The organism is Bizionia paragorgiae, assembly GCF_900107625.1.
Classification (GTDB): Bacteria; Bacteroidota; Bacteroidia; order Flavobacteriales; family Flavobacteriaceae; genus Bizionia; species Bizionia paragorgiae.
Map to the genome: position 1 here is coordinate 57,118 of NZ_FNQK01000009.1, position 57,671 is coordinate 114,788.

The 57,671-nt window shown below is 35.5% G+C and carries 48 protein-coding genes (2 of these 48 only partly in view); 29 read left to right on the forward strand and 19 right to left on the reverse strand.

Annotated elements, in window-relative coordinates; translation table 11 throughout:
* The 3 genes in view from fusA to rpsL are tightly spaced (at most 21 nt apart) and all read right to left on the reverse strand, a layout consistent with a single transcriptional unit that may run on beyond the window.
* Positions 1–1,948, reverse strand: partial view of an elongation factor G gene (fusA, locus tag BLV64_RS08145; RefSeq protein WP_092133882.1) — the 5' portion only. The gene continues 179 nt to the left of window position 1, outside the view; the window shows 1,948 of its 2,127 coding nt (coding positions 1–1,948); its start codon is at positions 1,946–1,948; its stop codon lies beyond the left edge, outside the window.
* 3 nt (positions 1,949–1,951) lie between these two features.
* Positions 1,952–2,428 (reverse strand): 30S ribosomal protein S7, encoded by a 477-nt coding sequence (gene rpsG, locus BLV64_RS08150; protein WP_092133884.1) that lies wholly within the window; start codon positions 2,426–2,428, stop codon positions 1,952–1,954.
* 21 nt (positions 2,429–2,449) lie between these two features.
* Entirely contained in the window at positions 2,450–2,824 is a 375-nt protein-coding gene (rpsL, locus tag BLV64_RS08155) for a 30S ribosomal protein S12 (protein WP_092133886.1), read from the reverse strand.
* A 168-nt stretch (positions 2,825–2,992) separates the two neighbouring features.
* Here rpsL and BLV64_RS08160 point away from each other — a divergent pair, with 168 nt between their 5' ends.
* The 6 genes from BLV64_RS08160 to rlmB all read left to right on the forward strand — a co-directional run bounded on the left by BLV64_RS08160 (position 2,993) and on the right by rlmB (position 12,002).
* Positions 2,993–4,699 carry a BamA/TamA family outer membrane protein gene (locus tag BLV64_RS08160; RefSeq protein WP_092133888.1) on the forward strand — a complete coding sequence of 569 codons (1,707 nt, stop codon included), beginning with the start codon at positions 2,993–2,995 and terminating at the stop codon, positions 4,697–4,699.
* Between the two features lie 118 nt (positions 4,700–4,817).
* Complete coding sequence (locus tag BLV64_RS08165; protein WP_092133890.1) at positions 4,818–7,943, forward strand: SusC/RagA family TonB-linked outer membrane protein; 3,126 nt, start codon at positions 4,818–4,820, stop codon at positions 7,941–7,943.
* Positions 7,944–7,961: 18 nt separating this feature from the next.
* On the forward strand, positions 7,962–9,452 hold the full coding sequence (locus BLV64_RS08170) for a SusD/RagB family nutrient-binding outer membrane lipoprotein (protein ID WP_092133891.1): 1,491 nt from the start codon (positions 7,962–7,964) through the stop codon (positions 9,450–9,452).
* A gap of 18 nt (positions 9,453–9,470) precedes the next feature.
* Positions 9,471–10,292: a hypothetical protein gene (locus BLV64_RS08175; RefSeq protein WP_092133893.1), complete on the forward strand. Its 822-nt coding sequence runs from the start codon at positions 9,471–9,473 to the stop codon at positions 10,290–10,292.
* Positions 10,293–10,312: 20 nt separating this feature from the next.
* On the forward strand, positions 10,313–11,194 hold the full coding sequence (locus tag BLV64_RS08180) for a hypothetical protein (RefSeq protein WP_092133895.1): 882 nt from the start codon (positions 10,313–10,315) through the stop codon (positions 11,192–11,194).
* Positions 11,195–11,267: 73 nt separating this feature from the next.
* On the forward strand, positions 11,268–12,002 hold the full coding sequence (rlmB, locus tag BLV64_RS08185; protein ID WP_092133897.1) for a 23S rRNA (guanosine(2251)-2'-O)-methyltransferase RlmB: 735 nt from the start codon (positions 11,268–11,270) through the stop codon (positions 12,000–12,002).
* On the opposite strand, the gene BLV64_RS08190 is transcribed toward rlmB, so the two are convergent.
* On the reverse strand, positions 11,997–12,770 hold the full coding sequence (locus tag BLV64_RS08190; protein ID WP_092133899.1) for a rhomboid family intramembrane serine protease: 774 nt from the start codon (positions 12,768–12,770) through the stop codon (positions 11,997–11,999). The two genes, rlmB and BLV64_RS08190, sit on opposite strands and share 6 nt — an antisense overlap.
* Positions 12,771–12,987: 217 nt before the next feature.
* Here BLV64_RS08190 and BLV64_RS08195 point away from each other — a divergent pair, with 217 nt between their 5' ends.
* Complete coding sequence (locus BLV64_RS08195; RefSeq protein WP_092133901.1) at positions 12,988–14,265, forward strand: replication-associated recombination protein A; 1,278 nt, start codon at positions 12,988–12,990, stop codon at positions 14,263–14,265.
* Here the strand turns inward: BLV64_RS08195 and BLV64_RS08200 are convergent.
* The 7 genes from BLV64_RS08200 to BLV64_RS14845 all read right to left on the reverse strand — a co-directional run bounded on the left by BLV64_RS08200 (position 14,262) and on the right by BLV64_RS14845 (position 20,345).
* Complete coding sequence (locus BLV64_RS08200; RefSeq protein ID WP_092133903.1) at positions 14,262–15,086, reverse strand: hypothetical protein; 825 nt, start codon at positions 15,084–15,086, stop codon at positions 14,262–14,264. The genes BLV64_RS08195 and BLV64_RS08200 overlap by 4 nt on opposite strands.
* Before the next feature lie 25 nt (positions 15,087–15,111).
* A complete protein-coding gene (locus BLV64_RS08205) occupies positions 15,112–15,798 on the reverse strand; it encodes a YjjG family noncanonical pyrimidine nucleotidase (RefSeq protein ID WP_092133905.1) in 687 nt (228 codons plus the stop codon).
* On the reverse strand, positions 15,791–17,089 hold the full coding sequence (locus BLV64_RS08210) for a polysaccharide deacetylase family protein (protein ID WP_092133907.1): 1,299 nt from the start codon (positions 17,087–17,089) through the stop codon (positions 15,791–15,793). Before BLV64_RS08210 ends, BLV64_RS08205 begins: the two co-directional genes overlap by 8 nt.
* 105 nt (positions 17,090–17,194) lie before the next feature.
* Complete coding sequence (gene radC / locus BLV64_RS08215; RefSeq protein WP_092133909.1) at positions 17,195–17,893, reverse strand: RadC family protein; 699 nt, start codon at positions 17,891–17,893, stop codon at positions 17,195–17,197.
* Positions 17,894–18,022: 129 nt separating this feature from the next.
* Positions 18,023–19,378: a UDP-N-acetylmuramate--L-alanine ligase gene (locus tag BLV64_RS08220; protein WP_092133911.1), complete on the reverse strand. Its 1,356-nt coding sequence runs from the start codon at positions 19,376–19,378 to the stop codon at positions 18,023–18,025.
* A 160-nt stretch (positions 19,379–19,538) separates the two neighbouring features.
* A complete protein-coding gene (locus tag BLV64_RS14840; RefSeq protein WP_317042113.1) occupies positions 19,539–19,724 on the reverse strand; it encodes a tetratricopeptide repeat protein in 186 nt (61 codons plus the stop codon).
* A 9-nt stretch (positions 19,725–19,733) separates the two neighbouring features.
* Complete coding sequence (locus BLV64_RS14845; protein ID WP_317042112.1) at positions 19,734–20,345, reverse strand: tetratricopeptide repeat protein; 612 nt, start codon at positions 20,343–20,345, stop codon at positions 19,734–19,736.
* 322 nt (positions 20,346–20,667) lie between these two features.
* Between BLV64_RS14845 and BLV64_RS08230 the strand changes: the two genes are divergently transcribed.
* Positions 20,668–26,754, forward strand: coding sequence for an alpha-2-macroglobulin family protein (locus BLV64_RS08230; protein ID WP_092134041.1), 6,087 nt, complete (start codon positions 20,668–20,670; stop codon positions 26,752–26,754).
* Between the two features lie 76 nt (positions 26,755–26,830).
* Here the strand turns inward: BLV64_RS08230 and BLV64_RS08235 are convergent, their stop codons facing one another.
* From BLV64_RS08235 to BLV64_RS08250, 4 genes are all read right to left on the reverse strand, one after another.
* Positions 26,831–27,556, reverse strand: a complete 726-nt coding sequence (locus BLV64_RS08235; protein ID WP_092133913.1) for an SDR family oxidoreductase — start codon at positions 27,554–27,556, stop codon at positions 26,831–26,833.
* A 76-nt stretch (positions 27,557–27,632) separates the two neighbouring features.
* Positions 27,633–28,160, reverse strand: coding sequence for a DUF4136 domain-containing protein (locus BLV64_RS08240; protein WP_092133915.1), 528 nt, complete (start codon positions 28,158–28,160; stop codon positions 27,633–27,635).
* A gap of 147 nt (positions 28,161–28,307) precedes the next feature.
* Positions 28,308–29,306, reverse strand: coding sequence for a GTPase ObgE (obgE, locus tag BLV64_RS08245; protein ID WP_092133917.1), 999 nt, complete (start codon positions 29,304–29,306; stop codon positions 28,308–28,310).
* Between the two features lie 58 nt (positions 29,307–29,364).
* On the reverse strand, positions 29,365–30,474 hold the full coding sequence (locus tag BLV64_RS08250; RefSeq protein WP_092133919.1) for an adenylate kinase: 1,110 nt from the start codon (positions 30,472–30,474) through the stop codon (positions 29,365–29,367).
* 186 nt (positions 30,475–30,660) lie between these two features.
* Here BLV64_RS08250 and BLV64_RS08255 point away from each other — a divergent pair, with 186 nt between their 5' ends.
* The 5 genes from BLV64_RS08255 (at position 30,661) to BLV64_RS08275 (ending at position 35,579) form a co-directional block, all read left to right on the forward strand.
* A complete protein-coding gene (locus BLV64_RS08255) occupies positions 30,661–31,812 on the forward strand; it encodes a 5-(carboxyamino)imidazole ribonucleotide synthase (protein ID WP_092133921.1) in 1,152 nt (383 codons plus the stop codon).
* Between the two features lie 25 nt (positions 31,813–31,837).
* Positions 31,838–32,323 (forward strand): 5-(carboxyamino)imidazole ribonucleotide mutase, encoded by a 486-nt coding sequence (purE, locus tag BLV64_RS08260; RefSeq protein WP_092133924.1) that lies wholly within the window; start codon positions 31,838–31,840, stop codon positions 32,321–32,323.
* 260 nt (positions 32,324–32,583) lie between these two features.
* The gene (locus BLV64_RS08265) at positions 32,584–34,617 is read left to right on the forward strand and encodes a M3 family metallopeptidase (protein ID WP_092133926.1); all 2,034 of its coding nucleotides are present in this window, start codon (positions 32,584–32,586) and stop codon (positions 34,615–34,617) included.
* A 124-nt stretch (positions 34,618–34,741) separates the two neighbouring features.
* Positions 34,742–35,296 (forward strand): sigma-70 family RNA polymerase sigma factor, encoded by a 555-nt coding sequence (locus BLV64_RS08270; protein WP_092133928.1) that lies wholly within the window; start codon positions 34,742–34,744, stop codon positions 35,294–35,296.
* Between the two features lies 1 nt (position 35,297).
* On the forward strand, positions 35,298–35,579 hold the full coding sequence (locus tag BLV64_RS08275) for a hypothetical protein (RefSeq protein WP_092133930.1): 282 nt from the start codon (positions 35,298–35,300) through the stop codon (positions 35,577–35,579).
* Here BLV64_RS08275 and BLV64_RS08280 read toward each other — a convergent pair.
* Positions 35,550–36,380, reverse strand: coding sequence for a UbiA prenyltransferase family protein (locus BLV64_RS08280; RefSeq protein ID WP_092133932.1), 831 nt, complete (start codon positions 36,378–36,380; stop codon positions 35,550–35,552). The two genes, BLV64_RS08275 and BLV64_RS08280, sit on opposite strands and share 30 nt — an antisense overlap.
* A 120-nt stretch (positions 36,381–36,500) precedes the next feature.
* Here BLV64_RS08280 and gcvP point away from each other — a divergent pair, with 120 nt between their 5' ends.
* The 4 genes from gcvP to BLV64_RS08300 all read left to right on the forward strand — a co-directional run bounded on the left by gcvP (position 36,501) and on the right by BLV64_RS08300 (position 41,961).
* Positions 36,501–39,350: an aminomethyl-transferring glycine dehydrogenase gene (gene gcvP, locus BLV64_RS08285; protein WP_092133934.1), complete on the forward strand. Its 2,850-nt coding sequence runs from the start codon at positions 36,501–36,503 to the stop codon at positions 39,348–39,350.
* A 105-nt stretch (positions 39,351–39,455) separates the two neighbouring features.
* Positions 39,456–40,514: a 3-oxoacyl-ACP synthase III family protein gene (locus tag BLV64_RS08290; RefSeq protein ID WP_092133936.1), complete on the forward strand. Its 1,059-nt coding sequence runs from the start codon at positions 39,456–39,458 to the stop codon at positions 40,512–40,514.
* Between the two features lie 35 nt (positions 40,515–40,549).
* Positions 40,550–41,071, forward strand: coding sequence for a methyltransferase (locus BLV64_RS08295; RefSeq protein ID WP_092133938.1), 522 nt, complete (start codon positions 40,550–40,552; stop codon positions 41,069–41,071).
* A gap of 29 nt (positions 41,072–41,100) precedes the next feature.
* Positions 41,101–41,961: a glycosyltransferase family 2 protein gene (locus BLV64_RS08300; RefSeq protein WP_092133940.1), complete on the forward strand. Its 861-nt coding sequence runs from the start codon at positions 41,101–41,103 to the stop codon at positions 41,959–41,961.
* Here the strand turns inward: BLV64_RS08300 and BLV64_RS08305 are convergent.
* Positions 41,958–42,764, reverse strand: a complete 807-nt coding sequence (locus BLV64_RS08305; RefSeq protein ID WP_092133942.1) for a DNA/RNA non-specific endonuclease — start codon at positions 42,762–42,764, stop codon at positions 41,958–41,960. The genes BLV64_RS08300 and BLV64_RS08305 overlap by 4 nt on opposite strands.
* A gap of 478 nt (positions 42,765–43,242) precedes the next feature.
* Here BLV64_RS08305 and BLV64_RS08310 point away from each other — a divergent pair, with 478 nt between their 5' ends.
* Both BLV64_RS08310 and BLV64_RS08315 read left to right on the forward strand, forming a co-directional pair.
* Positions 43,243–43,989: an HlyD family secretion protein gene (locus BLV64_RS08310; RefSeq protein ID WP_245705887.1), complete on the forward strand. Its 747-nt coding sequence runs from the start codon at positions 43,243–43,245 to the stop codon at positions 43,987–43,989.
* Positions 43,990–44,451: 462 nt separating this feature from the next.
* Positions 44,452–45,348 carry a hypothetical protein gene (locus BLV64_RS08315; RefSeq protein WP_092133945.1) on the forward strand — a complete coding sequence of 299 codons (897 nt, stop codon included), beginning with the start codon at positions 44,452–44,454 and terminating at the stop codon, positions 45,346–45,348.
* Positions 45,349–45,574: 226 nt separating this feature from the next.
* Here the strand turns inward: BLV64_RS08315 and BLV64_RS08320 are convergent, their stop codons facing one another.
* Positions 45,575–48,211 carry a valine--tRNA ligase gene (locus BLV64_RS08320; protein ID WP_092133948.1) on the reverse strand — a complete coding sequence of 879 codons (2,637 nt, stop codon included), beginning with the start codon at positions 48,209–48,211 and terminating at the stop codon, positions 45,575–45,577.
* 183 nt (positions 48,212–48,394) lie between these two features.
* On the opposite strand from BLV64_RS08320, the gene BLV64_RS08325 reads away from it, so the two are divergent.
* The gene (locus BLV64_RS08325) at positions 48,395–48,811 is read left to right on the forward strand and encodes a DUF1573 domain-containing protein (RefSeq protein ID WP_092133950.1); all 417 of its coding nucleotides are present in this window, start codon (positions 48,395–48,397) and stop codon (positions 48,809–48,811) included.
* A 50-nt stretch (positions 48,812–48,861) separates the two neighbouring features.
* Here the strand turns inward: BLV64_RS08325 and BLV64_RS08330 are convergent, their stop codons facing one another.
* On the reverse strand, positions 48,862–50,205 hold the full coding sequence (locus BLV64_RS08330; RefSeq protein WP_092133952.1) for a retropepsin-like aspartic protease: 1,344 nt from the start codon (positions 50,203–50,205) through the stop codon (positions 48,862–48,864).
* 106 nt (positions 50,206–50,311) lie between these two features.
* Between BLV64_RS08330 and BLV64_RS08335 the strand changes: the two genes are divergently transcribed.
* From BLV64_RS08335 to gap, 9 genes are all read left to right on the forward strand, one after another.
* Positions 50,312–51,502, forward strand: a complete 1,191-nt coding sequence (locus BLV64_RS08335) for a pyridoxal phosphate-dependent aminotransferase (RefSeq protein WP_092133954.1) — start codon at positions 50,312–50,314, stop codon at positions 51,500–51,502.
* Positions 51,502–52,515, forward strand: coding sequence for a UDP-N-acetylmuramate dehydrogenase (murB, locus tag BLV64_RS08340; RefSeq protein WP_092133958.1), 1,014 nt, complete (start codon positions 51,502–51,504; stop codon positions 52,513–52,515). The genes BLV64_RS08335 and murB overlap by 1 nt, the downstream gene beginning before the upstream one ends.
* A gap of 56 nt (positions 52,516–52,571) precedes the next feature.
* Positions 52,572–53,102: an RNA polymerase sigma factor gene (locus BLV64_RS08345; protein ID WP_092133960.1), complete on the forward strand. Its 531-nt coding sequence runs from the start codon at positions 52,572–52,574 to the stop codon at positions 53,100–53,102.
* An 8-nt stretch (positions 53,103–53,110) separates the two neighbouring features.
* Positions 53,111–53,914, forward strand: a complete 804-nt coding sequence (locus tag BLV64_RS08350) for an anti-sigma factor domain-containing protein (RefSeq protein WP_245705888.1) — start codon at positions 53,111–53,113, stop codon at positions 53,912–53,914.
* A gap of 108 nt (positions 53,915–54,022) precedes the next feature.
* On the forward strand, positions 54,023–54,226 hold the full coding sequence (locus tag BLV64_RS08355; protein WP_092134043.1) for a membrane or secreted protein: 204 nt from the start codon (positions 54,023–54,025) through the stop codon (positions 54,224–54,226).
* Positions 54,227–54,232: 6 nt separating this feature from the next.
* Entirely contained in the window at positions 54,233–55,345 is a 1,113-nt protein-coding gene (locus BLV64_RS08360) for a glycosyltransferase (RefSeq protein WP_092133964.1), read from the forward strand.
* The gene (locus BLV64_RS08365) at positions 55,336–55,896 is read left to right on the forward strand and encodes an RNA polymerase sigma factor (RefSeq protein WP_092133966.1); all 561 of its coding nucleotides are present in this window, start codon (positions 55,336–55,338) and stop codon (positions 55,894–55,896) included. Before BLV64_RS08360 ends, BLV64_RS08365 begins: the two co-directional genes overlap by 10 nt.
* A gap of 154 nt (positions 55,897–56,050) precedes the next feature.
* Positions 56,051–56,926: a lipoyl synthase gene (gene lipA, locus BLV64_RS08370; RefSeq protein ID WP_092133968.1), complete on the forward strand. Its 876-nt coding sequence runs from the start codon at positions 56,051–56,053 to the stop codon at positions 56,924–56,926.
* 1 nt (position 56,927) lies between these two features.
* Positions 56,928–57,671, forward strand: partial view of a type I glyceraldehyde-3-phosphate dehydrogenase gene (gene gap, locus BLV64_RS08375; protein WP_092133970.1) — the 5' portion only. The gene runs 252 nt beyond the window's last position; 744 of the gene's 996 nt are visible here — the first part of the coding sequence; it begins with the start codon at positions 56,928–56,930; the stop codon falls past the right edge of the window.

Sequence of the window (57,671 nt, forward strand, 5' to 3'; positions counted from 1 at the left end):
CTCTATCTCCCATATCACTTACTTGACCTCTTCTTCTATTTAAATCTCCAACGATATCACCCATATTTTCTTCAGGAGTAATAACCTCAAGTTTCATAATAGGCTCCATAATTACAGCTTTTGCTGCTTTTGCAGAGTTTTTAAATCCAAGTTTAGCCGCTAATTCGAATGATAATTGATCCGAATCCACATCGTGATAAGATCCGTCTGTTAATGTTACTTTCATAGCATCAACTTCGTAACCTGCTAATGGACCGTTAATCATAGCTGTTTTAAATCCTTTTTCAATTGAAGGGATAAATTCTTTAGGAACGTTACCACCTTTAATTGTAGACTCAAACTGTAATCCAACAGCACCTTCCTCAGCCGGTTCTAATGTAAATACAATGTCTGCGAATTTACCACGTCCACCAGATTGTTTCTTATAAACTTCTCTGTGTTCTGCACGTTGTGTAATAGCTTCTTTGTACTCTACTTGAGGTTGCCCTTGGTTTACTTCTACTTTAAACTCACGTCTTAAACGATCTACAATAATATCTAAGTGAAGCTCACCCATTCCTGATATAATTGTTTGACCTGAATTCTCGTCAGTTCTTGCTGTAAATGTTGGATCTTCTTCAGCTAATTTAGCTAAAGCCATACCTAATTTATCAACATCAGCCTTTGTTTTAGGCTCTACCGCGATACCAATTACTGGATCAGGGAAGTCCATAGACTCTAATACAATTGGGTGTTTCTCATCAGACATAGTATCACCAGTCTTGATATCTTTAAACCCTACTGCTGCACCAATATCTCCTGCCTCGATAAAATCGATAGCATTTTGTTTATTAGCGTGCATTTGGTAGATACGAGAAATACGTTCTTTTTTACCTGAACGGTTGTTCAAGATGTAAGATCCTGCATCTAAACGACCAGAATACGCACGGAAGAATGCTAAACGTCCTACGAAAGGATCGGTAGCAATTTTAAATGCTAATGCAGCGAAAGGCTCCTTAACATCTGGCTTACGTCTTTCTTCTTTATCAGTATCTGGATTTGTCCCTATTACACTTTCTCTATCCATTGGAGAAGGTAAGTAACGACAAACAGCATCTAATAAGAACTGTACACCTTTATTTTTAAATGAAGACCCACAAACCATAGGAATGATTGCCATATCCATTACAGCAGCTCTAAGCGCAGCGTGCACTTCATCTTCTGTAATAGAATCTTCATCTTCCATGAATTTTTCTAATAAATCTTCGTCATACCCAGCAACTTCCTCGATTAATAAAGCACGGTATTTACGTACTTCATCTTTCATATCTTCAGGAATATCTACAACATCAAATGTAGAACCGAAGTTATCATCATGCCATACAATTGCTCTGTTTTTTACTAAATCTACGATACCTTTAAATTCATCCTCATCACCAATGTTTAAAACGATTGGCACTGCGTTAGACTTTAACATATCTTTTACTTGCTGACAAACACCTAAAAAGTCTGATCCTTGACGGTCCATTTTATTAACGAAACCAATTCTTGGAACTTTATAGTTATCTGCTAGTCTCCAGTTAGTTTCAGATTGTGGTTCTACACCATCTACTGCACTAAATAAGAAAACTAAACCATCAAGAACACGTAAAGAACGATTTACCTCTACAGTAAAATCTACGTGACCCGGTGTGTCAATAATATTAAAGTGGTAATCTTGAGCCTCATCTGTAGGTACACCATTCTCTTTAGGGAATGTCCAGTCACATGTCGTTGCAGCCGAAGTAATTGTAATACCTCTTTCTGCCTCTTGTTCCATCCAGTCCATCGTAGATGATCCTTCGTGAGTTTCCCCAATTTTATGGTTTACCCCTGTATAAAAAAGAATACGCTCAGTTGTTGTTGTTTTACCAGCATCAATATGAGCCGCAATTCCGATATTTCTTGTTAATCTTAAATCTCTTGCCATTTGTTAAAATCTAAAGTGTGAGAATGCTTTGTTTGCTTCTGCCATCTTATGAGTATCTACTCTTTTCTTAACCGCCGCTCCTTCTTCTTTAGCTGCTGCTAAAATCTCTGAAGCTAAACGCTGTGCCATCGACTTTTCGTTTCTTTTACGAGAATAGCTAATTAACCATTTCATCGCTGTTGAAACCTTACGGTCTGCTCTGATTGGGTTAGGAATTTGGAATGTAGCTCCACCAACTCTACGACTACGTACTTCTACGTGAGGCATAACGTTAGACAAGGCATCTTTCCAAGTTTCTAAAGCTGTTTTTTCTTCGTCTGTCTTCTTTGCTTCTACGATATCAATTGCATCGTAAAATACTTTAAAAGCTACCGATTTCTTACCATCCCACATCATCATGTTCACGAAACGTGTCACTAACTGATCGTTAAAACGTGGATCTGGTAAAAGCGGTCTCTTTTTTGCTGCTTTTTTTCTCATGTCTTCTTCTTAAAGTTTTAATTACTTCTTAGGGCGTTTTGCACCATACTTAGATCTACGTTGCGTTCTTCCTTCTACACCTGCGGTGTCTAAAGCTCCACGAACAATGTGGTATCTAACTCCTGGTAAATCTTTTACCCTTCCACCTCTAACCAATACTATCGAGTGCTCTTGTAAGTTGTGTCCTTCTCCAGGGATGTAAGCATTTACCTCTTTACCATTTGTCAACCTTACACGCGCTACTTTACGCATCGCTGAGTTTGGTTTTTTTGGCGTTGTTGTGTAAACACGCGTACATACACCTCGTCTTTGAGGACACGAATCTAAAGCAACCGATTTACTCTTCTTGGTTATTTTGGTTCTTCCTTTTCGTACTAATTGTGAAATTGTTGGCATATATTTTTATATATAATTTTACGTTACCTCTGTTTAAGAGGGGTGCAAATGTATGAATTTTAATTAATAATTCAAATCTTAACTAATTAATTTTCAATAGAATTTTAAAAAAACAACATCCCAATACCATTCCGTTGGTTTTTTCCGTTAGTTTTATACCCGTTTAAAATGAATGCTTTAGTGAAATCAAATTCTTACCTCTTCCTTATCATTATCTTACTCCTCTCTTCTAAAGCGGCAGCACAAACCCTATATTTAGAAGTGATAGGAGAAACAGATTCTATAAGCAGCATTCTAAAAAACTATTCTAACGTCAAAAAACACAATGACGCCATTGCCTTAAAACAAACCCTAAACAATTTACAAGCTTCATTATATAAGGACGGCTATATTAACCACCGCATTCTAAGAAAAACCAAAACAAACGACAGCACATGGACATACCATTTTAAATTAAATACAAGATTTAAACACATCACCATACATCATAAATCGCATACCCTCCCCATTAAATTACTACAACAATTCACCAAAACAATAGGTGAATCTAATTTTACCATTCCATTTCAAAACACAGAAACGACTTTAGAAGCGCTTCAACTCGACATCGCGAACAACGGATTTCCATTCGCGACACTAAACCTAGAAAATATTTCAACTAAAAGTGCAGACACACTTCAAGCGGATTTAAAAATCAGCCATACGAATACCCCAAGACAACTAGATGCTATTGTTATAAAAGGGTATACCAATTTTCCAAAATCTTATTTAAAACGCTACCTCAAAATAAAACCTGCCAATCATTTCAACATAAAGACCATCAAAAAAAAGCTTGAAGGCCTAAACACGATTCGATTTGCTCGTCAAATTAAAGATCCCGAAGTTTTATTTAGTCCGGATTCTACCTCCCTATATATTTACTTAGAAAAAACACCGAGTAATAGTTTTGATGGCTATTTAGGATTTAGCACCAATGAAACCAACAACAAATTAGAGTTTAATGGCTATGTTAAATTAGACCTACACAATAATTTCAATTTCGGAGAGTCTTTCAATTTAAATTACAAAAGCACAGAGAGTGAACAGAAAAACTTTGATATCACCCTAAACCTGCCCTATCTCTTTAGTACGCCATTAGGAACAGAATTACAACTTAACATCCTAAAACAAGACTCGACATTTACCACAGTAAAGCAAAGTGCGAAACTATTTTATCAGATCGACACTACGTCACGTATCTTTTTAGGTCTCGAAAATTATAGCTCTAACAGTTTATTAGACACCCCTGTGTTTTCGACCACCGATGATTACAAATCAAATTTCTATACTTTAAAATACACTTTTGAAAACAGAAACCCGACCGACAAACTTTTTCCTATACAAACGTACGCCTCATTAGAAGGTGGAATTGGACAACGTACACGAGATAATCTCAGCGAGAAACAAACAAAAATCAACTTAAAAGCCTTTCACACTATAGATTTTAACAGACAAAACAGCTTTTATATACAAGCTAGCGGGGCCCTATTAAACACAAATAAACCCTTAGAGAACGAATTGTACCGTTTTGGAGGCATACAATCTATGCGTGGTTTTACCGAAGAAAGCTTATTAGCTACTGCATTTATAACAGTAAATACAGAATACCGCTACCGTTTAAGCAACACCATATACGCACACACTATAATTGATTATGCGTCATTAAATAATACTGTCACCAGTCAAAAGAATAATTTATACGGCTTTGGTATAGGCTTTGGACTCCTCACCCGGGCAGGGCTCTTAAAGTTAAACTATGCTAACGGTAAGCACGAATCTCAAAAATTTCAATTCTCAAACTCAAATATCCATCTGAGTTTATCCTCATATTTCTAATAATGCGCGAAAATAAACACCTCATTTGAAAAGTTTTTTGAAATTTTAACCAATAAATATTGTTTTATTAACTTTTTATTATGATTTTTGGCCTAGACTAATTCAAATAAAATATAAAATGAAAACAAAGTTTAGTGGAATTTTAACGCTGTTTCTAGCGTTTGTTGTGCAACTCACGTTCGCACAAGAAAAATCAATTTCAGGAACGATTTCCGATGAAAACGGATTACCGTTGCCTGGGGTAAATATTGTTGTTAAAGGTACCAATAGCGGTACGCAATCAGATTTCGACGGTAAGTACGCGCTATCTGCTAGCACCGGAGACGTTATTACATACTCTTTCGTAGGGTATAAAGACGTTAACAAAACTGTTGGAACATCTAACACAATAAGCTTCTCAATGGAAGTTGATGTAGCAACTATCGACGAGGTAGTTATTACAGCAATGGGTATTAAGAGAGAAAAGAGAGAGACATCCTATGTTACCGAGTCGGTAGATAGCGATAAGCTTTTAACTGTTCAACCACAGTCTGCTGCATCAGCTCTTGCTGGTAAAGTAGCTGGTTTACAAATTAATGTGCAGGACAACGGTGTTAAACCAAGTACACAAATATTATTACGTGGACTTCGTTCAATTACTCAGTCTAACTCAGCATTAATAGTAATTGACGGTTCTATTTCTACTCAAGGTGCTTTTGACCAATTAAACCCTAACGATATTGAAAGCATTAATACGTTAAAAGGTGCTACTGCAGCAGCTCTTTACGGTTCTAGAGCAGCAAACGGTGCCCTATTAATTACAACAAAAACTGGACAAAAAGGAGACAAATTTACAATTGGTGTTAACTCTTCGTACACTATCGAGCAAGTAGCTTATATGCCAGACTTCCAAACTCAATATGGGTCAGGATGGCAAGGTGCTTACGATCCTTATGAAAACACAAACTGGGGTCCAGCTTTTGACGGCGTAAGAAGACGTGTTGGTCCAATCTTTAATGATGGATCATACCAAAGTTTAGCTTATGCACCAATTAAAGATAACTTAAAAGATTTTTACAACACTGGTGGATCATCTAACAATACTGTTTATGTATCAGGTAGTGATGAAAAAAATAGATTTTATATGTCTTTTGGTAGATTAGAAACAGAAGGTATTGTTCCAGATGACACGTATACTAGAAACTCTTTAAGAGTAAATGCTAGTAGAAAAATGGGGAAACTTGAATTAGGTTTAACATCTAGTTATACAACTGACAAATCTGATTTAGTAGGTCAAACTATTGGATCTCAAGATCGTCCTTTATACTGGTTTATCCTTAACACAACTGCAAACATTCCTTTAAGTCAATACAAAGATTGGAGAAATGATAAATATGCATCACCTAATGGATGGTATAATGCTTATTACCAAAACCCTTACTGGGCTATTGACACAAACAGAGATACAGACAAATCTAATCGTCTTGTAGCAAACATGAACGCTGATTGGGAAGTAACTGAATGGTTAGATCTTACTGGTCGTATTGGTGTTAACAGTTTAAACTCAATAGGTAAAGAGTGGAGAGATGCTCAAGCTTACGCTCCAAATAGCGATTACTTAGAGACAGCTGGTCGACCAGATCCAGTTTCATCTTTTGTTGAAGACTACGAAGCACAATCACTTGAATACTCTGCTGACTTTTTAGCTCAGAGTGAATTTGAATTATCAGAAAAATTTAATTTAAAAGCTATTTTAGGTGCAACTACATTAACTCAAAAGCTTAGACAAAGTGCTTACCGTGCTAACAACTTAAGTATACCTGGGTTTTATGATTTATCTAACACAACAGGTCAATTAGCTGGAGGATTAGTTGGTGGAGCATTTGTTAACGAAAGAGTTAAAAGAACTTATGGTCTTTTTGGAGACTTCAGTCTTGGATATGACAACTTCCTATTTGCAAGTTTCTCTGGTAGACAAGATTACACTTCTACTTTAAGCAGTGATAACAATAGTTATTTCTACCCATCATTTGGTTTATCTTTCTTATTCTCTGATTTATTAAACTTTGATGCTTTAAACTTCGGTAAAGTTACTTATAGTAATGCTACTGTGTATAATGATTTAGGTCCTTACTCAATTAATGAAACTTACGGTCAACAAGCTGGATTCCCATATTCTTCAACTGGACTTAACGGTTTTGTTGTATCGGGTGTAGCTGTAGATACTAATGTTCAGAAAGAGAAGATTAAAACCGATGAAATCGGATTAAACTTAGAGTTCTTTAAGCGTCGTGTTACATTAAACGCTGCATATTACCAAACTACAACTACAGACTTAATTACGACTGCAACAACAGCTCCATCAGCTGGTTCTAACAGTATACTTACAAACATTGGATCTGTTGAAGGTTCAGGTGTAGAGTTAAGTCTTGGTTTAGTTCCTTTTAGAGCTGAAAATGACGGAGATTTTAACTGGGATGTAAATGTAAACTTTACAACTAACGAAAATAAAGTTGTATCAATCCAACCAGGATTAGATCAAATTCAAATTGGAGGAGGTGCAACCTCTGGATTATGGGCTGTTGTAGGAGAAGATTTTCCTCAAGTAAGAGCTGTTGGATACGAAAGAGATGATCAAGGACGAGTTATTGTTAACGCTAATACAGGTAATCCAGTTGTTGGAGGACTTAAAGATTTAGGAAAAACAACTCCAGATTACATCGTTGGTTTAACAAATGCAGTAAGCTACAAAGGGTTTACGTTAACTGGTACTATGGATTATAGAACAGGACACGTATACATTTCTCAATTAGGTGATGCTATGGAATTTACAGGAAGATCTGCAGAAAGTGTGTCTTCTAACCGTCAAGATTTCGTATTCCCTAATTCAGTTGTAAACGTTGGAACAGCAAACGATCCTGTTTATGTTGCAAATAACAATATTCCAGTAACAGGAGGTCGTCAGAACTTTTGGACTAATACATACAACGACATTAAAGAAAACTACGTGAAAGATGCAACTGCATTAAAATTAAGAGAGGTTTCTTTAAGATATGATATGCCTTCTAAATACTTAGATAATGCATTTATCTCAAAATTATCGATTGCTCTTATTGGTCGTAATCTAATCACATGGTTACCAGAAGAGAACAGATTCTCAGATCCAGAATTTAACAATTCTGCAGGAAACGGTATCGGTTTAGGTGGATATTTCCAATCTCCTCCAACGAGATCATTTGGTGTGAATCTTAATCTAGAATTTTAATTTTAAACAAACTTGAAAATGAAAAATATATTTAAATTATTCTCAATTGTAATGCTCTCGATTATTACAGTTGGTTGTAGTGACGAGTATTTGGATGTCAATACTGACCCAAATAACCCAATTACAGCGTCACCAGACTTGTTACTACCAGTAGCACAGCGATACACTGCCTACACGATTACGGGCCCTACTGGAGCGCGAAGATTAAACACATTAGGTAACCTAATGATGTATAACTGGAGCCAATCGGACGGATACTCATGGTACCAAGATGAATTTGAATACAGAGGTAACTCAACTTTTTATTCAACAATTTGGACTTACCAGTACCAAAATACATTAAAGCAATACCATACAATGGATGTTGATACTCCAAACTATGAGTATTACAAAGCGATTTCTAAAATTATGAAATCATTCCACTTCCAAAATTTAGTTGACACTTACGGTGACATACCATATTTTGAAGCACTACAAAGAGGTGATAATCCTACACCTGCATTTGATGATGCATTAACTGTTTATGAAGATTTAATCGTACAATTAGACAATGCAATCGCATTAATTAATGCTGGTAATGCTAACGCAAATGTTTTAACTCCAGGTGGTTCAGACATTATGTACGGAGGAGACATGAACGAATGGAAGAAATTTGCAAATACTGTTAAATTAAGAATATTAGTAAGACAGTCTGATATGGTAGGTAGAGATGCATACATCAATACTGAATTCCAAAAAATTGCTAACGAAGGTTCTGGTTTTATCACAGCAAACGCTACAGCTAACCCTGGTTATGCAGAGCAAGAAGATCAGCAAAATCCTTTCTGGTCAAACTTTGGCCAAACTACAGCAGGAGAGTACGTAAACAACTATTTTGCTACATGTGCAACACCTTTCGTTTTAGATTATTTAACAGATACTAATGATCCTCGTATTGATTATATCTATGAAAAACCTGACACTGGACACTTAGGTGTAGAGCAAGGACTAGATTCTTATCCTGCAGGAGGAGCTTTAACAGAACCTTACGTTTCTAACATTGGTCCTGGATTATTAAAAGGTTCTGAGCAAGATTCAGTTATATTTTCTTTAGCTGAAGCAGAATTTTTACAAGCAGAAGCAGCATTAAAAACATTTTTATCTTCTAGTGCACAACAGCACTACGAAAATGGTATTACAGCTTCTTTTGATTATTTAGGTGTAGGTGCAGCTAATGCCGCAGGATACTACACACAACCAATCAATTTAGTAAGTTGGGGATCTACTTCTAACAAACTAGAAGCTATCATTACTCAAAAATGGGTTGCATTAAACGGTCTTGACGCTGCTCAAAGCTGGTATGATTTTAGTAGAACAGGTTATCCATCAAACTTACCAATCTCTTTATCTTCTCCAGAAGCTAACAGACCAGTAAGATTGGCTTACCCTTCTCAAGAAATCTCTGGAAACGGTGGAAATGTACCATCTCAACCAAATGTATTCACAAGTAAAATATTTTGGGCTAACTAAAATTAAAAAATATAAAATATGAAAACAATAAATAAATTTTTAATCTTAATGGTATTATCATTATCATTTACATCTTGTCTAGTAGACGATGATGTAATGACAGATGCCATTGCAGATACTCCTGATTTAGTAGGATTTATGAGTAGCTCTCGTAACGCTTTGGTGACAGAGGGTACAGGTAGTTATGACCTAGAAACAACTGTAGGAGTAATAGGACCTAACGTAGCTACTATTACCGAAGATGTACAATTATCAATTGAAGTAAACGCTGCGTCTACTGCTATAGAAGGTGTACACTACACTTTAGGAGATACATCTTTAACTTTAAGCCCTTCTACAGGGTTATCAGGAGCGGTTCCTTTTACGGTATTATCTGATGATAGTTCAATTACAGCTCCAAGTTCTTTTACTTTAATTCTTGATATTGTTGCTTCTAGCGGAGGTAATGGTGTTATACCAAGTGGAAAAACGGGATCTCAAACTATTAACATATCTTACTTATGTAACTCTGATTTAGCTGGAGCTTATGTAACAACTTCTGGTCCGTTTGCAAATGTGAATATCACAGAATTAGCAGATGGTGTTTACGAGCATGATACATTACCAGGGTTAAGTTCTGGTGGAGCTGGAATTCCTTTTGAATTTAGCGATTCATGTGGTACAATTACAATTGATACCTTAGTACTTGGAGGAAGCTACTTAGTTCAAGGATCTGGAGTAGTTGACCCAGTTACAGGTGTTATTACAATCAATGGTTACATTTTATACAACAGTACAACTGTAGATTCAGGACCATTTTTCGATAACTCAGGAGAAACATTTGTGTATACTCCTAACTAATCTATTAAAATTAGAAACAAATGAATAAAATATATAAAAATTCTATTAAATATTTATCACTGTCTGCACTTATATTAACAGGATTAACTTCTTGTGAAGACGATGATTTTGAAGGAGTGGATACAGTAAGTTACTCTCCAGTAACAGTAACTTTAACAGCAGATGACAACGATGTTACTGTTGTAGAAACAGATGGAACTGCAGTTTATACTATTACTGCTAGTATCTCTGCACCACAAGAATTAGATTACCCAGTTACTTTCGAGCAAACTGCCGGTGATGCTACTAAAGGTGTAGATTTTGATTTCGATGATGCATTAATAATATATGCTGGTACAACTTCTGCAACAGCAAGTGTTGTAGTGTATCAAACAGGAGATATTGAAAACGATGAAACGTTTACAATTTCTGCAATGACACAAGATTCTAATATCTCATTAACTCCATTCACATTTAATGGAACGATCACAGGAGATTACATCAATGATGTATTAGACCTTGTATTATCATGGGATGGTAGTGCTTCACAAGACGGAGTAACTATAGAAAGTTTCTGTGGTATGGATCTTGATTTACTTTTATTAGACCAAAATGGTATTTTAATAGACTATATTGTAGGAACAGGAGACTGTCCTGAAGTAGGTTCAGTTTCAGGTTTACCTGATGGAACATATGAAATCGCAATTGATTTATATGAAAATCCATTAGAAGACTATGGTTTCACAGATACATTACCAGTTCAATTGACTTATAGTCAAGAGCACTTTATCAATGAAACTGTGTTTGATTACTCTGGAGGATATACGTTAAGTACACCAGGTGATGTAAACATGGGTAACTTAATGTCTATAGCTACATTAACTGTAACTAATGGTTACGAGTACACTGTAACGCCTCTATAACATTTATAGTACCAAATAATTAATTCTAAAAGAGACTGATGAAAATCAGTCTCTTTTTGTTTACTTTTGTTTTATGGAAAAAGACACACAGATTTTTGGTTTAAGAGCCATTATTGAAGCCATACAGGCTAACAATACCATTGATAAGGTATTCTTACAAAAAGGACTTAAAGGCGAGCTCTTTCAAGAGCTTGAGTTTGCTATAAAGAAAAACGGTATAAACGCATCGTATGTACCGGTTGAAAAACTGAATAAATTAACAAAAAACAATCACCAAGGTGCCGTAGCACAAATAGCACCCATAACTTTTCATGATCTAGAAACTCTAGTAGAAAACACAATTGCTAGTGGGGCTACTCCCCTTTTTCTTTTGTTAGATCAATTAAGCGATGTAAGAAATTTTGGTGCTATAATTAGAACGGCAGAGTGTACTGGTGTTAACGGAATTATAGTACAAAAAAAAGGTGGAGCTCCGGTAAATGGAGACACAATTAAAACAAGTGCTGGAGCTGTATTTAAAATTCCAATTTGTAAAGTAGACCACATAAAAGATGCGATGTTTTATATGCAGGCATCGGGGATAAAAGTCATTGCGGCGACAGAAAAAACAGATCAAACCATTTACGATGTCTCTTTTAAAGAACCTTGTGCCATAATAATGGGATCGGAAGGCCGTGGTATTAATCCGTCGGTATTAAAACTAGTAGATAACAAAGCCAAGCTACCTTTATTGGGTGAAATCGAATCTTTAAATGTATCGGTTGCTTGTGGGGTATTCTTATATGAAGTTCTAAGACAACGTTTATAAATCGTTGTCTTTATTTTCTTTAAACACATAGCGTATATTTGGTGAACTTTGTGTTGAAGACAACTGTGAACTTGGAGTCTCCTCCTCTATTTCATCTGGTTTAGGAGTGGGCACAAATTTACCATCTTCGTCGAAGTGTTTCATGAACTCATCGTCTTCTGGATTAAATTGCTCTTGCTCCCAGTCGTACTTGGTCACTTTAGCTATTTTCTTTTTAAAAATCAATGCAAAAAGCAAGCCTGTAATTAGGCCAGCAGTATGTCCTTCCCACGACACTTTTTCGTCGACTGGAAACGCATAAACAAACATGCTTCCATACAAGAAAATGACCACTAAAGACAAAGCGATTAACCTATAATGTTTAGCAAATAGACCTTTAAAAAAGTTAAAACTAAACAACACGTAAATGAGTCCGCTAATTCCAATATGATAGGACGGCCTACCAATGGCCCAAGTTATTAATCCCGAAAGTAAAATACCATAAATTATAACCTTTAGAGCGACTTCCTTATAGAAGTAAAACAAGGCTGCCGACAATACAAATAGTGGGATGGTATTGGAGTACAAATGTTTAATTCCAGAATGTATAAACGGACTAAAAACAATACCACGCAGGCCTTTTAACGTTTGCGGGTATATACCATACTTGTTAAAGCGATAACCAAAACGGATTTCGATAGAAAAGACAAACCATATTAGTAAGACTAATAGTAGCGGATAGAGAATAACATCTATAGAAAATTTAAACGGATCGTTTGTTTTATTCATAAGTACAATATATCAAAATAGTTACCACTTATTACACTAATGATAAAATGTCAGTTGCGAGAGGGATAGAATGGCCTGTTTGAAATCCTTTTTACCCATTAAAAAGATTGAGTAATGATAGCCCGGTTACTTTGAGAGGTACGAGCAAAGTAACTCGCCATATAAATTATTTGACCACGCCCCTTTTTATTCCCCTTAAATCCTTTAATTTTACATTATGAATGCACCATTAGCAGAAAGATTACGGCCAAAAACATTATCGGACTATATTAGTCAGCAACATTTGGTGGGCCAAAATGGCTCGTTAACGAGTCAGATAAAACAAGGTTTAATTCCCTCTCTTATATTATGGGGGCCGCCGGGAATTGGTAAAACCACTTTAGCAAATATTATTGCTACCGAGTCCAAACGTCCTTTTTACACGTTGAGTGCTATTAGTTCTGGGGTTAAAGATGTCCGAGATATTATTGAAAAGGCAAAACAAAGTGGTGGTTTATTCACGACTAAAAACCCCATTTTATTTATAGACGAAATACATCGCTTTAGTAAATCGCAACAGGATTCCTTATTACAGGCTGTTGAAAAAGGATGGGTTACTCTTATTGGAGCCACAACAGAAAATCCGAGTTTTGAGGTGATACCCGCTTTATTGTCACGCTGTCAGGTATACATATTAAAACCTTTCGAGAAAAACGATTTAGAGCTGCTTTTAAAGCGCGCCATTACTGAGGATGACATCTTATCTCAGAAAACCATAGAGCTTAAGGAAACTGAAGCTTTATTGCGTCTATCTGGTGGTGATGCTCGAAAATTATTAAATATATTTGAGCTTATAGTTACTGCCGAAGACAAAGACCAGATTACCATTACTAACGACATGGTTTTAGACAAAGTACAAAACAACTCTGTACGCTATGACAAAACCGGTGAACAGCATTACGATATTGTATCGGCTTTTATAAAATCGATTCGCGGTAGTGATCCCAATGCGGCGGTATATTATTTAGCGCGTATGGTAGAAGGTGGTGAAGATGTTAAGTTTATAGCGCGACGCCTTCTAATTTTAGCGAGTGAAGATATTGGAAATGCTAACCCTACCGCTTTAGTTATTGCGAACACAACCTTTCAAGCCGTTTCGACAATAGGTTATCCTGAATCGCGAATTATTTTAAGCCAATGTGCGACTTATCTGGCCTGTTCGCCAAAAAGTAATGCTGCTTATATGGCCATAAATGAAGCCCAGCAATTAGTAAAAAATACCGGAGATTTATCTATACCGCTAGCCATGCGTAATGCACCCACAAAACTCATGAAGGATATTGGTTATGGTGAAGACTATAAATATTCTCATAACTACGAAAATAATTTTGCGCCTCAAGAGTTTTTACCTGAAAATATTAAAAACACCACCTTATACAAACCAGGTAATAATGCTCGAGAAAATGGCCAACGTGAATTTTTAAGAAACCGATGGAAAGAGAAATACGGCTATTAAAACTGAATGTCCATTACTTTAGAAACCATTTCACTGTTGTTTAAAGAAGCGTAAATCCAAACACCATCTTTTTTATATAGAATAGCATTTTTGTCTTTAACCATAAATACATCTTTAAGATCGGTTGGAAAAAGTAATACCACCTCATTAGTTACCGAATTGCTAACCTCATACCCCCTTGACGTTTTCGTTGCTTTAAACACCGTTTCTTTTAAAGGTGTTGTTAAAGTCACCGTATCCTTGGTTCTTTTTACGGTATTGGAAGATTCATTAGACCGTGACTCGGTAACTTCCTTAGCGTCTTTTAAGCTTGTAATCTCTTGTTTAAGGGCTTTAATTTCTTCTTTTATTTTAGTCGATTCACTGACCAATTTAATTTGATTTTCGTCCGGTCTGTAACTATAATTTAAAGCAGCTAAGGACTGCGAAGCGGCTCTTAAAGCTTTATTAAATGCAACATCTCGAAGTTTATCTCTTGAGGTGCCTTCATGAGAGCTAAACTCAATATCTTTCTTACAATTTTCGAGAACTATAATTAAACTAGTTTTAAACATACTAGACCTGTCTATTACTTTCGCGCTTAAGGCTAAGCACCTATTTGACTTGACGTCCTCAGGTAGAATATCACTCTCCATATACGTTAGGAAGTTATATTTCTCAAACAAAAATTTTGTGAGTTCATTAAGCCTAAACTCATTAGGTGTATTCAAAAACTCATAGCGATCTGGCACAATAACATACTTATAATTATTAAGGTTATGTTGAGCATATCCGGAGAAAAGTGCTAAAAATAGGAAAGTAAAAGCGACTAATTTTTTCATAGTATATAATTTGTCATCTACCGTGTTAAAGTAGTGTTTTTAGTTCTAAAAGATGGTTAACTTGTTTGATTTCACCAGTAATTTCTGCCTTGTGATAATTAAAACAGATGGCATCCAACCCAATATTTAAAGCCCCCATAATATCGGCCTCGAAATTATCGCCAATCATGATGCTAGATTCTTTTTTAGCTTGTGCTAAATCTAAAGCATAATAAAACATTTTAGGATTAGGCTTTTTAACACCAACCATTTCAGAATTGGTTACTGTTTTAAAAAAATGCCCGATTTTAGAACGCTCTAATTTACGTTGTTGTGCATCGGCAAAACCGTTGGTAATAATATGTAAATTATATTTTGGTTCAAGATACTCCAAGAGCTCTATTGTGCCATCAAAAATATGATTATGACTGGTTAAATACGTAATATAATCGTCGGCCAGCTTATTAATAACCCTATCGTTAACTGTAACATTAAGCGCATTAAATGTATCGCTTAACCGCCCGTAACGCAAAGCGGCTTTATCTACCTGTTCCTCCCTATATAATTTCCAATATTTAAGGTTTATAGGTTCATAGACACTTATAAAATCCTTTAGATTAAGGGTGATGCCATTCATCTTAAAGATCATCTCAAAAGTCAAGGATGAATTTTTATCGAAATCCCAAAGGGTATGATCTAAATCAAAGAATACATCTGTAATACGCTTACTCATTTGTAGAATCTATTATAATATTAAAAAGTTCTTTGTAGCCTTTCCATCGCTCACTATTGCTAAAGGTGTAATTATGAAATACTGGAACAAACTCTCCATTCACTTTTTTAACTTCAGTAATAATTCGGTTTAAAATCATTTTTTTATCTAAGAGCGAGTGGTGTTTTAAAAGCGCAAAATCTAAAACATGATAGGTATTAATACGCAGTGGTGTTTGTATTTCGTAGTCTAAATCGAAGAAGAAGAAGGGCGTACAAGTTCCTGCTCTAAACCCCACATGATTAATATATCCCATGGTAAAATCTTCCGATATTTCTAATTCGGTTAAGTTGCGATAGGTTTCTGGCAAGTTCAACTTAGAGTACGACTGTCTCGCTGCAGGAATATCCTGATTAATAATACGCTCTAACCGCTCCTTTTCCATTTTCAAGGTGGCTTTACTATCTACTGCAAACAGAGACGATTTAAGGCCTACTTTACAATAGTCACCCACTTGTTTTATTAAAGAAACGAATCCCGTTTTCTGAACACTATTATTTTTATCATAAGTCGAAAAATCGCCGACTAAAAAGAAAAATATAAACTTTTGTTTTACATACTTCTGGCGATTTACAATATACCTAAAGGTATCGTAGGGGTCATTTTTAAACCCTAAAATCACCATATATCTCTTATAAACATCTTTAAATTTAAAGCTAAACAGATCTTTTAGAGTTCCGCCTACAGTGCGCATAATTCCTTTATACTTATAATCGTAAGCCATAGGCACATCGATTACAGGCCTTATACTATACTTGCGATTTTGAAATTGGTAATCTGGAAATTGTGTCTGCACTACCTTTAAAAACTTAAACGCCCAGATATCTACTACCGGTTGCTCTAAAAACTGATGTTTGTAGGCTAAACTTTCTAAGGCTGTAAAACGTCCGAATTCGTCTTTTACATGCGGTAAATACTCTTCGTACCGACTTAATAAATAAAAAGAGGCCGAAAAAATATCGAAAGGCAAAGCACTTTGATCGCTATTGGCAAAAAAACATTTGGTTTCCTCCCAATCACTAACTTTTATATCTAAATCACTTATACCTTGCTCGAACAAAAGATCATGAGACCGCACAAAAATTTCGTTACCTAATGACTGTCTGGTATAAGACATCTTTAAGCTATCGTGAGCGATAAAATCTTCAACCGTGGTTGTAAAATCGACAGGAATACCCAAAATTCGAGTACATATTTGCTTAAATATGTATTTTAATCGCGGTGTTATTTTATGTGTGTAAACTAATAGCATTTAGGGCGATATTCCAGAGGTTAGACATCTTAAGTTCAAAAATACATAACTTAATTTGCAATCAGTCACATGCACCTCATTTTTGTACTAAAATTAGGACTAGCCTTATAAAAGCCCTTCATCTGCAAAACTGAAATATGTTGATTCGGTAATAATTAAATGATCCAAGACTTTAATATCTAAACTTTGAGCTGCCACTTTTAATTTATTGGTTATTTGGGTATCGGCGGTACTAGGTTTTAAAGTTCCCGAAGGATGGTTATGAGCCAACAGTAAACCTGTAGCTCCAACTTCTAAAGCGGTTTTTAATACGAGTCTCACATCGACTAAGGTCCCTGTAATTCCGCCTTTGCTAAGCTGCGATTTCTGAATCACTTTATTAGAGTTATTGAGATAGACAATCCAAAACTCCTCATGAGGCAAATCGCCCAAAATAGGCTGCAGAAGTTCAAAAGCAGAGGCACTAGATGTAATTTTATCACGTTGAAGAGCTTCACCTCCCCTTCGGCGGCGCCCCAGTTCTAAGGCGGCAATAATAGAAATGGCTTTTGCCTCTCCTATCCCTTTAAAAGTCATTAATTGTTTAATCGAGAGTTTTGCTAACTGACTTAAATTATGGTTTGAACTCGCCAATATGCGTTGACATAATGCTACAGCACTTTCGTCGCGATTACCAGAACCAATTAAAATCGCTACCAATTCGGCATCGCTTAACGCGCTTTTACCTTTGTGTAAAAGCTTTTCGCGAGGTCTATCATCGAGAGACCACTGTTTAATAGAAAATGACGAGGACTGTTTTGGCATATAGTAAATCTACATTTTTTTTATTAAACAGCCCCTATCTCTTTACCTACTAATAGTTTAACACAAAAAAAGGTTCACACTTTCAAAACGAAAGCGGTGAACCTTTAGTGTATAATTTATACGTTTGACTTAATTCATTAACGTTTTAACGGTCTCAAAATCCAATCCGCCATAGTTACCAGAACTCATTAGTAATAATGCAGTATGGTCTAGGTTTTGAGAAAACAAATAGGATTTAAAATCTTCAGGATTGGTATAAATAATTAAATCCTCACGATTAAAAGCGTCGGCAATTTGCTGATGAGAAATCGCATCTAGATTTTTAATAGCTAAAGCCTCAGGAGAGTAAAAAACGACAGCTACATCGGCGGCATCTAACGCGCCTTTATATTCTTTAAGGAAATCGGCATTTAAACTACTATACGTATGCAACTCTAAACACGCCACTAGTTTACTATTAGCATATTGCTCCTTTACGGCTTTAGTAGTGGCCTCTACCTTACTTGGTGAGTGGGCAAAATCTTTATAGGCGACACTCGTTTTACCTTCCGCTATTTTTTCAAGGCGTTTACTAGCTCCTTTAAACGTTGCAATGGCCTCGTAAAAATCATCCTCATCAATACCCATATGCTGACAAATCCATTTTGCTCCAGCAAGGTTATTAAGATTATGTTTACCAAAAATTTCTATCGGTAGAGCACCTTCTGGTGTTTCTAAAAGTGTCTCCCCATCTTGCACAGTATATTCTGGGGTTTGGTATCCGATTTTACGAATTGGATTTACGCTAGTCTCGACAACACGTACTACCTCCGCATCTTCAGTATTATAATTTATACTACCGCCATTAACAATACTATCTACAAAAATGCTAAACTGCTCGACGTAATTCTCATAAGTAGGAAACACATTAATATGATCCCACGCAATACCACTAAGCAGCGCGATATTAGGCTTGTATAAGTGAAATTTTGGTCGGCGATCTATAGGTGAACTTAAATACTCATCACCTTCCAAGACTATAAAATCGTTGTCCTCGGTGAGTTTTACCATCACATCAAAACCTTCCAATTGTGCGCCTACCATATAATCGACGTCACGGTCATGATAATGCATGACGTGTAAAATCATAGAGGTAATTGTTGTTTTACCGTGGCTACCACCAATAACAACTCTGGTTTTATGTTTAGACTGCTCGTAAAGAAACTCAGGGTAACTGTAAATTTTAAGTCCGATATCCTGTGCTTTTAACAGCTCAGGATTATCGGCTTTAGCATGCATACCAAGCACAATAGCATCTAGGTTATCAGTAATTTTCTCTGGAAACCAACCACATGCTTCAGGTAACAACCCTTTAGCATCTAATCGCGATTTTGAAGGTTCAAAAATAGCGTCATCACTACCTGTGACCTGATATCCTTTATTATGTAATGCCAATGCTAAGTTGTGCATTGCGCTTCCGCCTATGGCTATAAAATGTACGTTCATGTCCTGATTTTGTAGGCGTAAAGATACTTTTTTTAGGACGAAATTCCGAATGCTTTTTCGCCTGAATTATCAGGACTTTCTAGCTCTCGAAATTTATAAGAATGATAAATTCTGAAACCTTTTGAGGGGCTTTAATTTCACTATAATAAGGCCATAGTCTTTACAAGTTATTTATTTCCTGTTTTTCAGAAGTAAACACAGCTCTATCAGGTAATTCAGAAATGGCTTTATTAATATATTTCAAAGCCTTGCTCTTATCCTTTTGGTGCTTGTAAATTTGTGCCAGACGGTAATAGGCCCATGCTTTTGGTACGCCATCCTGAACACTATACTGCTTTAAATACACTTGCAAACATTAGGCCCCTTTCTCTAACTGTACATTATATTCTGCACAAACCTTTCCCATTTGGTAGTGCAAAGCGTTGCGTTGGTGCTTAATATGCGCGGCTTCCATAACACTAATGGCTTCCTGAGGTCTCCCTTCCTTTTCGTAAAGTGCGATTAACTTATCATAACAGGTCACCGAGCCGCCAACAGAAATAGCTAATTTATAATAAGTCTCAGCCAATTCCGGTACGTTGTCGTACTCGTAAATATAGCCTTTGGCTAGGTAGCCATCTACTGTGGAAAGGGTCTCTAATTCTTGAGCATATTTTAACGATTTACTTTTACTACCTCCTATTATACCGGGCAACTGCATATACAATTCTACCAACGCCCATCGGGTATCGATATGAGTAGGATCCAATTCGGCGGCTTTTAAAAAAGCTGCTTTTACCTCTCCAATAATTCCCAAAGCCCTAATCTTACTTATTGAGAGCGCCTTCATACCTAAGGCACCACCGTATTTATAATGGTAATTTGCATTCTCAGGACCTTCACTTATTAAAAACTTATAGTGTGTTATAGCTGTATCCCATTTACTTTGTTGCGCATTGGCGTCACCATACAACTCTGCAGCTTCCAAGTGCTTTGGATTTTTAGCTACAAAAGGTTCTAGAACCTCAGCTGCCTTTTTATAGTCCTTATTTCAAATAATTGTTTAGCGTCATCAAACGACGATTGCCCAAAAATTAAAATGGGAAAAAGGACTAGAACTAGTAATACTCTCATATTTAATTTAAATTAGAGCTAAAATAATATTCTCATTGGTATTGTTTTTGATTATGGTACAACAATTAAAAGTTACACCCACTAAAACGATAGGTTTACTCATTTAAACTCGGGGTTAACACATTTCTGATTTGTTAACCAAGCGTTTTAGTAAAACTTACTTTAAAATGAATTTTATGAACAAATATATCACCTTATTAATGGTAATTCTTTTTGCTGATTTTTCCTATGCTCAAGATCAAACCTATACCCAATTATGGGATGCTGTAGAACAAGAAGAGATTCAAGGCTTGCCTAAATCGGCTTTAAAAACAGTAGAAGCTATTGAAAATAAAGCCGTCGCAGAGGGTAATGACCCACAAAAGATAAAAGTGCTACTTTTTAAAGCTAAGTTTGCTCTGATTTTAGAAGAAAATGCGCAATTACAGGTCGTAAATGCCTTTAAATCGAAAATTAACGCGAGTACAGCTCCTACTAAAAACCTATTAGAAAACGTATTAGCAAATCTCTACTGGCAGTACTTTCAAGCTCATCGTTATCAGTTTTACCAACGTACAAAAACAAACGAAAAAGTAGACACAGGCGACTTTCGTACTTGGGATTTAACCACACTTATAGAAGAGATACAACTGTATTTTGATCGTTCTTTAGAACAGAAAAACCTACTCCAAAATACTGATTTAAGTGATTACAACGTGTTACTAAGCCAAGAAAAAAGCTCTAAATTATACAGGCCCACACTATTTGATTTTTTAAGCTATAATGCCTTAGATTTTTATAAGGCTTCAGATGCTAGCGTTACTAAACCTGCCGACCATTTTAAAATAGATGACCCAAAATACTTTAGTACCAAACAGCAATTCTCTGCTCTAAGCATTGCAACTTCTGATACACTTTCAGCCCAACGACGTGCTTTAAAGATATACCAAGACCTCATCGCCTTTCATTTAAAAGATGACGACGATACCGCATTAACAGATGTAAATATTAACCGCCTCCACTATGTTAATTCTAATGCTGTTAATCTCGATTCCGACGACCTATTATATAAGGCCCTGAAAAAGGAAATAGAATCCACCAAAGGCACTCCAAGCGAAGCACGCTATAGTTATGAACTCGCACAGTTAGCATTCAAACAAGGGTATCAATACACGCCTCAATCTAATCCTGAATGGCGTTGGCATCTTAAAGCTGCCTTAGAACGGTGTAATCAAGTTATTAAAACCTACCCTAATACCGAAAGTGCCGAACGTTGTGAATATTTAAAACAACGCATTTTAAGTACAAGTCTTAACATACAAACAGAGTCCAACTTACCTATTAATAAAAATGCTAAATTATTAGTTACCTATAAGAACATTCAGCACTTAGAATTTTCAGCTTATGCCCTATCGGAAAAGGAAATCAATCGTTTTAATGACCTTCATAAAACCGAAGAACAAAAGGCTTTTATAAGTAAGTTATCTGCAACAAAAACATGGAATGCACCTTTAATTGATGAAGGCGATTATCAGTCGCACGCTATTGAAATTTTATTGCCAAAATTAGATAATGGTCGCTATTTAATAGTAGGTACCGCGGATAATGACAAGGTAAAAATTGCGCATAGCCTTATTCAAGTTACCAATACCGCTTTTGTAGAATACCAAGACGACGGCTTTAAAGTTTTTCAATTTATAGATCGAAATAACGGCAAGCCACTTAGCCAGGCAAAAGTAACTATTAGCTATGAAGACAAAAGCAAAACACAAACAAAAACAACGGATGCCTTTGGTAAAATACAACTAAAAGACAAAACAAGACGACGTAATAAATTTAATATCGCTGTCACTAACGGGTCAGACAAAGCCGTATTTCAAAACTTATATACGCGTGGGTACTACCATAGAGATATCCCAAAAAAAACAAGCTATAAGTCCTTTATATTTACCGACCGTAGTATATATAGACCTGGGCAAACCGTATTTTTTAAAGGGATTGTTATAGATACTGATCGCAATAGATCGCAAGTGGTTAGCGGTTATAAAACAAGTGCTAAATTGATAGATGTTAACGGTAAAGAACTTAGTGGCTTAGAGCTTATAACAAATGACTACGGATCGATTTCCGGAGAATTTATTCTTCCAAACACAGGATTAACCGGCCCGTTTGCTATTCGCTTACAAGAGAAAAATGAAACGTATGGAATAAATAGTCAAACCTTTTTTAGTGTTGAAGACTATAAACGCCCGAAATTTAAAACGGCTTTTAAACCCATTACTGAAACCCTAAAAATAAACGACAGTGTTACCGTAACAGGAGAAGCCTTAGCTTTTGCTGGAGCTACTATTAGTGATGCTAAAGTCGTATACCGTGTAAAACGACAAGTGCGATACGCACCATGGTTTTACAGATCGCGCTATGCACCGCCGATAGCAGAACAAGAAATCGCTCATGGCGAGACTACAACGAATGGCAAAGGTGAATACAGCATCCCTTTTGTAGCTATTCCAGATCCTAGCGTAGATAAGAAAGGACAACCTGTTTTTAGTTATGAGGTCACTGCCGATGTTACCGATATAAACGGAGAAACTCAAAGCACGACAACCACTATAAACGTAGGGTATCATACTATAACAGCGACACTAAGCAGTCCTAAACAATTGGATAAATCTAACAAAAAACAAAGTCTTCAATTAGCTACAAAAAACCTAAACGGCCAATTTGTATCCGCAACAGGCGTATTAAAAATCTATAAACTTCAGGCACCAAACTATGTTTTAAGACCAAGACCATGGGAGGCGCCAGACTATAAAAACTTTAACAAAGAGGAATTCAAATCGCTTTTTCCATACGAAGCTTATACCGATGAAGACCACAGTGAAAACTGGCAAAAAGGCGCTATAGTTTTTGAAAAAGAGGTAACTACCGACTCCCTAACTACTATTCCCTTAGGTTCTATAAAAGGTTGGGATTCTGGCGCGTATATTATTAGTTTTGAAACGAAAGACCCTTATGGTCTTCATGTTAAAACAGAAGAAAACACAGTGGTTTACAGCAATAAAGATCGTGTTTTAGCGGATAATCAACTCTTTAATGTGACCACCAATAAAACCAGTTATGCTCCAAATGAAGTGGCAGAAATCACTGTCTCGACAGCAGCAGAAGATATAGTTGTTAGTGTTGATATTGAGAAAAATCATAAAATTATAAAATCTTACACCTTACCGCTAAACGCCAACAAGAAAACTATTAGTGTACCTGTAACAGCTAACGATTATGGCGGATTTGTAGTTCATGTAAGTTATGCTGCGTTTAATAGTTTTCACAGTTCATCATTACTTATTAATGTGCCTTATCCAAAATCGGAATTAGAAATAGAAACCCTAACGTTTAGAGACAAGTTACAACCTGGTACCGACGAAACGTGGTCCTTTAAAATAAAAGGCCCTAAAGGAGAACAGGTTGCAGCAGAATTATTGGCAAGCATGTACGACGCATCATTAGACCAATTTAAGCCACAGCAATGGCAGTTTTCACCGTTATATCAACCACAATACTACTCTCAATCCGGACGATCTGCGTATCGTGCATTTTATAACGCCTCATTTTTGGTGCGCTTAAGTCCGTCGTATCAAAATGACCCTAGCACTAAAAATTATGACCGTTTTAATTGGTTTGGATTGCATCTAGGAGAAAGATTTTATAACACTCATTTATATAGAAACAAAGGCATTATCGTTCAGGATGCCGAAATAATGGAGTCTACTGTTTCAAGTGTTCCTATGGAAGAGAAGCTATCTGGGAAAGTTAATGATTTACACGTATCCGGTCAAAAAATTAATACAACAGAAATTGTTTTGCGTGGAGTTAGAGTCATTTCAGGTACCAGTACATCCGACCAAAATATCTCTGATGAAAGGAAAACCTTGTCCAATGTACAGATTAGAAAAAACTTACAAGAAACTGCTTTCTTCTTTCCTCAGTTACAAACGGATAAAGACGGCACTATTAGTTTTAGTTTTACAAGCCCTGAAGCCTTAACACAATGGAAACTACAATTATTAGCACATACTAAATCCTTAGAGAGCGCTACGACATCTTTGGACGCTGTAACCCAAAAAGAGCTCATGGTAATTCCCAATGCACCACGGTTTTTACGTGAAGGGGACCGCATTACTATAAGCACTAAAATTGCCAATCTAACCAATAAACAATTAAGTGGTACCGCCGTGCTTCAGCTGTTTGATGCACTAAGCAATACGTCTATCGATACGCAGCTAAACAACGGTAATAATACCCGTGAATTCACAGTATCCGGAAAAGGAAACACGCAAGCCTCTTGGGAAATAACCATTCCTAAAAACATACAAGCTGTCACCTATAAAGTGATAGCACAATCTGGAAATTATAGCGACGGGGAGCAGAACGTGTTGCCTGTTTTAACCAACCGTATGCTAGTCACGGAATCATTACCGCTATGGGTGAATAGCAACCAGAGTAAAACTTTTATTTTAGATAAATTAAAAAATACGACTTCAGCAACATTAAAACATCATAAATTGACTTTAGAGATTACAAGTAATCCGGCTTGGTATGCAGTTCAAGCACTGCCTTACCTAATGGAATATCCAAACGACAGCAATGAGCAGATATTCTCACAGTATTACGCCAATGCCTTAGCGCATAGCATTGTAACATCGAATCCGAATATACAAGCTGTATTTAACCAATGGAAATCAAAAGATGTCTTATTGAGTAACCTTGAAAAGAATCAAGAACTAAAATCTATTCTCATTGAAGAAACCCCATGGTTACGTGATGCAGAAAGTGAAAGCGAACAAAAAAAACGTATCGCTATGCTGTTTGACTTTAACACCATGTCTAATCATTTAGCAAAAGCGGCACACAAATTAGAAAACAATCAATTGGACTCTGGTGCCTGGTCTTGGATTGGTCAATACCGAGAAAACAGATTTATTACGCAACATATTATTTCAGGTTTTGGTCATCTTAAAACCCTAGGTGTAGACACGGCAAACCAAACTGAAATGATTTCAAAAGCAATAGCTTATTTAGATGCGCAATTTGTAAAAGAGTATAAAGACTTAACGAAATATAGTGACAAGGTGGACTTAACTAAAGACCACTTAAGCTACAGCCAGATACACTACTTATATATGCGTAGCTTTTTTACCGACATCAAAACATCAAAGGAAGTCCGTGACATCATGAGTTATTACCAATCTCAAATTAACTCTTATTGGTTACAGCGTTCTTTATATGCTAAAGGGATGATGGCATTAATCTCCAACAGACAAGGAGATCAAAATACCGCGAAGCGCATTTTAAAATCGCTAAAAGAACATAGCATCACCTCTGAAGAGTTAGGCATGTATTGGAAAGAAAACACAAGTTCATGGCGTTGGTATGAAGCTCCTATTGAAACCCAAGCTTTGCTTATTGAAGCCTTTTCGGAAATAGAAGCTCCATCAGACCAAAAAACAATGACAATAGACCATCTAAAAATGTGGTTACTTAAAAATAAACAAACCACAAATTGGAAAACTACCAAAGCAACTACAAATGCCGTTTATGCCTTATTATTACAAGGTAGCGATTGGTTAAGCGTTTCTGACGGTGTTGATGTAACGCTAGGCGGGGAAACAATTACCCCAGAAACTCTAGACGGTGTTTCCATAGAAGCCGGAACAGGCTATTATAAAACAAGTTGGAATACAACAGAAATAACACCAGAGATGGCGGAAGTCACCCTTTCCAAAAAAGGAAAAGGTAGTGCTTGGGGTAGTGTTTATTGGCAATATTTTGAGGATTTAGATGCCATTACATTTGCTGAAACCCCATTACAGTTAAAGAAAAAGCTGTTTAAAAAAACACAAACGGACACTGGTGAGTTACTGACAGATCTTTCTAAAAACACCATACTACACATAGGTGACATTATTCGCGTGCGTATTGAATTAAGAAGTGACCGTACTATGGAATTTGTGCACATGAAAGATATGCGTGCTGCAGGATTAGAACCTGTTAATGTATTATCACAGTACAAATATCAAGACGGATTAGGCTATTACGAAGCAACTAAAGACGCATCAACTAATTTCTTTTTTGATTACCTACCTAAAGGCGTTTATGTTTTTGAATATGATTTACGCGTTAATAATGCTGGTGAAATGAGTAATGGTGTTACAACAATTCAAAGTCTATATGCTCCTGAATTTACAAGCCATAGTGAAGGTCTAAGAATAACTGCAGAAGACTAATTTATAAACAGGATTAAAACACAAAAAAGAGGCTTTTAAAGCCTCTTTTTTATTTAACCGTTTTAAGAATCATAACCTACTTTGACGGTGGCATTGACGGTCGTACTTCGATTTTACTCGGTAAGGTTCTTGGATTCATTTTTAACAAATCGGTTACTAGCTCTCCTATATCTTCACTTTGAATCTTCCAAGCATCTTCTTCATTTGGTGTGTGACCGTTAAAATGTGTTGCTACCGATCCTGGCATAATCGTACTCACTTTGATACCGTGCTGACGTAAATCTAACATCACCGCTTGAGTAAATCCTGTAACTCCAAACTTACTAGCATTATATGCCGAACCGTTTGCGAAGAAATTCTCTCCTGCCAAACTTGAAATCGTTAAATAATAACCTTTGGTTTTCTTTAGTGAATTCACACTCGCTTTAATAGAATTAAAAACACCTGTAAGGTTTGTATCAATTGTGTCTTGCCATTGTTTTTCGGTAATATCTTCAATGTTCCCAAAGTGTCCAATACCAGCATTCGCTATCATAACATCCAATTGTCCGAAAACATCTTCCACGGCATTTACGGCTTCTTGCTGACTTTTAAGGTTTCGTACATCGGCTTGAAACCCTATAGCTTTAGCTTCTGTTTTAGTGTTTTCGTTTAATCGCTTAGCAGCGTCTTGAGCAGATTCTAAAGTGCGACTCGTAATGGCTACATTTACCCCTTCTTGCAATAAACGTTCTGCAATACCATATCCTATACCTTTTGTACCTCCAGTTATTAAGGCTACTTTATTTTTTAATGTTGTCATTGTAAATTTGTTTTACTCAAAATTACAAAAAAGACGACGGTTTAAAGCATTCTAAAAGTTATGAAAATGATAAAGTTTATTTATTTGGTTTGGGTGGATACTGGGTAAATATTTTATCGGTAAGCGTTCGGAAATGAGATTCTCGTTGTTCTGGAGTCGCTTTAGGGTTAAAATTACTTTCTGCTTTACCTTGCCAAAATAAACCCATTTTTGATTCGTCTACAAACTCTATCAATACATTTTGATTCACTTTATGTTGTCCGACAGGAATACCTATAGAGATCCCACCGCCTACTCCTCGACTTCCACCACCAAGTCCGACTCCAACATTATTTCGCGATGCTTCTTGATGTTGTGACGTTTTAAAATCGATTAAAAAATCGGGGGTTTCAGAAAGGGACAACCCTTTATTAGACAAACTTGTATTTATGGCACTAATCAAACGTTTTTCGTCTAACTCACTCAAGCCAGATGCAATATTCGAAAAATAATTATAGGTTTTATAATCTGAAAACACTGCAGTTTTCTCATAATCTGAAGTCACACGAACTGGACTACAAGCCGTCATGACTATACAAAGTAGTACGAGTTTAATATATTTCATAGTCTAATAATTTTAATAAATATAATTAATTCCTTTTTATCCCTTCACCTAAATCAAATAAAGAATCCTATAATACGATTACTACAAACAAAAAATGCCAGCTAAAAATAAATTTTAAGCTGGCACATTTATAAACACTAAGGTGTTTTATTTATTAAGCATCGCCCAGAGCTTATCTTTTAATTCTGTAAGCCCTTGCTGTGCTACCGAAGAAATAAATAAGTATGGAATAGGCAGTTCCTTATCCAGTTGTACTTTAAGTTCTGCTTGCAATTCGTCGTCCAGCATATCACATTTAGAAATCGCTACAACGCGTTCTTTATCTAACATTTCCGGATTGTAACGACGAAGTTCATCTAATAGAATATCATATTGTTCTTTAATATCTTTTGCATCCGCAGGAATTAAAAATAATAGTATAGAGTTACGTTCAATATGACGTAAAAAGTAATACCCTAACCCTTTTCCTTCGGCAGCTCCTTCGATAATTCCAGGGATATCGGCCATTACAAAAGTTTGGAAATCACGGTATTTTACGATTCCTAGATTCGGTTTTAGCGTTGTAAACTCATAATCTGCAATTTTTGGTTTCGCAGAAGTCACCACTGATAAAAGCGTTGATTTCCCGGCATTAGGGAATCCGACTAAACCAACATCAGCAAGCACTTTAAGCTCCAACGTTATTTCCTTTTCTTCTAAAGGAATACCTGGTTGCGCATAACGTGGCGTTTGGTTGGTAGAGGTTTTAAAGTGCCAGTTTCCTAAGCCCCCTTTTCCACCTTCAGCAACAATAATTTCCTCACCATCTTCGGTGATTTCAAAAAGAATCTCATTAGTTTCTGTATCTCTTACAACAGTCCCTAAAGGCACTTCTACGTACACATCCTCTCCATCAGATCCACTACTACGGCTTTTACTACCGTGTTCACCGTGCCCTGCACGAATATGTCGTTTATATTTAAGGTGTAATAATGTCCAAAGATTAGAGTTTCCACGCATTATTACGTGTCCTCCTCGACCTCCATCTCCTCCATCTGGTCCTCCTTTTGTAATGTATTTTTCACGATGTAAATGCGTCGATCCTTTCCCTCCGTTTCCAGAAGTTACGTGCATTTTTACGTAATCTACAAAATTTCCTTCAGTCATTGTATTAGTTTGTATTAAGCGTATGTATTAAAGAACTATTCAAATATAGAATAGGCACTTATAAGGTATCAATTACTGCGCTTAAACGCTTAGTAATAGATGTGATAGAACCCTCTCCATCAACACCAAAATACTTATCTTGTGCTGTGTAATAACCTTTTAATACGGCTGTTTTATTATAATATTGTTTAATTCTATTTCTAATAATACCTTCATCGGCATCATCAGGGCGTCCGCTAGTTTCTCCGCGACCTAATAAACGTTTTACAAGAACCTCATCTTCTACTTCTAATGCAATCATAGCATTAATTTGTGAATCTTTAGCACTCATAAGCTCATCTAAAGCTTCTGCCTGTGCTGTTGTTCTTGGAAAACCGTCGAAAATAAACCCTTTTGCTCCGGCATTTTTTTCGACTTCTTTATTTAGCATATCAATAGTTACTTGGTCCGGAACTAACTCTCCTTTATCCATAAAAGATTTAGCTAAAACACCTAAAGCCGTTTCATTTTTTATATTAGAACGAAAAACATCCCCTGTAGAAATATGTACTAGGTTGTATTTGTCTTTTAAATAATCCGCTTGTGTGCCTTTGCCTGCTCCTGGAGGGCCAAATAATACGATATTTGTCATATGTTGTGTTGTTTTTAATTGGTATATTTCTGGTAAATTTCGTCCCAATCCGTCGTAGTCTAAACCATAGCCCACAATAAATTTATTCGGAATTTTAATACCGATATAATGAAGTTTAAAATCTTTTTTATATGCTTCAGGTTTGTAAAAAAGAGTTGCAATAAGGAGTTGTTTTACATTCTCATTTTTAAAAATCCTGTGTATTTCGTGTAATGTATTCCCTGAATCTATAATATCTTCAATGATAACAACCGTACGTCCTGTTAAATCCTGGGTTAATCCTATTAAACGCTGAATATCGTCTGTAGACTTTACCCCTTCATAAGATGCTAGTTTTATAAACGTGACCTCACAAGGTTTTGGATATTTTTTCACAAAATCACTTACGACCATAAATGAACCATTTAAAACACCTACAAAAACAGGAATTTCATCTTTAAGATCGCTTGCAACTTCGTGTACTAAACGTGTTATAGCTTCCTCAATTTCTTGTGCAGATATAAATGGTTTAAAGTATTTGTCGTGGAGCTTTATCATAAGGTTGTTTTTACGAAAGTTGCAAAGATAAGGATTTGCACAACGATATGCGATTTTGAACTCATTTTTTAGAGCCTATTTTCATATTTAAATGTATTTTTGTAGCAAATATCTTGATAATTATAAGCGAAATGCATAGTTTATCGCTTTTACTTATAGATTGACGTCTTTTAATAAACAAAAACAATGAATTACTTTTCTTCAGATTTTAAATTAGGAATACTTGGTGGTGGTCAGCTTGATAAAATGCTACTGAATGAAACTCGCAAATTCGACATTCAAACCTATGTTATCGATCCGAGTGCAGAAGCACCTAGTAAAATTGCTTGTAATAAGTTCTTTCAAGGTGATTTAATGGATTTCGACACGGTTTACAATTTTGGAAAGCAAGTTGATGTTTTGACTTTTGAGATTGAAAATGTAAATGTAGATGCATTAGAGAAATTAGAACGCGAAGGCGTAAAAGTTTACCCGTCATCTAAAAATCTACGCACCATTCAAAATAAAGCTACTCAGAAATTATTTTATTTAGACCACAATTTACCAACCTCAACATTTTCTCGCTTTGCCTATGCTTCCGAAATTGAAGACGCTATTGCTAATGGCGGACTAAAATGCCCGTTTGTTTGGAAAAGCACTCAATTTGGTTATGATGGTACTGGTGTTAAAATAGTACGATCACTTCAAGATTTAGAACATCTTCCTAAAGGCGAATGCATTGCTGAAGAACTGGTTGATTTTAAAACCGAATTAGCGGTTATTGTAGCTAGAAACACCTCTGGAGAGGTTAAAACCTACCCCGTAGTAGAAATGGAGTTTCACCCTGAAGCGAACCAAGTCGAATACGTAATTTGTCCTGCACGACTACCAGAAGCTATTGCTAAAAAAGCACAGGATGTCGCTTTAGCTGTATCTAAAGCCTATAATCATGTTGGCCTATTGGCTGTAGAATTATTTCTCACTAAAGACGACAAGATATTAATTAACGAAGTAGCGCCGAGACCTCACAATTCAGGTCATCAAACTATTGAAGCCAGTTATACCTCACAGTTTGAACAACACTTACGTGCGATTTTAAACTTACCCTTAGGGGAAACAAAAAGTAAGCTAGGTGGGATTATGGTTAACTTAGTTGGTGCCGAAAATTATACGGGCGATGTTATTTACGAAAACATAGAGGCTATTATGAAAATGGAAGGGGTAACCCCTCACATTTACGGTAAGAAGCAAACCCGACCATTCCGAAAGATGGGGCACGTAACCATTGTTAATGAAAATTTAAATACTGCACGAGAAGTTGCAGAAAAAGTAAAAAATACGATTAGAGTAATTAGCTAATCACAATATATAAAACAGAAAAAAAATGAGTAAAGTAGCCGTAATCATGGGGAGCAATAGTGATCTTCCTGTAATGCAAGATGCCATAGACATTTTAAAGGAATTTGAGATAGAAGTAGAAGTCGATATTGTCTCTGCACACCGTACTCCAGAAAAACTATTTGATTTTAGTAAAAACGCACATTCACGTGGTGTTTCTGTTATTATTGCTGGCGCTGGTGGTGCTGCTCATTTACCTGGAATGGTAGCTTCCTTGTCTCCATTACCCATTATTGGAGTACCTGTAAAAAGTAGCAACTCTATTGATGGTTGGGACTCTGTATTATCCATATTACAAATGCCTGGAGGCGTACCTGTTGCTACAGTAGCTTTAAACGGTGCAAAAAATGCGGGAATTTTGGCAGCTCAAATTATTGGAAGCCATGATAAGCTTGTTTTAGACAAAATTATAGCCTACAAAGAAGGCTTAAAACAAAAGGTAGAAGATGCTGCTAAAGCAGTCCAACAATAATATAAAAAAGCTCTAATTTCAGGGCTTTTTTTACACGCTTAAACGGCGGAATAGAGCGATGAGAATTCTACTAACGCTATGAAAATTGAAAGCATAAAAAAAAGCCTCAGAATAATCTGAGGCTTTTCATCGCTATTAATCAATAATTTTTAAGTGAGTAACCAGCTCACGGGAAAAAATCAATTGCAAATGTAATAATAATTTAAAGTTATTTGTATAAAAAAATATTTTTTTAACACTTTTTTATAATATCCATACTTATGAACATTCTTTTATCCCCTTTTAATACAAAATACAATACGGCTCCGTTTTCAAAAATTGAAACTCAAGATTTTAAACCGGCCATCATTTCTTTGATAGAAGATACTAAAAAAGAAATTGACGCTATTGTAAATAATCCGGAATCACCAACCTTTAAAAACACAATAGAAGCTTTAGAATATAGCGGTCAACAGTTAGAGCGTGCAACAAGTATTTTCTTTAACTTAAATGCTGCAGAAACAAACGACGACATACAGAAAATTGCACAAGAGCTCTCTCCTATCCTATCAGAATTCGGAAATGACATCACCTTAAACGACGCTTTATTTAAACGTGTAAAATCGGTATATGACAGTAAAGACAGCTTAGAACTGACTACCGAACAACGCACACTATTAGATAAAAAATATAAAAGTTTTTCTAGAAACGGAGCTAATTTAAACGAGGCTGACAAACTAAAACTTCGAGATATAGACAAGAAATTAGCACAGCTAAAATTACAGTTTGGAGAACATGTTTTGGCTGAAACTAATAACTACCAAATGGTAATTACCGATGAGAATGATTTATCGGGCTTACCAGAAGGCGCTAGAGAAGCAGCAAAACAACTGGCTGAAAGCAAAGGTATTGAAGGTTGGGTCTTTACCTTAGACTACCCAAGCTATATACCGTTTATGACCTATGCCGATAACCGCAAACTAAGAGAAGAGCTATCTAAAGCATCGGGAAGCAAAGCATTTAAAGGTGATGCTTTAGACAACCAACAAACCGTATTAGATATTGCTAATTTACGCTACCAACGCGCTCAACTTTTAGGCTACAAAACACACGCTCATTTTGTTTTGGAAGAGCGCATGGCAGAAACCCCAGAAAAGGTAGAGTCGTTTTTAAATGAACTATTAGAAAAAGCAAAGCCTGCAGCTGAAAAAGAATTTAAAAACCTGGAGCAGTTTGCCAAAGAATTAGACGGGATTTCTAGATTAGAAAAATGGGATTCGGCCTACTACTCTGAAAAATTAAAACAAAAGCTTTTTGATTTAGATGACGAAAAATTAAAACCCTTTTTTAAATTAGAAAACGTTATAAACGGTGTTTTTACGATAGCTAAAAAATTATTTGGTTTAGAATTCGAAAAAATAGACAGCATAGACACCTATCACGAAGACGTATTAACGTATAAGGTTACCGACGAAAACGATAATTTAGTATCTATTTTTTATGCCGATTTTTTCCCGAGATCAGGGAAAAGAAATGGCGCTTGGATGACCTCATACAAGTCACAATACATCCAAAATAACACGAACGAAAGACCACATGTTTCTAATGTATGTAACTTTACAAAACCTACAAAAAGCAAACCCTCGCTATTAACGTTTAACGAAGTCACTACCTTGTTTCACGAGTTTGGTCACGCGCTGCACGGCATGCTAGCAAACACCACGTACCCGAGTTTATCTGGAACAAGTGTGTATTGGGATTTCGTAGAGTTACCTAGCCAAGTACTAGAAAATTGGTGTTATGAAAAAGAAGCTCTCGAGCTGTTCGCTACGCATTATGAAACCGGAGAGGTTATACCTATGGAGTTAATTCAAAAGATTAAAGCGTCTTCGACGTTTCACGAAGGGATGCAAACCCTAAGACAGCTTAGTTTTGGATTATTAGATATGGCTTGGCATGGTACCGATCCCTCGGAAATAACAGATGTTAAAAGCTATGAAAGTGAAGCATTTAAAAACACAGAATTATACCCAGACATTAAAGAGAATTGTATGAGTACCGCATTTTCTCACATTTTTCAAGGTGGTTACTCGTCGGGTTACTACAGTTACAAATGGGCAGAAGTTTTAGACGCGGACGCTTTTGATTATTTTAAGCAACACGGTATCTTTAGCAAGGAAATTGCTACAAAATTTAAAGATCATGTTTTATCTCAAGGGGGAACCGAAAACCCAATGGTACTTTATAAGCGATTTAGAGGTCAAGAACCACAACCGGAAGCACTATTAAAACGTGCCGGATTATTACCAAAATAATATTTATTTTTAAGACTATTAAAAAGACAGACTGTTAGAGTCTGTCTTTTTTTGTTCACTCTAGATTTACACATCCCCATAACAAAGAAAAAATACGTATTTTTGAATAAACGAAATTCAAACTATGCCAACGCACAAAATAGATCCTAATCAATGGATTAATTTGTATTCTGATTATCTTTTTAACTATACTATTTCTAGAGTTAATGATAGAGATATGGCGAAAGACATCGTATCCGACACTTTTTTGGCAGGTTTAAAATCGATGAAAAATTTTAAAGGAGAAGCTTCCGAACGCACCTGGTTAATTTCGATATTAAAACGAAAAATTATTGATTATTATCGTAAAACAAACTCTATTAAAGGCCAAGCTGAAGTGCGCATGCAATACAATAATAACACCGAACTTGAAGGTGATTGGATAGAAGAACGCGTAGCAGATCCTTTTGAAAAAAACGCCGAAGACGCCATGGAAAACACAGAATTGGCTTCGGCAATACAAAGTTGTTTAAAGAAACTCCCGAAAAAGCAAGCAGCGGTTTTTGAAATGAAAACCATTTTAGAATATGAAACAGAAACAATTTGTAATGAATTGAATATCACTGCGTCTAACTTATGGGTAATAATCCATCGGGCACGACTCGCTATGGCTCAATGCTTAGAAAAAAACTGGTTTTAACATGCGTAAAAAGAACTTTTTATTAATGCCTTGTAAAGAGGCTGGTATAGTATGCGATAAGGTGCAATACAACGAAGCCACTACTTGGGAGAAAGTAAAAATGAAACTTCATTTATTAATGTGTACTCTTTGTCGTAAACACACAAAAAACAACCTTAAACTCACACAACTTATTAGCACTTATAAAGCAGAAAATCACCATCAGCTGGATGAGCAAACCAAAACAGAGCTTAAAACTGTTTTCGAAAAAGAGCTAACTAAATACAGTAAGAAACAACCATAATAAAGGTATACCTTCAACCCAAAACGCACTGTAATACGGACTGTTATTCGTTTTGGAAAACAAAATAAAACCTGCGGTACACAATGACACAACTGCCAAAATCATAAAATCTTCTCCTCCCCCATTAGTTTTCATAGATTCTAAAAACAGAAAAAGCATCAGCAATAGCAGTCCTAATATTTTGGTTTGCTTAATCCCGATTTTTTGAGGGATTGTCGCCAATTTAAAATTATCTAATGCCAGGTCTCGTATTTCAAAAGGAAGCATTAAAGCGATAACAAAAACAAAACGCTGAACACCTGTTATTATCACATCGGCATTAATAGCGCTTTCATTATTTAACACCGGTAAAACCACAGTTACTCCCACCCATACCAAACCGATGATATATACTTTTAAACCACTAATATCTCTTAGATTATGATTACTATCTAAATAATACCGTTTGGGCAAAATAGGAATCGCATATAGAAAAGTAACAACTGCAAATACGGAGATATATAACAGTGTTTTAAGTTCTAACAGCAACATAAAATAGCACATAAATAAAAAACAGACTAAAGAAAAAAGCTGAATTACTTTTAACCAATTAGATAAACTGCGGTAGTGCCATTTTGCTATTCCGTAAAATTTAACAAAATTATAACCCGTAATAGTAGCAAAAAAAACAAAGCATAAGAGGTTAAATCCTCCATCTATTCTAAATTCATTTTGAGTAATACTAGTTAAAGAAACCGCAGCTAATGCTACGTGAACACTACTATTAAGGTAGAAATTAAAAAGCTGCTTTATCACGTTCATCTCACAAAGTTACAGAAACTGTTAATAAACTTACACTTTGGTTAAAAACTTTCACGCTATTAACTTATTAAACCTTAATATTTCAGTATTTTTGCATGATTAAATTTCAACACTACTATAATGAATACAAACTCTTTTGCACTACGCCATATTGGTCCTAGAGAGGACGACCAAAAGCTAATGCTAAAATCCCTGGGTCTTGACTCGATGGAGCAACTCATTTATGAAACTGTCCCAGACGATATCAGATTAAAAAAAGAATTAGATTTAGATGTAGCTATGAGTGAGTTTGAATACTCATCTCATATTAATGAGCTCTCTAAATTAAACAGTATTTATAAAACATACATTGGTTTAGGATACCACCCTACTATTTTACCTGCAGTAATACAGCGTAATATTTTAGAAAACCCGGGATGGTATACCGCTTACACGCCATATCAAGCAGAAATCGCACAGGGCCGTTTAGAAGCGCTTCTAAATTTCCAAACTATGATTAGCGATTTAACGGGTATGGAACTGGCTAATGCTTCTCTTTTAGATGAAAGTACTGCCGCTGCAGAAGCCATGAGTTTATTATTTGCTGTTAGAGACCGCGACCAAAAGAAAAACAAAGTCAATAAGTTCTTTGTTTCAGATGCTATTCTACCACAGACTTTATCATTATTACAAACACGTTCTACTCCAATCGGCATTGAACTTGTAATTGGTGATGAATCAACATTCGATTTTTCTACGGAATACTTTGGAGCTATTCTTCAGTACCCAGGTAAAGACGGACAAATTACAGACATCAAGTCTTTTATTGAAAAAGCGAATGCCGCTAATATTAAGGTTGCTGTAGCAGCCGATATTTTAAGTCTAGTAAAACTAGAAGCTCCAGGTGCTTTAGGTGCCGATGTTGTCGTAGGAACTACACAACGATTTGGTATCCCTATGGGTTACGGGGGACCTCACGCAGCTTATTTTGCAACAAAAGACGCTTACAAACGTGATATTCCAGGACGTATTATTGGTGTAACCAAAGACGCTAACGGAAACCGCGCCTTACGTATGGCGCTTCAAACGAGAGAGCAACATATTAAACGTGATCGTGCAACTTCTAATATTTGTACTGCACAGGTATTACTAGCCGTTATGGCAGGTATGTATGCTGTGTATCACGGACCAAAAGGTTTAACTCATATTGCTAATGGTGTGCATAACGCAACTTCAACCTTAGCCAATGCGATTACCAAATTAGGTTTAAAACAAAAAAACAGCTCATTCTTCGACACCTTACAAGTTGAAGCTCATGCTGAAAAGGTAAAAGCTGTAGCCGAGAAAAATAAAGTTAACTTCTTTTACCCAGACGCTAACACTGTAACGATTTCTTTAAACGAAACGACACGTCTTTCTGATTTAAATGAAATTATTGCGATTTTAGCTGAAGCTGAAAATAAAACAGCATTTACTATTGAAGCTATTGAAGCTTCTAATTCAATTCCTGAAGCACTACAACGTGAAACAGAATTTTTAACTCTTGATGTATTTAATTCACACCATTCGGAAACGGAATTAATGCGTTACATTAAAAAGTTAGAACGCAAAGATTTATCGTTAAATCACTCTATGATTTCTCTAGGGTCTTGTACGATGAAACTGAATGCTGCAGCCGAAATGTTACCAATTAGTTCACCTAACTGGGGAGCTATTCACCCTTTTGTGCCTGTAGAGCAAGCTGAAGGATACCATGTAGTATTAAAAAAATTAGAAGACCAATTAACTGAAATCACAGGTTTTGCAGGTACATCTTTACAACCAAACTCAGGAGCTCAAGGTGAGTATGCTGGCTTAATGGTAATTAAGGCGTATCACGAATCTCGTGGAGAACACCATAGAAACATTTGTTTAATTCCATCTTCTGCTCATGGTACAAACCCTGCAAGTGCAGTTATGGCAGGAATGAAAGTAGTGGTTACGAAAGCTACTGAAGAGGGTAATATCGATGTGGAAGACTTACGCCAGAAAGCAGAGTTACATAAAGACAACTTATCTGCTTTAATGGTAACCTACCCTTCTACTCATGGTGTATACGAATCAGCAATTAAGGAAATCACTAAAATTGTTCATGATAACGGCGGACAAGTTTACATGGATGGTGCGAATATGAATGCTCAGGTTGGTTTAACTAACCCAGGTAATATTGGAGCCGATGTATGTCACTTAAACCTACACAAAACATTCGCTATTCCTCACGGTGGTGGTGGGCCAGGTGTTGGACCAATTTGTGTAGCAGAGCAATTAGTGCCATTTTTACCTTCAAATCCAATAATAAAAACTGGAGGAGACAAAGCGATAACAGCGATCTCTTCTGCACCATTTGGTTCGGCTTTAGTATGCTTAATTTCTTATGGTTATATTAGAATGTTAGGTGTTAAAGGTATTAAGAAATCAACAGAAGTTGCTATTTTAAATGCCAACTACATTAAGCAACGTTTACAAGGTGCTTTCGAAACTTTATACTCTGGAGAACGCGGCCGTGCAGCTCATGAAATGATTATTGACTGTAGACCATTTAAAGCTAATGGTATTGAAGTTACCGATATCGCTAAACGTTTAATGGATTATGGTTTTCACTCCCCAACAGTATCATTCCCTGTTGCAGGAACCATGATGATTGAACCAACAGAAAGTGAAAGCAAGCAAGAAATGGATCGCTTTTGTGATGCTATGATTTCAATTAAAAATGAAATTGATACCGTAACTAAAGAAGAAACTAATAACGTCTTAAAAAATGCACCGCATACTTTAGATATGGTCACTAGCGACGAGTGGTTGTTTCCATACTCTCGTGAAAAAGCAGCATTCCCGATGGATTATGTACGAGACAATAAATTCTGGCCAACTGTGCGTCGTGTAGATGATGCCTATGGTGATAGAAATTTAATCTGTACTTGTGCACCAATCGAGGAGTACATGGACGCTTAATACATGGAATAATCCATTAATCACAATAATATTAAAGATTGCCTTTTAGGTTTACTACTATTTAGTTACATTAGTAAAGTAAACTATAAAGGCAATTTCTCTTTTATGAATATAAAAATTACAGGTACGGGAAGTTATATCCCAATGACCTTAGAAAAGAACGAAGATTTTAATAATCATCAGTTTTTAAATGCAGATGGATCAACAATAAATTCACCTAACGAAGTTATCGTTGAAAAGTTTAAAGCTATAACAGGTATTGCAGAACGTCGATACGCAAAGCCCGAACTTAACAATTCCGATTTAGCATTCTTTGCGGCTGAAAAAGCAATTGCAGATGCCAAGATTAATGCCGAGGAATTAGATTACATTATTTTAGCTCACAATTTTGGTGATATTAAATCAAACACCATTCAAAGTGATGCAGTCCCATCTTTAGCCGCTAGAGTTAAGCACCGTTTAAAGATTAAAAACCCGAAGTGTGTAGCCTACGACGTCTTGTTTGGTTGCCCTGGATGGAATGAAGGTGTTATTCAAGCTCATGCGTTTATAAAGGCTGGTATAGCAAAAAAATGCTTAGTTGTTGGTGCTGAAACGCTTTCGCGAGTAATAGACAAACACGATAGAGATTCTATGATTTACTCTGATGGCGCTGGTGCTGTTGTTATAGAGGAAACATCTGAAGAGGGCGGAATTATTGCCCATGAAAGTGCGAGTTACACTTACGAAGAGATCGATTATTTATTTTTTGGAGGTTCGTACAATCCGTCTTTAGATCAAGATGTGAAATACATTAAAATGTATGGACGTAAGATTTACGAATTCGCTCTAAAGCATGTTCCAGATGCTATGAAATCCTGTTTAGATAACAGCGGACTAGCGATTACCGATGTCAAGAAAATATTAATTCACCAAGCGAACGAAAAAATGGACGAAGCTATTGTAAAGCGGTTCTATAAACTTTACAATATGAAAGTACCCGAAGGCATAATGCCAATGAGTATTTATAAACTTGGAAATAGTTCTGTAGCGACCATTCCAACGCTGTTAGATTTAGTAAAAAACAATAAAATCAAGGATCAAAGTATTGAAAAAGGAGATGTCATTATCTTCGCTAGTGTAGGTGCTGGAATGAACATCAATGCGATCGTTTACAAATATTAGTCGTTTACTCAAAAACCTATTACTAGAAACACACTATGTACGAAGGAAAATTCCCTCACAAACGCTATAGACTAACACATCAATTTTTAGAAAAACACATTTCTAAATCCGAATCTATTTTAGATTTGGGTGTTGAGAATCCTTTTACCGAGGTGATGCTAAAAAGTGGTTACCAAGTCAAAAACACCTCTGGAGAAGATTTAGACAGGAACACCTCAGCTATAAAAGAGTCTGATGCTACCGTGGTAACGGCTTTCGAAATTTTCGAACATTTATTATCGCCACTAACGGTTTTAGAATCTATTAAAGCTGACAAATTGGTCGCTAGTATTCCTATGCGTTTATGGTTTTCTTCTGCATACCGCAGTAAAACAGATCTATGGGATAGGCATTTTCATGAATTTGAAGATTGGCAATTCGATTGGCTTTTAGAAAAAGCGGGATGGAAGATTATTGATCGTCAAAAGTGGACAAACCCCACAAAAAAGATTGGCATTCGCCCTTTATTGCGTTGGTTTACTCCGCGTTATTATATCGTTTATGCAGAGCGCGCTTAAGCAGCCACGAGTTATTTAATCCACTTATTTTGAATATTTACATTGTAATTCCGGCTCATAATGAAGACAGTTGCATTGACTTAATGCTTCAGTCTCTAGTGGAACAAACCCTACAACCTAAACAGGTGGTCGTGGTTAACGATAACTCTACAGATACTACCGAAACTATTATTTCCAAGTACACCAAGAGTTTCCCTTGGATAACGAGTATCACCATACAATCGTCTTCCAATCATCTACCAGGCACAAAAGTAATCAATGCCTTTTATAAAGGCTTAGAAACTCTAGATGATGATTACGATGTAATTTGTAAGTTTGATGCGGACATTATTCTACCTAAAAACTACCTAGAATCACTAGTCACTATTTTTAATGCAGATAAAAAAGTAGGAATAGCTGGCGGATTAGCTTACATTAAAAAAGAAGACACCTGGGTGTATGAAACCATCGCTTCGAAGGAACATGTTCGCGGCCCCTTTAAAGCCTATAGAAAAGCCTGTTTTAATGCTATTGGAGGGTTAAAGCGTAGTATTGGATGGGACACTTTAGATGTATTATTAGCACAATACTACGGGTGGAAAGTACAAACAGATAAAACACTTCAGGTTAAACACCTAAAACCAACGGGTAAAACCTACCATAAGAGCAGCAAACACCTACAAGGTGAAGCGCTTTATAAAATGCGATTTGGAATAGTGCTTATGCTGCTTTCTGCATTAAAAAGCGCCATAGCACGACGCAGTCTTACTTACTTTATAAATACAGTTCAGGGCTATTTTAAGGCACAATCTCATAATATCACACCATTAGTTACAGAAGAGCAAGGGCATTTTATACGCCATTTAAGATGGCAAGGCGTGAAAAAGAAACTCGGCATTACGAAGGCTTAAAACTTCCAATTTCTATAATTAGTTGAAGCTTCCAAGCGCTCCTCTACAGCATCGTCTAATTGAGGAAAAAAGTCAATTCCTGTTAGGGTTTCGATCTCATCTACAGACACGACATAGTTAGTTAAAGAACGATTAGAATCTACGTGGGGAAGTAAAAACCCAATAAGTTTGGGATCACCATTATTATAATCTAAAACTATTTTATAAAACTGATTAGGAACTGCGACATTTTCGTTTCCAATGGTTTTTAGGTTACTTTCTAAAACACCTCCCGTAACCACATACACACCATCGTATTTTTTTGCCCAGTAGCGTACTTTTTGTTCTAAACGATTCCATATCCCAGCATTAAATTCATGCTCTTGGGGGGAGATATTACTGGTTAAAAAGGTTTCGTCAAACAACGCTTTCGATTTACGACGATCGCCTGCAGGACACAAATGACCACGATCGTAACCTGAGTTTTTATAATTCCTCCAACTTGCCGCTTGCGTTTTAACCGCGTGGTCAATTTCAAAATAAGGACGTTCAAAATTATTAGATGAAAGATCACTTGCCTTTAACTCATAAGCCACCCATTCTGCTTGTTCGTGTGGCTCACTGTAGGATAAGGAATACCCCTCATGATGCACTACAAGCTGCGTGGTGCTAGTCGGTAAAAAGCTAAGATTAGTATCTTCTTTTACAACAGCCCCTTCTTCAACTTTTTGTGTCGTCTCCTTTTGCTCTATATAAAGATTAAAAGAATAGATTACGATTAATACGAAAGCAGATAATAAAGAGTACTTTGTTTTTTTAGACATTTTTTTAATTTATTAACAAATAAAAAGATTTTTTTTAACATTGTTTTATAAAAGCAAGTTGCTTTTATAAAATACTTTCAACTGAGAATCTAGATAAACAATGTAAGAATTGTCGATGTTTCATAAAAGTTATCTCTATAAAACAGTTGTACACCGAATAATCGATACAATTCCTTCTAAAACATAAGCAACAGGTGTTAAAGCAAAACATTACTTTAATATTCAAAAATATGTAATAACTACAGAAGCTTTACTTACAACTAAAACTCCTCCAGAAAAACAATTTGCTAACACTTCAGGTAAGCTTGAAACAATATTAGCATCCGATAATTCCCCTATTAAACGTAACACTCCGTTAGCCGTTATTGAAAACTCAGCAAATTATGAGGATGTTTATGCCTTAAAGAGAATTCTAGATACAACTAAAATAAACAACAAAACGTTTAAATTTCCTATAGACCAGCTACCCGTCTTATTTTTGGGTGAAATTGATAGTTATTACGCTCTATTTGAAAATAATTATGCGCAATATATATTAAACAAAAATTTACAACCGTTTTCTAATGAAGCCTTAGCCAATAAAAATTCTATTTCAGAATTACGTAGGCGATTACAAAACAGCAATGCCCAATTAGAATTAAATCGTGCTGAATTAAAATTAAAAAAAACAGATCTCCAACGCTATACAGGTTTATACAATAAAGGTATTATATCAACATTAGAAATAGAGCAAAAGCAAATAGAATACCATCAGGCAGAACGTAATTTAAAAAGTTTTGAATCGTCAATTTCGCAAATTAGAGAGTCCATTAGTAACGCAAACAAAACCTCTAAAGGGACTGAAATAAACAAAACAAAAGAAGAACTGATGCTATTAAAGGGGGTGATTCAGGCCTTTAACCAGCTAAAAATCGCCATTAACGACTGGGAAAAAAAATATGTTTTATTATCAAATATAGATGGAAAAGTAGCTTTTGCTAATTATTGGAGAACTAATGAAACCATAAAACAAGGGGATTTAATTTTTACTATTATACCTACTAAAAACTCTTCTTTTATTGCTAAATTAAAAACTCCTGCTGCAAATTCAGGGAAATTAAAGATAGGGCAAAAAGTAAATATAAGTTTAGAAAGCTATCCTGAAGAAGAGTTTGGAACACTGCAAGCAAAAGTGACATACATCTCATATATCCCTGATAATGATGGCAACTACCTAATACTATAAGAGTTACCTGAAAAATTGGTAACCTCTTATAACAAAAACATAGACTTTAAACAGGAAATGTCTAGCAGCGCCGAAATTATAACTGAAGACCTTAGGTTAACTGAACGATTCTTTTATCAAATAAAAGATATATTCAAATAATTTTAGTTTCTCGCGAGGAATAGACAGAAACTATGACTATTTTAATTGATCAAAGTAAATTTAGTTAATAAAAATTTTTAATTATGAAAAAATAAAAAAAACTTAGGGAAAGCTCTATCTAAAGCTGAACAACAAACAATTAATGGTGGTAAAAGACAGGATTGCGTAACAGTTAAGATTACTGAAGAAATATATGGTCCCTATAATGGTGGTGTATATGCTTCAAATACTATTTATTATTCTTGCAACGGTGGACCTATACAAACAGGGCCTTGGCATATGTATTAATTATTAAAAACTGTAGATTATCTTTGATTTATTATGAGAAATTTAACAACAATACTAATATGTCTATTAAGCACTGCAACTTATTCACAAGGGGTTCAATACTATAAACTTTTAAATATAACTGATTCATTGCCTGTTGAAAATGCCTATATAACAGTTGATAATTGGTTAAATACTTTATCTGATAGTTCAGGAAATTTTAAAATAGACAAAAAATTTAAAACTATCCAAATTAGTCATATAGCTTTCCTACCTTATATAGCATCTAAAAATGATATAATCAATAAGAAATACATCTTTCTTAAAGAAAACAGACAGAATTTAGAAGAAGTTCATATCACAAATAAAAAAACAAAGGAACAGTTACTTCCAAGTAATGATATAAGTTTTAGACTATCAAGTAAAAAATATCATAAAGTCAATGAAAATTCTATTTATGCCACTTATATAGAAAACAGTATTATTAAAGATTGTTATATCAATAAAATTATTATTGAAACAGGTATTGAACCTAATTATAAATCAGCGTTTAGAGTAAATCTTTATAGTGTTGATAAAATAACGCAACTCCCTCATAAACGCATTCTAAAAGAGAGTATATTGACTTATAGTAGTAATGATGACAACAAAAATACTATAAATATAGACATAAGTGATTTTATGATTAATTTTCCTAAAGAAGGAATATATGTGGTTGTAGAAAGTTTAAATTTGTTAGAATTAGAAAAAATTAATAATCCCAATTTGACGTATCCATCTTTTAGAGCAATAAAAAAGAATAAAAACAATTCGTCATCAATTACTTACGACAAAATATTTTCTTGGAACCGGTTAACCAGATCAAAAGATATTGTAATAAAAGATTGGATAGACGAAAGCATCCCTAATATAAATTTTATTTTCAATTTTGGAATTGAAATCGAATATTAAGCAACCTAAACTACTTTACATTCTAATTTTAAAAATCTGAAATAATTGTATTACAATTGTATAATATTCTTTTGGAGTGTTAGACAAAAACATTATCATCTTTCTTCTTAAAAATAACTATATATTCTTCCCTAAAAGTTCCGTTTATTACTTAAATTCAAGATAATAAAAAAATCCCTCGTTAAATAATTAACTAGGGATTTACTCTATTTTATTAATAACAAACTTACTGCAAATTCTTAATACTTGTTTGTAAGGTTTCTATCTTTGCGAGCGCATCAGACTCCTTTTTTCGTTCGTTTGCAATCACTTGTTCTGGAGCTCCTGCAACAAAACGTTCATTAGATAGTTTTTTCTGAACCGATTTTAAAAACCCTTGAGTGTACGTTAACTCTTCGGTTAGCTTTTTAATTTCGGTCTCTACATCAATAGCACCTTCCATAGGTATAAAATACTCATTAGACTTTACACGATAGGTTAAAGCGCCTTCTACAGCTTCAGAAACATAGGTTATACCTTCTAAATTACCGAGCTTAATAATTACATCGTCGAACGTATCGTTAACCTTTTCATTATTTATAACCGAGAACCCAATCGCGTCCTTAAACGCTATGTTTTTCTCTTTTCTTATGGTACGTATCCCTGAGATTACTTCTGAAGCAAATTCAAACTGACTAATTAAAGCTGTATTAATAGGTTTAGCTTCTGGCCATTTTGCCACAATTAACGCCTCTTCTGGTGTACGTGTTGCTATTTTTTGCCAGATATCTTCGGTCAAGAATGGCATAAATGGATGTAAAAGTTTTAAATTCTCCTCGAAAATAGCAATGACTTCATTGTAAGTTTTTGCATCAATAGGCTGCTGATACGCTGGTTTTACTATCTCCAATAACCAACCACAAAAATCATCATACACCAATTTATAAATAGACATTAAGGCATCACTTAACCTGTATTTACTAAAATGGTCTTCAATCTCTAACAACACGGTTTGAAACTTTGCTTGATACCACTCTAATGCCACCTGACTTGAGTTTGGCTGCTCTATTGCATCACTTACTTCCCATAGATTGGTTAAATTGTATGCATTCCATATTTTATTTCCAAAACCTTTTCCTTGTTGGCAAAGGGCTTCATCAAACATTAAATCATTTCCTGCAGCACTACTTAAAAGTAACCCTACACGCACGCCATCGGCGCTATAATCGTCTATTAGTTTTAATGCATCCGGAGAGTTCCCTAAAGATTTACTCATTTTACGACGTTGTTTGTCGCGTACCAGACCTGTTAAATATACATTATTAAAAGGCTTTTGATCCTTATACTCGTATCCAGCAATAATCATACGTGCCACCCAGAAGAATAAAATATCTGGACCTGTTACTAAATCATTAGTTGGATAATAGTACTTAATCTCTTCGTTTTCCGGGTTACGTATACCGTCAAACACACTCATTGGCCATAACCAAGAGCTAAACCAAGTATCTAAAGCATCGGTATCTTGTTTTAAGTCTTCCGCTTTTAAATCAGCTTTTCCTGTTTTTTCTCTTGCTAACTCTACTGCTTTCTCAATGGTTTCTGCAACTACAAAATCCTCCTTACCATCACCGTAGAAATAGGCAGGGATTTGTTGTCCCCATAGCAATTGACGTGAGATATTCCAATCGCGGATATTTTCCATCCAATGGCGGTAGGTATTTTCGAATTTCTTAGGGAACAATTTAATTTCAGCATCCTCACCCAGAACCGCCTCGATAGCAGGTTTAACTAGGTCTTCCATTTTCAAGAACCATTGGTCGCTTAATCTTGGCTCGATTACCGCTTTAGTACGTTCGCTAGTTCCTACCTTATTAATATGTGTTTCTGTTTTTACTAATACGCCTGTAGCTTCTAATTCTTTAGTAACTGCTTTTCTAGCATCAAATCGATCTTGACCTTCAAACTGCAGTCCGAAACTATTCAGCGTAGCATCATCATTAAAAATATCAATAACCTCTAACTGATGCTTATCACCAAGATTTTTATCATTTTCATCGTGGGCTGGCGTCACTTTTAAACAACCTGTACCAAATTCTAAATCAACATACTCATCTTCAATAATAGGTATCACACGATTACAAATAGGCACAATCGCTTTCTTTCCTTTTAAATGCGTAAAACGCTCATCGTTAGGATTAATACAAATAGCTGTATCACCAAAAATTGTTTCCGGTCGTGTTGTTGCAATCGTTAGCACATCGTTACTTCCTTCAATTTTATAATTGATATAATATAAGTTACCCTGACGTTCTTCGTGAATAACCTCTTCATCAGACAAGGTAGTTTTTGCCTCTGGATCCCAGTTTACCATACGGTAACCACGATAAATAAGACCTTTATTATGCAAGTCGACAAAGACTTTAATAACGGCTTCAGACATATCGTCATCCATCGTAAATTTTGTACGATCCCAATCACATGAACACCCTAATTTCTTAAGCTGCTCTAAAATAACACCACCATATTCTTCTGTCCATTCCCAAGCGTGAGCCAAAAACTCCTCGCGTGTTAAATCATTTTTATCAATACCCTGCTCTTTTAACTTCGCTACCACTTTCGCTTCGGTAGCTATAGACGCGTGGTCTGTACCCGGTACCCAACATGCGTTTTTACCTTGCAAACGGGCGCGACGGATTAAAACATCTTGAATCGTGTTGTTTAACATGTGCCCCATATGCAGCACTCCTGTGACATTTGGAGGAGGAATGACTATGGTATAAGGTTCTCTTTCATCTGGTGTAGAATGAAAATAATTGTTTTTCATCCAGTAGTCGTACCATTTGTTTTCTACTTCTCTAGCATCATATTTTGATGTAACACTCATCTTTGGAATAGTTTTTGAATAATATTTAGCAAAAATACTTATATTTCTCTTTACAGGAAATTATTAAAGACCAAATATTATAAGGTAAAATACGGGATACATTTTCTTACGTATTTTACAAATGATATTTTTGATTAGAAATTAAAAGTGTTTACATTTACAAATGAATAAAAACTAAAAATTATGAAAAATTTATTTACATTTCTATTTGTTGCTTTATTTAGCTTTGCAGTCTCTGCTCAGGCTAAAATTGAATTTAAACAAACAACAATAGATTATGGTACAATTGAAAAAGGAGCCGACGGTTTAAGGACTTTTGAATTTACCAATACTGGTGATGCCCCTTTAATTATCTCTAAAGCCAGTTCTACTTGTGGATGCACAGTTCCTACACCTCCGAAAGATCCAATTATGCCAGGGGAGTCAGGATCTATTGATGTAAAATATGATACAAAAAGAGTAATGCCAATTAGAAAAACGATTACTGTTGTTTCTAATGCTGTTACCCCTACCGTAGCGTTAAAAATTAAAGGAGAGGTTATTGACCCTTCTAAGAAAAGTGTTTTAGAAAAAAACAGCAAAAGCGTTATGGAGAACTAATTACTCCTACAATCGCTATTAAAAAAGCCAAAACATATGTTTTGGCTTTTTTAATTTAACGGAGATTTCAAATAAAACTGCTTCTTTAATAACTGCCCTTCTCTATCGACTTCTAGCTTAATTTTTTTGCCTTCATTTTGATAGAATTTACTCATAAGTTCCTGAAGGCTATACGTACGTGTATCGATACCGTTTAATAGAATAATAATATCACCCGATTTTAACCCTGCATAATAGGCAGGTGAGTCCCACCTAACTTGTGTGATTGTAAACGCTGGTTTTAACAGCAATTTATTTTCGGTTACAGAGATTGCTTTTACTTGCAAGCTATTGTTTATATCAATAACAGAATGAGTAGCGTATTGTAATTTTGAATGCAATTCGGTAATAATACGCAATCCAGAGTTCTCCACCGTTAGACCGCTTTTATTATAGCTAAAAGGCGTTTTATAATGACCATTAGGTTTTAAGGTGATGGTATGCTCTTTATAATTAAATACACAAATAAATCGCTTTAAAAGCTCTCCTCCAATACTTCCCTTGCGGTCTTCGATTTTAACAAGATCTTTAATATAAGACGGGTCAGGAAACGCCACTTTAGGATGCAATACAATAAGATCATTAAAAGTTACAGCATCAATTTTAGAACGTTTACCATGCACACTTCCGCTTAGACCATAACCTAAAATATCTCTAAAATAATAATCACCCACAAACAAACCTTCAGGTTCATTTTCAAACAACCACAGCGCATCACTACTCCCCGAGTCTATTAATAATTTTACAGGAATCCTTTTTTTATTTATAGTAACTGATGCTTCTAGGTACGGCTTTTCATTATAAAACTGAAGCTCGAAAGTTTCACAACGCTTGCACTTTTTCTTTTTATACCGCTCCGGAGTTGTTACTTTTAAATACTGTTTCGCATAATTAATTTCAACTATTAAATCTTTAAAAAAATCAGAACCTAGTATACCGTGGATGGGCACACCTAATTTTGGAGCAAAATCTACTGAAGAATCAAAAACGATATAAAAGGTTTGCTCTAAATTAACGGTATTGCCTACTTTAAAAGTATTAAATGAAGATCTTAAAGCTTCCACTCTACCGTCATTTCCTAATCCTTTTAAAAATATTTTTTCTGCATGTAATATAGGAATGGTATCTGTCCCTTTTAAAAAGTTAAATAGAATGGGTCTACTAACTCCGGTATCGAGAAGAAAAGATCGCTTAACACCATTAATTTCAACGGGGATTACTATGACATTATTTATTAACTGAAAAGGTATTTTATCTACCTCATTTCTTGTGTTTACTTCATACTTACTTTGCCCTAACACCAGTATATTAGAGCATGTAATCATCACAAGTACAAACAGTTTACATAGCTTCATATAACAGATTAAGTTACGAAACTTTATTTTAACATATAATAACCTCGTATTATAATTAAGAATAGATATATTTTTTGCAAATTTGCTTTTTTTAAAACCTATAGTTATGCCAAGTATATCTAAGAAAGGGCAATTAATGCCACAATCGCCAATAAGAAAATTAGTTCCCTTTGCGGAGAAAGCCTATGCCGAAGGAAAAACCGTTTACCATTTAAATATTGGTCAACCAGATATAAAAACACCTCAAATCGCTTTAGATGCTGTTAAGGTGCACTCCTTAGATATTTTAGCATACACGCGATCGGAAGGTTCTGACGATTACAGAAAGAAAATCGCTAATTACTACTCTAAAAACAACATTAATGTTAAACACGATGACATTATTGTAACTACCGGAGGAAGTGAAGCTTTATTATTTGCTTTTGGAAGTATTATGGATGTTGATGATGAAGTGATAATTCCAGAGCCATTCTATGCAAATTATAATGGTTTTTCTACGGCTTCAGGAGTAAATATTGTACCCGTAATTTCTAAGATTGAAGATAATTTTGCCTTACCTCCAATCGAAGAGTTCGAAAAATTAATCACGCCAAAAACAAAGGCTATTTTAATTTGTAACCCTGGGAATCCTACGGGGTATTTATACTCTAAAGAAGAAATAAAGCAATTGGCATCGCTCGTAAAAAAACACGATTTATTCTTAATTGCAGATGAGGTTTACCGCGAGTTTACTTATGATGGTGCTAAACATTATTCTATAATGGAGGAAACGGGCTTAGACGAACACGCTATCGTAATAGACTCTGTTTCTAAACGTTACAGCATGTGTGGCGCTAGAATTGGTTGTCTCGTATCTAGAAGTAAAGAGGTCATTCAAACGGCTTTAAAATTTGCTCAAGCACGATTAAGTCCGCCAACTTTAGCACAAATTGCTAGTGAGGCTGCTTTAGCTACACCTCAAAGTTATTTTGATGATGTAATTGAAGAATATCAAGAACGTCGCGATGTTTTAATTCGAGAGCTAAAAAGTATAGAGGGAATTAAAATTGGAGAACCTAAAGGAGCCTTCTATTGTATCGTTGAATTACCAGTTAAAAATAGTGATGCTTTTGCACAATGGTTGTTAGAAGATTTTCACATTGATAATGAAACTATTATGGTTGCACCAGCGGGAGGGTTCTACTCGACTCCTGGCGTGGGAACTAACCAAATAAGAATTGCTTACGTACTTAACCAAAAAAGTTTAGTTAAAGCCGTACGTATTTTAAAAGAAGCTCTTAAGGTATACAAAGATTAGTGCACATTCAAGATAACATATCTTTAAAAGACTACAATACTTTTGGTATTGATGTAACGGCAAAACACTTTGTTTCGGTAAGCGCGCTTGACGAATTAATTGCGGTTTTAAAATTAGATCAATACCAAAACAAATTGATTCTTGGCGGTGGTAGCAACATGCTACTCACAAAACCTGTTGACGCTTTAGTCATCCATATTAACATTAAAGGAAAATCCGTACTCTCTAATCAAAATAACAGCGTGCTAATAGAAGCTCAAGCTGGAGAAAATTGGCACGAGTTTGTACAGTGGACCTTGGAACACAATTATGGAGGGTTAGAAAACATGTCGCTTATACCAGGTAATGTGGGAACAGCACCCATTCAAAATATTGGCGCGTATGGTGTTGAACTTAAGGATCATTTTGTGTCTTGCCAAGCATTAAACTTAGAGACCCTAGAATTAGAAACATTTACAAAGCACATTTGCCAATTTGGATATAGAAATTCTATTTTTAAACACGAAGCCAAAGGTAAATACATTATAATAAGCGTCGTATTTGAATTGACAACAACAAACCATGTTCTTCGTACCAATTACGGAGCTATTACTTCTCAACTTGAAGCAATGCATGTTGTGACGCCTAGCATTCAAACAATATCGCAAGCCGTTATCGCTATTCGCGAGAACAAATTACCAAACCCTAAAGAGATTGGAAATAGCGGAAGTTTCTTTAAAAACCCCGTTATTCTAAACTCTCAATTTGAACTTTTAAAACAGAACTTCCCAAACATCCCTAGTTACCCGGTTTCTGAAACAGAGGTTAAAGTACCTGCAGGCTGGCTTATAGAAACTGCAGGCTTTAAAGGAAAGACATTCGGTAATTACGGCGTTCATAAAAACCAAGCGTTAGTCCTCGTTAATTACGGCGGAGCAAAGGGTCAAGATATTTTAGAGCTATCACAATTAATTCAGAAAACAATTTATCGTATCTTTAATATATCAATAGAAGCAGAAGTTAACATACTATAACCCCTTCTTATTATTAGTTTTCTAACGACTATTACTAACGAATCTATACAATAATTTTGAGTACAACACTAGAAATAGAAATTGTAGAATTACTTAAAAATGGCGATAAAAAAGCCATGGTTTTACTTTACGAAAATTATTCTGGCGCTCTATTAGGAGTGATAAAAAAGATAATTTCAGATAATGATTTAGCCCAAGACGTACTTCAAGAAAGTTTTATTAAGGTGTGGAAAAACTCAAAAAGCTACAACCCTGAAAAAGCAAAACTCTTTACTTGGTTATATCGTATAGCATACAACTCGGCCATAGACAAAGTTAGGTCGACCACTAATAAATCACAAAAAGAAATCCAAATTGAAGATTCCAACGTATATAAACTGACAACCAATAGTTTGAATCAGGACACTTTAGATATAAAAAAACACTTAAGTTCCTTAGATTTAAAATATCAAATTGTTATTAATGCGCTGTTTTTTGAAGGCATGACACAACAAGAGGCTAGCGACGAATTAGAAATCCCTTTAGGAACTATAAAATCTAGATTAAAAATAGGTTTACGTGAACTTAAAAAGATTTACAACCCATAATTGTAGTAATGATGAATGCTGATATACAAACATTTTTAAACTCTGATTTATTAGAACGTTATCTAATAGGTCAAACCTCACATGAGGAGACACGTACTGTCGAAAATCATATCGAAAATCACCCCGAAGTGGCTAACGCCTACCAAACACTTCAAAATAAACTTGAACTAGTTGCTTTTGCTAACGCCGAAGACACTCCAAATCACATTTTAGATTCCATATTAGAGGAGCTAGATACGAACCCCGTAGTATCATTACATTCCAGAAGAAAAAAACCTTGGTTTAACTTTAGTATTGCAGCAAGTATTACTGCTTTAGTATTCGCTGGAAGTTCTGTGTTTTTGTTAACCAAAAACTTAGACTTACAAGATGAGAACCAAGTCATCGTAGAAGAACTTTTTGATATACGCAGTGATTTACAAAAAAACAATGACAGACTAGAAGCTTTAGCTTTAGAGTTTAAGCAACTTAATAATCCGGAAACAGAAAAATATATTCTAAAGGGTAATAGAAGAGCAAAAAACTTAAAAACGGTGGCTTACATTAACCCAAAAGAAAAAACATCTATGATAGATGTTGTCACTTTACCAACATTACCACCAGAACAATGTTATCAAATTTGGGGTGATATTCAAGGTAAAATGGTAAGCTTAGGAATTCTTAGTGAAACCGATAGACGTTTACAAAAACTAAACTACTCTGAAGGCACAAAGGGATTAAGTATTACTATAGAACCAAAAGGAGGAAGCTTAAAAGCGACTAATGAAACTCCTGTTGCCGAAATAGAATTTAACAGCCATCAAAACGACTAAACGTTTTAATAATAAATTAACAAGCCACACCCAAAAGTGTGGCTTTCTTATTTTAAAAAGGATAATAAAAATCATTACCTTTGTCTTCTAATAATTAATAATAATACTGTGAAACTATTTTTAATCACATTAGCATTACTTGGTATCGCCATTGCAGGAATTGCCATTAAAATTTGGGCAAAAAAAGACGGTAAATTTGCCGGTACTTGTGCCAGCCAGAACCCGATGTTAAATAAAGAGGGGGAAGCTTGTGGTTTTTGTGGAAAAACTCCTGAACAATACGAAAACTGTAGCGAACCTCAACACTCGTAAAAAAGAATGATAATACTTGATATTGTATTCTATAGCTTTGTCGTTATAGTTTGTATTCAAGTTGTGTTTTACGGTATCGTTTTCGGCAGCTTCGCATTCCATAATCCAATACAGCCAACACCGAATACAACACCCGTATCTGTCTTGATTTGCGCTAAGAACGAAGCAAAAAACTTACTTGCTTTCTTACCTTCTATTTTAAAACAAAACTATCCTAATTTTCAGGTTGTGCTCATTAACGATGCCTCTAGCGACAATACATTGGAAATAATGGAGGACTTCGCCGAGCAGTACGACAATATTAAAATAGTTAATGTTAGGAACACAGAAGCCTTTTGGGGTAAAAAAAAATACGCCTTAACCTTAGGCATTAAAGCTGCAAAGTACGAACAATTACTTTTAACCGATGCCGATTGCCAACCAGTTTCAGAACACTGGATACGTGATATGTCAGCCCATTTTACTACTAAAAATACAATTATTCTCGGGTACGGTGCTTATAATAAAATAAAGAACTCCCTATTAAATAAAGTGATACGATACGAAACACTGCTTACCGCAATGCAGTATTTTTCTTTTGCTAAAATCGGAATACCCTTTATGGGCGTTGGTCGTAATTTGGCTTACAAGCGCTCTGAGTTTTTTAAAACTAACGGATTTATAAATCACATAGACGTACGCTCGGGGGACGACGATTTATTTATTAATGAAGCAGCAACTTCACAAAATACGAGTATCTGTTTTTCTCCATCTAGCTTTACCACCTCTATTCCAAAGACCTCTTTGCATAGTTGGTTTAGACAAAAACGTCGTCACGTGTCTACAGCAAAAAAGTACAAACCACGACACAAAAGCCTTCTCGCGCTATTTTACAGTTCGCAACTACTATTTTGGATCTTTTCGATCATACTTTTAATCGCTGGTTTTTATTGGCAATTTGCCTTAGTCCTAATACTTCTTCGCTTTATTGTTCAGATGACAGCAGTCGGTTTTTCGGCAAAAAAACTAAATGAATTAGACCTCATTTTAATACTGCCCTTTTTAGAACTCTTTTTAATTGTTTTTCAATTCAGTATATTTATAGCCAATCTCATATCAAAACCTAACTATTGGAAATAGAGAAAGCCATAAAAAAGGCGAAACAAAATAATCAAAAAGCATTTAATTTTTTATTAAATGAATATTGGGATTACGTATATGGCTATCAGCTTAAACGCATTGAAAATGAAAATGATGCGGAGGACATCACTATTCAAACCTTCTCTAAAGCCTTTGATAAAATAGCGACCTATAACGAAAAATACACGTTTAAAACGTGGCTTATTACAATTTCTAAGAACATCCATATCGACCTGGTTCGTAAGGAGAAAAGCTCGATCAACTCTAAAATTACCAATAGCCATGACAATACCGTTTACTTGGTGGCTGACGAATCACCTTCAGCAGAAGACAAATTAATTACGGAGCAAAATTTAGCAAAACTTTTACGGGATATAAAAAAGCTAAAACCTCATTACCAAGAAATTATCAATCTTAGATATTTTCAAGAATTGAGTTATAAGGAAATCAGTGTAGCACTTAACGAACCTATGAACAACGTTAAAGTAAAACTTTTACGAGCAAAAAAATTACTTGCAGACATTATAAAAAAAAGTGATCCCTTATCCTAAATACGCTGCTAACCATAATTTTAAACGGCGATACACACCCTAAATTAAGTATTTAACTTCATAAAAACCAAATACTGCTACTAGCCAGTTTTAGGGTTTCTTTATCACTAGTTTATAGAATACTTTGTATCTTTGTAGACAGAAAATTTTATATATGAAAAGCGAAACAGTTTCCAATATATTACCAGCTCAAAAAAAACCAAAATGGTTACGTGTAAAATTACCAACAGGTAAAAAGTACACCGAATTACGTGGTTTAGTAGACAAATACGGCTTAAACACCATTTGTACTTCTGGAAGTTGCCCAAATATGGGTGAATGCTGGGGTGAAGGTACCGCAACGTTTATGATACTTGGAAATGTATGTACGCGATCATGTGGTTTTTGTGGAGTAAAAACCGGTAGACCTGAAACTGTGGATTGGGATGAACCTGAAAAGGTTGCACGATCTATAAAAATTATGGGAATCAAACACGCTGTACTTACTAGTGTGGATAGAGATGACCTAAAAGATATGGGGAGTATCATGTGGGCTGAAACTGTAAAGTCGGTTCGCCGTATGAATCCAGAAACCACCTTAGAAACCTTAATCCCTGATTTTCAAGGTATCGAAAAGCATATTGATAGAATTATTGATGTCGCACCAGAAGTCGTTTCTCATAATATTGAAACCGTTAAACGCTTAACACGTGAAGTAAGAATTCAAGCAAAATACGAAAGAAGCTTAGGGGTTTTAAAGTACTTAAAACAACAAGGTCAGCGCCGTACTAAATCTGGAATTATGTTAGGTTTAGGAGAAACTCGAGAAGAAGTTATTGAAACACTTCATGATTTAAGAGCCAATGATGTCGATGTGGTCACTATAGGACAATATCTACAACCAAGTAAAAAACACTTACCTGTAAAGCGCTTTATAATGCCTGATCAGTTTGAAGAATTTAAACAAATTGGACTAGAATTAGGTTTTAGACATGTAGAAAGTAGTGCTCTAGTGCGTTCGTCTTACAAAGCTCAAAAACACATTAATTAAGATGATTACTGTAGCCATTAATGGTTTTGGTAGAATTGGACGTCGTGTTTTTAGATTACTAGAAGACCATCCTAACATTAATGTTGTAGCAATTAACGATCTTTCAGACGTTAAAACCTTAAGCCACTTATTAAAATACGATAGTATTCACGGTATTTTTAAAGGAACTGTTTCACACGATGAAACACATATCATAGCGAATGGTAAAAAGGTGATTTTACTAAACCATAATCATCCAAAAGACATCAATTGGGAGCCATACCAAGTTGATTTTGTTATTGAAGCCACCGGGAAGTTTAAAACCAAAACAGCTTTAGAGCATCATATTAAAAATGGAGCGAAACGTGTTATTTTAAGCGTACCGCCAGAAACAGACGACATTAAAACTATAGTTTTAGGGGTTAACGAATCTATTCTCGACGGTTCTGAAGCCATTATTTCTAATGCCTCATGTACTACAAATAACGCTGCCCCCATGATGGCCGTTATAAAAGAGCTTTGTGGTATTAACGAGGCCTATATTACTACAATACACTCCTATACTACCGATCAAAGTTTACATGATCAACCTCACAGAGACTTACGCCGTGCACGCGCTGCAGGACAATCCATTGTACCAACAACCACTGGAGCAGCAAAAGCATTGACGAAAATATTCCCTGAACTTTCAGACGCTATTGGAGGTTGCGGAATTCGTGTCCCAGTAGCCAATGGGTCTTTAACAGACATTACTTTTAATGTTAAA

Bases quoted from the DNA above. Each gene is read 5' to 3' on its own strand.
- rpsG (WP_092133884.1), bottom strand. From the start codon at position 2,428: ATGAGAAAAAAAGCAGCAAAAAAGAGACCGCTTTTACCAGATCCACGT.
- rpsL (WP_092133886.1), bottom strand. From the start codon at position 2,824: ATGCCAACAATTTCACAATTAGTACGAAAAGGAAGAACCAAAATAACC.
- BLV64_RS08160 (WP_092133888.1), top strand. From the start codon at position 2,993: ATGAATGCTTTAGTGAAATCAAATTCTTACCTCTTCCTTATCATTATC.
- BLV64_RS08165 (WP_092133890.1), top strand. From the start codon at position 4,818: ATGAAAACAAAGTTTAGTGGAATTTTAACGCTGTTTCTAGCGTTTGTT.
- BLV64_RS08170 (WP_092133891.1), top strand. From the start codon at position 7,962: ATGAAAAATATATTTAAATTATTCTCAATTGTAATGCTCTCGATTATT.
- BLV64_RS08175 (WP_092133893.1), top strand. From the start codon at position 9,471: ATGAAAACAATAAATAAATTTTTAATCTTAATGGTATTATCATTATCA.
- BLV64_RS08180 (WP_092133895.1), top strand. From the start codon at position 10,313: ATGAATAAAATATATAAAAATTCTATTAAATATTTATCACTGTCTGCA.
- rlmB (WP_092133897.1), top strand. From the start codon at position 11,268: ATGGAAAAAGACACACAGATTTTTGGTTTAAGAGCCATTATTGAAGCC.
- BLV64_RS08190 (WP_092133899.1), bottom strand. From the start codon at position 12,770: ATGAATAAAACAAACGATCCGTTTAAATTTTCTATAGATGTTATTCTC.
- BLV64_RS08195 (WP_092133901.1), top strand. From the start codon at position 12,988: ATGAATGCACCATTAGCAGAAAGATTACGGCCAAAAACATTATCGGAC.
- BLV64_RS08200 (WP_092133903.1), bottom strand. From the start codon at position 15,086: ATGAAAAAATTAGTCGCTTTTACTTTCCTATTTTTAGCACTTTTCTCC.
- BLV64_RS08205 (WP_092133905.1), bottom strand. From the start codon at position 15,798: ATGAGTAAGCGTATTACAGATGTATTCTTTGATTTAGATCATACCCTT.
- BLV64_RS08210 (WP_092133907.1), bottom strand. From the start codon at position 17,089: ATGCTATTAGTTTACACACATAAAATAACACCGCGATTAAAATACATA.
- radC (WP_092133909.1), bottom strand. From the start codon at position 17,893: ATGCCAAAACAGTCCTCGTCATTTTCTATTAAACAGTGGTCTCTCGAT.
- BLV64_RS08220 (WP_092133911.1), bottom strand. From the start codon at position 19,378: ATGAACGTACATTTTATAGCCATAGGCGGAAGCGCAATGCACAACTTA.
- BLV64_RS08230 (WP_092134041.1), top strand. From the start codon at position 20,668: ATGAACAAATATATCACCTTATTAATGGTAATTCTTTTTGCTGATTTT.
- BLV64_RS08235 (WP_092133913.1), bottom strand. From the start codon at position 27,556: ATGACAACATTAAAAAATAAAGTAGCCTTAATAACTGGAGGTACAAAA.
- BLV64_RS08240 (WP_092133915.1), bottom strand. From the start codon at position 28,160: ATGAAATATATTAAACTCGTACTACTTTGTATAGTCATGACGGCTTGT.
- obgE (WP_092133917.1), bottom strand. From the start codon at position 29,306: ATGACTGAAGGAAATTTTGTAGATTACGTAAAAATGCACGTAACTTCT.
- BLV64_RS08250 (WP_092133919.1), bottom strand. From the start codon at position 30,474: ATGATAAAGCTCCACGACAAATACTTTAAACCATTTATATCTGCACAA.
- BLV64_RS08255 (WP_092133921.1), top strand. From the start codon at position 30,661: ATGAATTACTTTTCTTCAGATTTTAAATTAGGAATACTTGGTGGTGGT.
- purE (WP_092133924.1), top strand. From the start codon at position 31,838: ATGAGTAAAGTAGCCGTAATCATGGGGAGCAATAGTGATCTTCCTGTA.
- BLV64_RS08265 (WP_092133926.1), top strand. From the start codon at position 32,584: ATGAACATTCTTTTATCCCCTTTTAATACAAAATACAATACGGCTCCG.
- BLV64_RS08270 (WP_092133928.1), top strand. From the start codon at position 34,742: ATGCCAACGCACAAAATAGATCCTAATCAATGGATTAATTTGTATTCT.
- BLV64_RS08275 (WP_092133930.1), top strand. From the start codon at position 35,298: ATGCGTAAAAAGAACTTTTTATTAATGCCTTGTAAAGAGGCTGGTATA.
- BLV64_RS08280 (WP_092133932.1), bottom strand. From the start codon at position 36,380: ATGAACGTGATAAAGCAGCTTTTTAATTTCTACCTTAATAGTAGTGTT.
- gcvP (WP_092133934.1), top strand. From the start codon at position 36,501: ATGAATACAAACTCTTTTGCACTACGCCATATTGGTCCTAGAGAGGAC.
- BLV64_RS08290 (WP_092133936.1), top strand. From the start codon at position 39,456: ATGAATATAAAAATTACAGGTACGGGAAGTTATATCCCAATGACCTTA.
- BLV64_RS08295 (WP_092133938.1), top strand. From the start codon at position 40,550: ATGTACGAAGGAAAATTCCCTCACAAACGCTATAGACTAACACATCAA.
- BLV64_RS08305 (WP_092133942.1), bottom strand. From the start codon at position 42,764: ATGTCTAAAAAAACAAAGTACTCTTTATTATCTGCTTTCGTATTAATC.
- BLV64_RS08315 (WP_092133945.1), top strand. From the start codon at position 44,452: ATGAGAAATTTAACAACAATACTAATATGTCTATTAAGCACTGCAACT.
- BLV64_RS08320 (WP_092133948.1), bottom strand. From the start codon at position 48,211: ATGAGTGTTACATCAAAATATGATGCTAGAGAAGTAGAAAACAAATGG.
- BLV64_RS08325 (WP_092133950.1), top strand. From the start codon at position 48,395: ATGAAAAATTTATTTACATTTCTATTTGTTGCTTTATTTAGCTTTGCA.
- BLV64_RS08330 (WP_092133952.1), bottom strand. From the start codon at position 50,205: ATGAAGCTATGTAAACTGTTTGTACTTGTGATGATTACATGCTCTAAT.
- BLV64_RS08335 (WP_092133954.1), top strand. From the start codon at position 50,312: ATGCCAAGTATATCTAAGAAAGGGCAATTAATGCCACAATCGCCAATA.
- BLV64_RS08350 (WP_245705888.1), top strand. From the start codon at position 53,111: ATGATGAATGCTGATATACAAACATTTTTAAACTCTGATTTATTAGAA.
- BLV64_RS08360 (WP_092133964.1), top strand. From the start codon at position 54,233: ATGATAATACTTGATATTGTATTCTATAGCTTTGTCGTTATAGTTTGT.
- lipA (WP_092133968.1), top strand. From the start codon at position 56,051: ATGAAAAGCGAAACAGTTTCCAATATATTACCAGCTCAAAAAAAACCA.